The following is a 48960-nucleotide window of genomic DNA, read 5'->3' as shown; positions in this document are numbered from 1 at the left end:
GCGCATCAATGAGGACTCCCGCCGTCGGCTCGGCAAGCACTTCGCTGTGTACGTTCGGCTGTACCCGCCTGTGCACGTTGACCTGTACGCCGACACCAGCCGGTCGACGAACACAGCTGGTGGCGGGCGCCTGCACCCGAGGCCCGCTTCCGGGCTCCTCCTCGTGCAGCATGTCGGCAGCCCTCGAATCCTTCCTGCCACGGCACGGCCAACTCCTCTGCCAGGCAGGCGAGATGCTGCCGAGAGACTCCCGTGAACAGCTGATGCGCCAGCACCGTCCGATTGGCCATGATCACCACACCCGGATCATGCCACCTGCCAGCCCGAGGCCTCACCCACCATCACGCACCGACTCGTTACTACCACCACCGCGAACAGCCCGAGCACTACCAGCAGTTCAACCGCGACACGCCCGGCTCAGAGTTCCCGGTGAACGCGCCTTCGCCCAGCTTGAGTCCTGGCGACTGCTCCGGCGAGCCAGATGCTCCACCCGCCGCGTCGGCGCCATTGTCCAAGCCGTCCACACGCTTCTGACCTGTGACCATTCAGGAGGAAAGAGTTCGCTGAGACGAGTCACGGGCAGCCGCGGATGAGGGACGGGCGGGGGCGGGCACTCTCAGCCGCCGCGGGAAGCCGCCCCAGGTCAATCCTGCAGCACCGCCGCGCCGTACCCCACCGGCGCCGACAGGAGCAGAAAGAGCCAGTCGCGGTCCTGGGCCTCCGTCTTGAACAGGCGCGCCGCCTCGCTGGTGTCGCTGGTGAAGAGGTGCCAGGCGTCGCTGAAGTCACCTCCATACGGAGCGACGGCGATCAGACAGAGGCCGAGGAGCGTGCCCAGGTAGGTGCCGAGCGGGGCGGCCAACGCGCAGACGACGGCGACCGACTGGCTGTTGTTGCTGTAGTTTCCGGCGATGATGCCGGTGACTGCGGCTATCGCCAGGGCGCCCCAAGTCATCAGCTGTGCCTGGTCCTTGATGACATAGGCCCAGACCAAGGACAGGCCGGCCGTCATGCCAAGTGCGATCAGGATGCCTGTGCCCTCGTCGTCGTTGCTCGACCCGCTCATCCCATCCCCCTTCAAGATGCGGCGGCCTCTGCGAACAGGGGCGCACCTGTGGCCCTGCACCACCTTGGACACGGGACGGGGCCTCAGCGGTTCCCCGCACGAGCTCTCCGACTCGCCATGAGCACAACCGGGCAACCCGGGTGGGCATTGTGCTGCAGGGCGGCCGGATACAAGACCGCCTCGGCGGCCTGACCACCACACCCCATGGGGTCCGCCGAACCGGAACAGGCCCGGAAGGTCCTTCGCATCCTCTATGCCGACAGTAGTTCCGGACGAGGTCTCGCCATGCCCGGCGGGCGAAGGTACGGGGACTGTCAGTGACAACCTGGACGGCGATGTGGTCGGCTCCCGCCCGGCGGTGCTCGGTGATCCGGGCAGCGATCTCGTCCGGTTTGCCCCAGGCGAACAGTTCGTCAATCAGCCGGTCACTGCCGCCACCGGACAGATCCTCGACGGCGAATCCCCCACGTAGCCAGGCCGACTGATAATTGCGCAGCTTCAGGTAGGGGGCGAGCATGGTCCTGGCTGTGGCGCGGGCCGCTTCGGGGTCGGTCTTGCGGCTGCGGGAGCGCGTGGTATGCGGCGGCCAGCTGCTCGGGGGGGCCTGTCCCAGATGGACACACACCCTGTCGCAACGGTGATCCGGCTCGTCGCGGACAAGACCGCGGAAGCCGTGAGCAGGTCCGCGCGGGGATTGCCGCCCGGGCTGCCGCCAAGCCAGACCGCCCCTTTCCTCACCCTGACGACCAGGCGCGGCGTGCTCCGATTGGTTGAGGTGAGGTTCCCCCTGTCGGGCGCCCGCCGAGCCGCCGGCAGCGACGGGCCCCGTTACGTCCTTCGCAGATCGGCCTGCACCAGATCGTGGTCCGAGTACGGAGTGAGATGCACCCGTTGCTCAAGCGGGTCGAAGCCACGAAGAAAGATGTAGTCGAACTTGCTGCGCCAATCGGTGGTCGGCTCGCACGTACCCGTCGCGGAGGGACCGCACCCGGGGTCCGCGTCCTTGGCCACATCCCACATCACGGTGATTTCGGAGGCATCCGGCACCGCGTTGAAGTCCCCGAGAACGATCGTGCGGTCGTACCGGGCGACCGCCTTCGCCAGCACGCCGGTCTGCTCCGCACGGACTGATTCCTGACGCCGCTGGGCCAGGTGCGTGTTGAACACCCGGACGCGCAGGCCGTCCACGAGGGTCGTGACGGCCATGTACCCACGGTCCTCGGAACCCCCGTCGGGGTACTCCACGTTCACATGGTCAGTCATCGGGGCGGCCGAGAGGATGGCCTGGCCAAAGCCCCCCGGGCTCCATGGCACTCCCCCGCAGCGGCTCCAACTCGGCAGAACCGATCCGTACTCGACGTGGTAGACCAGCCCGTACCGGTACTCCAGATAATCCCGGATCCTCTCGACATCACCCACACACGCCTCTTGCAGGCCGATCACCTGAGGCGCGTACGTGGCGATCTCCGCCGCCCTGCCGCCGTTCTGCCCGCTTCCCTTGCAGGGATTGCAGATATTCCAGGTCATGACACGGTTCGGCACGACCTCCTCGGGGGCATCGGCCGACAGCGGCTTGGCCATGTAGGCACCGTCCGAGGCGCTGGGTCCGGCGAGCAGCAGGCAGGCCATGATCAGCGCGCCCGCAAGCCACCGCGCGCCGGTTCCGGTCACCTTCGCCTCCTCGAAGCAGATTCACACCCCCGCATGCGAGGTCTCCCCGTGCGAGCTTATGTGACGGGATGTAGGCGCCACATGAGGTGCTGGATCTCGTGGCGGCACCACATCGGACAATGCCGGGAATCGGGAACGGAGGGGAAGGGTGGGCCGACCGGTGGGCCACCGACTGCTACGCGCACTCCCCGTACCGCGATCCTCGCGGCCTTGACCGGGGTCGGACCGGGACCATGCGCGGCGGCTCGTACCTCTGTCACGACGGCTACCGCAGCCGCTACGGCAACGCCCCGCCGCTCGAACACCCCGGGCTCCTCCCTGGGTAACACGGGCTTGCGCACAGCAGGGCAGCCAAAGGGGCCCGGGGGCCGACACGATCGACGGCGGGTGGGCGTTCACCTCAGGGGGACAGCAGGGAGCGGCAGGCCATCTGCAGGGCGAGGCGGTTGCTGGGGTCGTCCAGGTCCGCTCCGAGCCGGTCGCGTACCTGACGCAGCCGCGCGGCAACGGTGTTGCGGTGCAGGCCCAGGGCGCGTGCGGTGGCGGCGGCCGATCCGCCGTTCTCCAGGAAGACCCGCAGGGTGGTCAGCAGGTGTTCGTGCTCGGCGTCCCGCAACGGGGCGAGAGCCGTCTCGGCGAAGGCGCGGGTGATGTCCGCCTGCTGCCAGGCGGCCAGCAGCCGGCCCACGCCGAGTTCGTCGGTGTGTTCGACAGCGGGGCGGAACTCGCGCGTGGCCGCGAGGCCTGCCGCGTGACGTGCCTCGGTCAGGGTGTCGGCGAGGCCGCCAGGCCCTTGACGGGGCCGGCCGATGCCCGCGACCAGGCGCCAGACGGCGGGGAGTTCGCCCAGGGCGCGGCGGACGTCGCGCAGTACGCGTGAGGGGTCGTCGGTGGCGGGACGGGTGACGCTGCTGGTCCACAGAGCCCAGGTGCCGTCCTCGCCGGCGACGGCCTGCGCCGTGATGCCGTGCCGTTCCAGGGCGTCGGTCAGGAGTGCGGGTACGGTGTCGGGCCGGCCGGCCGCGGGCTGTCGCTCGGCGTGTACGTGCAGTCCCACGTGCCAGTCGTCCAGGCGCCAGCCGAGGGCCACGGCGCGCTCGACCGTCTCCCTGCTGACCGTGGCGCGGCCGGTGACCACTTCGGAGAGGAGCCGGCGGCGTGCCGCGTCGTCGTGGTCGGCGCGGACCCGGGCGCCCGCCAGCCAGGACCGTACGAAGGGTTCGAGCACCGTGAGGCCGAGCGCGACGGTGTCGGCGCGGTCCTCGTCGGCCTGACCGAACGGCCACACGAGCCAGGCCGGTACCGGTGTCGCACCGCCCGGGCGGTGTCCGTCCACCGGTTCGGCCAGGACCGGGTGGGCGAGGAGTCCGCCGGCGCGCTGGGGTACGGCGAGTTCCTGGCGCAGGGCCTGGGTGTCCACGGGTCCGCCCAGGATGGCGCCGCCGTCGGGGGTGACCAGGCTGAGGTCGGCCGCGAGGACGCCCCGGGCCACGGCGAGCAGATCGGTCCCCTGGGTACGGGTGGCGAGCCGGCGGATCAGCGTCTCCACGGTGCGGGCGCGTGTCACTTCCGGAGCGCGGACCTTGAGCGTCAGGTCGAAGGCCAGCCTGAAGGGGTCGTCGGTCGGTGCCCACAGCACCGGAATGCGCAGCCGGTCCGCCAGGCGCACCGTCGACAGCGGGGGTCGGGCGGCGGCGCCGGCCGTGACGCACAGGGCGGCGGCGCCGGCTTCCTGGGCGCGTCGGACAAGGGCGTCGAGGCGGTAGGCGGGTGTGGCGTCGCGGACGTCGCAGACCACGAGATGCCGGGTGACGGCAGTGGGTTCACCGCGGTACACGGTCACGTCGGTCACCGGGCGGTCGAGGCCGGCGTGCCCGGCCAGGGCGCGGGCGTCGCGCAGCAGGGGGTCTGCGAGCAGGTCGGCGACCGTGGGGGCGGCCGTCATCGAACACCCCCGCCCGGGGGGCCGGGGCGGGGGGCACCCCGGCCGAACGGTGTCGTGTTCCGCGGTCCCGGCCTGAGGTCGAGACCGAACGCCGACGGGCCGACCAGGGAGGCGGCTTCGGCGGGCCAGTCGTACAGCGCCGGCAGGCGCAGCAGGACGAGGTGGTCTCCGGGACGGATCTGGTCGGCGCGGACCGCCCGTCCGCCGCTGAGGTCGACGGCTGCGATGATCTCCGGGGTCTCGGCCCGTGTGACCCCGTCCACGGCGACCGCCAGGTACTCGTCGAGCAGGTCGATCCGGACGACGGCTCCGGTGCGCCGGTCGGTGAGGGTCGCCCAGCCGGGGCTCAGGTCCTGGCGCGGGACGATCTCGTCAACGCGGCCCACGGCGAGCAGGTCGGCGTCGAGGGCGGCGGCCAGTTCCCCGGCGGTGGCGCCCGGGGCTTCGACGGCGGAGCGGAAGCGTCGGCCCAGGCGCAGGCAGCTGCTGACCGAACCGGGTACGCCGATGCCGGCGAGGTGGCGCGCGGACGTCGCGTAGCCGGCGAACGCCGCGGCGGCACCGAGCGCGAGGACGTTGGCCCGCAGCAGAGGTTCGAACAGCCGTGCCGAGCAGACCGGGATGACGACGGTGTCGCCGCCCGGCCCCACCAGGGCGAGCGGTGGCAGCGGCAGTCCGTGCAGAGTGGCGACCGTCTGGTCGATGCGGGGGAACGCGCGGCCCATGAGGTCGCCGTCGACGAGCGGCAGACCGAGGCGGGCCGCTGCCGTCGCGGCGACGACGGCGTTCAGGCCCCCCACCTCGATCACCCCGACCGCCCCCGCGTCGCCGCCGACGGCGGCGGCGACGCGGTGCACGGCGCGCGCGAAGTCGTCGGGGTCGATGAGGCGCTCGGCGATCACGTCGGGCGCCCCGGCCAGGCCGACGTGCACGACGAGGGTCTCCGGTGGCAACGCGGACGCGGGTGTCACGGCGAGGGGCCGTTCGGCCAGGGCGAGGCGCAGCAGCAGCGAGCCCGTGATGGCCTCGCCCCCGCCGCCCGAGCCGAGCAGTGTCGCGCCGGCGGCCAGTGCGGGAACCTGGGCGGGGGTCAGCGTGAGCGTCACGGGTGGGGCGGCGGGCGGTGGGAAGGTCACCTTTCGATCATGACACTTCGGCGTGCGGGAGCGGCTCGTAGGGGTGTTCGTAACCGAAGTAGCCGGGGCCCGCGAGGGCCAGGCCCTCCGGGGTGCGCCACCGGGGGTCGCAGGGTACGCCGAGGACGCTGACCCGCAGCCCGTATCGGAGGGTCTCGGTGGTGACCGGCTCGCCGGAGTCGGTGTCCAGGACGCAGATCAGGTCGGGCACGCTCACCACGACCGCGCCGTCGCGGGTCGCGACGAGGTTCTCGTTCTGGAAGGACAGCTCCATGGTGCTCCCGCTGTCCTCGGTGAGTCCGGCGAGGACGGCGGTGCCGCGGGCGAAACCGCCGCTGGTGGTGCGCTGGACGTCGGTGACCTTGCCGGTGAACACCTGGCGTCCGCCGAGGACCCCGGCTGCCGCGGCGACCGGGTCGGTGTGTCCTTCGCGTGCTTCGCGGATGGAACGGCCCACCCGTTCGCACAGGGTGAGGGTGCCGGGGACGAGGTGGTCCTTGACCTGGCGTCCGGAGAGCACGTAGAGGCTGACGGCGGCGCTGCAGCCCATCTCGACCGTGACGGCGCGGGCCAGGCGCTCCGCCCACGCGTTGCCGTCGGTGCGCAGGGTGACGGCATTGCCGCGCTCGTCGGCGAGCGCCATCGGGGATGCCTTGATGCCACCGAGGGTGGGCAGCAGCATCTGCAGCTCGGGGAAGGCGCGTCCCATGCCGTCGGCGTCGATCAGCGGGATGCCCGCGTCGGCGGCGGCGACGAACGGCGACATCGAGTTCAGCCCGCCGGCCTCGATGGACACCGTGTGGGTGGCCTTGCGGCCGATGAGTTCCTCGACGGCGCGCAGGGCATGGAGGATCTCGTCGCCGGAGGGCAGTTTCTCCAGCATCACCGTGGGCGCGCCCATGAAGGCGGTGGGGATCACGACGGCGTCGTCGTCGATCTCGTCGACGTCGAGGAGGGTGACGGGTCCGTGCTGCTTGATCGCCTGCTGGGCGAGCAGCCGTCCGACGAACGGGTCACCGCCGCCGCCGGTGCCCAGGACGGCGGCGCCGCGGGCGAGGTCGGGCAGGTTGTCGGTGGTGATCTCACGCATCGTGGCCTCCCAGGCTCAGGTCTCCGACTGCCTTCACCCGGATCCGGGTCGCGTTGCCCGGCAGGTAGGCCAGCGGTACTTCCTCGATATCGACGATCTCGACCGATCCCGGCCGCGCGCCGGCGGCGACGGCACGGTCGACGGCTTCCTGCCTGGCCTCGTCGAGGACCTTGTCGCGGGCTTGCGGAACGACGGAGTAGACCCGGTCGACCTCCCCGCCGACCTGGGCGATCGCGGCGCCGATGGCGTTGGCCACGGCGAAATGGTCGGGCCGCACGACCTCGCTGGCCCCCACGAGGTCCTCGGGCACGAGGATGCTGCCACCGCCGACGGCGACGACGGGCACCGGTTCGGCGGAGGCCCTCATCCGGTCGACGACCTCGGAGAGCCTGTCGTCGACGTAGCGCAGGGCGGCGTCGACGACGTCCTTGTCGAGGTGGGCGACCAGCGCCGGGTCACCCACCTCGGCGCGTCCGCCGGCGACCGCGATGTCGGTGGCGGTCAGTCGCGTGCCGCCGAAGACCAGGGCCTCCTGCCCGAGCCGGTAGCCGACGCTGGCGGGGCCGACGGCGATGCCGGATGCCTGGTGGACGATGTGGCTGCCGCCGCCGATTCCGATGGACAGCACGTCGGGCATGCGGAAGTTGGTCTGGATCCCCGCCACCCGGACGTCGGTGGACGCCTCGCGCGGGAATCCGTGCTGGAGGATGCCGACGTCGCTGGTGGTGCCGCCGATGTCGACGACGGCGCAGGACTTCAGCCGGGACAGGAAGGCGGCCCCGCGCATCGAGTTGGTCGGCCCTGACGCGAAGGTCGCCACCGGGTAGCGGCGCGCGTAGTCGACGTCCATGAGGGTGCCGTCGTTCTGGCTGAGGAACACCGGGGCGCTGATCCCCGCGTCGGCCACGGTACGGGTCAGGCCGGTGGCGACCTGGTCGGCGAGGTCGCGCAGGGCGGCGTTGACGACGGTGGCGTTCTCGCGGCCGAGCAGGCCCATCCGGCCGATCTCGTGGGACAGGCTCACCCGGGCTTCGGGCAGCTGCTCGGCGATGATCTCGGCGGCCCGTGTCTCGAACTCGGCGTTGACCGGCGAGAACACCGAGGACAGGGCGAACGAGGTGGCCCCTGCGGCCACGGCCCGGTCCAGGACGGCACGGAATTCGGCCTCGTCGAAGGCGGCGATGGGGCTGCCGTCGTACTCGTGTCCGCCGTGGCACAGATAGCTGTGCCCACCGATCGCCGCCGCCAGCCGGTCGGGCCAGTCGACCAGCGGGGGCAGCGAGCGCGTGGCGGGGAGACCGAAGCGGATGGCCGCGGTCGGCGCGAGGCGTTCGCCCTCCACCAGGGCGTTGATGAAGTGCGTGGTGCCGATCATCACCGCGTGGACGGCCGTGGCGTCGAAGTCCGTCGCGGCGCGCAGGTCGCGCAGCGCGGTGACGATGCCGCCGGTGACGTCGGCGGTGGTGGACGCCTTCACGGCGCCCAGCACCCGGTCGCCGTCGATGAGGACGGCGTCCGTATTGGTGCCGCCCACGTCGATGCCCAGTCGGAGCATGTGGGTGTCCCTTCTCTTTGTTGCGTGTTGCGGGCCCGTAGTCAGGAGGCGGGCTGTGCAGGGGCGGAGACGGCACCGGCGGTGCCGGTGGCCGCTGTGCTGTCGCGGTGGGTCGCCACGGTGCCGATGCCGCGGACGAGTCCGAGGCGGGCGGCCGCGACGTACAGGACGAAGGCGACCACGACCGAGTTGATCGACGGCAGCCCCCAGTGGACGTACTTACCCACGGTGGCGGCGACGGCCCAGGTGACGAGCGCCGCGGGCACCCAGGCGGGTGCGTTGTCGGGCAGCGCACCCGCCGGGCGGGTCGTGTCGAGCAGTGGGCGCCAGGTCCGGGTCACGAAGTACTCGGCGATCATGATCCCCGCGATCGGCGGGAACAGGACGCCCAGCAGATCGAGGAAACCGGTGAAGCTGTCCAGTACGCCCATCGCGCCCAGGACGGAGCCCAGGACGCCGACGACCACGGTGACGGCTCCCCGGTGGAGGCGGCTGCCGAAGGTCCGTTCGACGAAGGTGACGATGCCCAGGGAGGCGGCGTACAGATTCCAGTCGTTCACCTTGATCGTGGCGGCCACGATGATCAGTGTGCCGATGAATCCGGACGTGGAGGTCACGATGGCGATCACGTCGTTGGTACGCAGGGCGAGCGCGAGGAGGACGCCGATGAGGCCGATGACGTACTCCCCGACGGTGATGCCGACGACGGTCTGTTTCACCACGTCCTGGCCGCTGCGGTTGAAGCGGCTCATGTCCGGGGTGATGACCGCGCCGACGATGAATCCGCCGGCCACGAGGGTGGTGCCCTGCAGGAGCGACAGCGGCGGCCCCGCCGGCTGCGCGGAGGTGAGCGCGGCCAGGTCGTGCCTGGACAGCTCCACGGCGATCGACCAGCCGGCCATCAGCAGGAACGCGGGCACGGTGATGTAGGCGGCCCAGGCCATGGACCCGACGCCCCGCACGACGAGGGCGGTGATCAGCAGGCCGACCACCAGGGCCCAGCCCCAGGAGGGCAGTCCACCGACCAGGTTCACCAGGCCGTCCGCCGACACGGCGTTCTGGATGCCGAACCAGCCGACAGCGCTGACGCTGATGGCGAGTCCGATCAGAGCGGCGCCATTCGCACCGAAGCCCGTCCACCGGGCCAGCAGCGAGGTGGACAGGCCCTCGCGCTGTCCGGCGATCCCGGTGAAGATCGTCATGATCTCGAGAATCACCGCCCCCAGGGTGATGGCGAGGACCGCGTTCCAGAAGGTCATGCCGAAGCCGAGGGTGGCTCCGATGAGGAAGCTGGCAAGGGTCGACAGCTGGCCGAAACGCTGGGTGGCCACCGAGAACCAGTGGAACCGGGCCGATGAGGGGACCCGGGCCAGTGCGTAGTCGTCGTGTCCGGAGTCAGACGCCATGGGAACTCCAAGGGGAGCGTGCGGACAGGCGGGAAGAGAACGGCCGGCGTGGGGTGTGACGCGTGCGGTGCGGTTCGTGTGGTGCGGGGCGGTGCGGCGAGGCTAAGTTCGCCCGCCCGAGGCCGTCACTATGCGATGGGCACCGTCAGCCCTGCCTGAATGGGCAGCCTGCACAGTCGCCGGCCGGTCGTCCCGGCCGGATCCGGTGGCAACGGTCCCCGTGCAAGGTGCACGGCCCTGCCCGCCGATCTGTGCCATGCGCACGTTGTGGGCCGGTCCGCCGCCGCCGAGGCTGGGCACCCGACCCCGTCTTCCCTGGAGGTGCTGTGAAACTCACGGTCGTTCTCCCCGTGATCACCGACGCGCTCACCGAGGAGGTCCGCCGGGAGGTCACCTCCTGGGCGGCCCCGGATACCGAGGTGGACGTGCGCCGCATCACGCGCGGCACCGCCTCCATCGAGTCGGAGTACGACGAGGCACTCGCCGCCCCCGGCATCCTCGACGCCGTACGGGAGGCCGCCGAGGAGGGCGCCGACGCGGTCTTCGTCAGCTGCTTCGGCGACCCCGGTGTGCACGCGGCGCGTGAGATCGTGGACATCCCGGTCGTCGGCGGGTTCGAGCCGGCCGTGCTGACCTCGCTCGCGCTCGGCGAGCGCACGGGTGTGGTCACGGTCCTGCCGAATGTGCTGCCGATGCTGCACGGCCTGGTGCGACGCCACGGTCTGAGCGAACGCGTCTCCTCGATCCGCGTGGTCGACATCCCCGTCCTCGATCTCGACTCCGGTGACCGGCTCCTGGACGCGCTCACCGCGCAGGCCCGCGCGGCGGTGACGGGACGGGAGGCCGACGTGATCGTGCTGGGATGCACCGGCATGCTCGGCGTGGCCGGAGCACTGCAGGAACGTCTCGCCGCCGACGGGGCGTTCGTCCCCGTCGTGGATCCTACGGGGGCCGCCGTGATGTGGCTGGAGTCGCAGGTGCGCCTGGGGGTACGTCCCAGCCGTACGACGTACATGCCGCCCCGTGCCAAGGACCGCGTCGCCTGACCCCGGGCGGCCCCCGCGACACGTCACCCTGTCCCTGGAGTTGAGTGATGACCTTCGATGCCGACGCGATCCGCGCACAGATCCCCGCCCTCGCCTCCGGTTCCGCCCGGTTCGACTCGCCGGGCGGTACCCAGACGCCGCAGCCGGTCATCGACGCCATCGTCGCGGCCCTCTCCGCGCCGCTGGCGAACCGGGGGCACACCACCGAGGGCGAGCGCAACGCCGAACGCATCGTGACCGGGGCGCGCACGGCCCTGGCCGACCTTCTCGGCACCGCACCCGACACCGTGGTGTTCGGCCGCAGCGCCACACAGCTCGCCTACGACCTGTCCCGGATGCTGGGCAGCACATGGCGCCCGGGTGACGAGGTCGTCGTCACCCGGCTCGATCACGACTCCAACATCCGGCCGTGGGTGCGGGCCGCCGAGGCCGCCGGCGCGGTCGTCCGCTGGGCCGACTTCGACCCGGTCACAGGAGAGTTGCGCCCCGAGCACATAGCGGCCCAGCTGTCCGGACGGACCCGGCTGGTCGCTGTCACCGCCGCCTCCAACCTCATCGGGTCGCGCCCAGACCTCCCCTCGATCGCGGCGCTGGCCCATGGCGTGGGTGCCCTGTTCCACGTCGACGCCGTGGGCTACGCCGCACATGCCGCGATCGACCTGACGGCGTTCGGCGCCGACACCCTGGTCTGTTCGCCGTACAAGTTCCTCGGCCCGCATGTGGGCGTCCTGACCGGCCGGGCCGAGCTCCTGCACTCCCTGCGGCCCGACAAGCTGCTGCCGTCGAGCGATGCGGTGCCGGAACGGTTCGAGCTGGGCACCCTTTCCTATGAGCTGCTGGCCGGCGCTCATGCGGCGGTCGACTTCCTGGCCGCTCTCGCCCCCGATGCGCGAGGCACGCGTCGCGAGCGGCTGGTCGCTTCGTTCGCCGCGCTCCAGGAGCACGAGCACGCGCTGTCCGACCGGCTGGTACGCGGGCTCGCGGCTGTCGACGGCGTCACCCTGCACGGGAGGGGAAAGTCTGACTCCCCGATCCTGCTGTTCACCGTGAAGGGCCATCGGCCCTCGGCCGTTTCGCGGCACCTGGCCGCGCACGGTGTCGACGCGCCTGCCGGCTCGTTCTACGCCGTGGAGGCCGCGGCCCGCCTCGGCCTGGGTGCCGAGGGGGGCGTACGGGTGGGCCTCGCCCCGTACAGCAGTACGCACGACGTCGACCGGTTGTGCGCGGCCCTGGCTGAGCTCGACCGGACATGACGCCCTGGCGGAGGTCTCGGGCGCCGGCCCGTCCGGCTCCGGGACGTGCGGTGGAGCCGCCGTGGATACGCCCTCGGGCGTCCGGGCCGCACGGCAGCGGTGGCCGGCCCGTTCTCGCCGCTCGGCGGGTACCGGGCGACGTGACGGCCTGGTGCAAGGCCGGGCCCGTTCCTGCACCGGGCCGGACCGGGCACGACGGCAGACGCGGTCAGGGCGGCGAAAGGGATGGTACGGGGGGCCGACGAAACCGGGTAACGTCTTTGGCGTGCACTTCCAGACGCCGATTCACGAGTGAGAGCGCGACGGGCCTCCACTGACGGCCTTCCACGTCGGCGCCCGTCCCCCACCGATGAGTCCGCGGACCACTTCACATCATGACCGGGAGAACCCGTGACCGTGAGCAAGAACATCAACAACCCCGTGGGCATGGGCGGCGGCCAGCGCAAGAAGCTGTCCCGTACCGAACGGCAGAACAACGGCCCGCACCGCAACCTCGACCGCCAGGGCGCAGCCGACCGCAAGGCGGAGCTGGTACGCAAGATGCGCGAGAAGGCCGGCACAGCCGAGAACGCCGGGCAGGCGGGCGACGGCACCGCACAGAACTGACACCCACGACCGGATCCGCAGGCTCGGCCAAGAGCCGGCTGTCCGGATTGCCCGTACGAGCCGACAGGGTCACAGCTTCGGCGGAGGGCGTGACGTCGATCAGATGGACGTAGCGCTTCTCGGTGATCGATACCACTTTGCTGGCGCCCACACCACGCCCCCGGCGCCGCCTCACGGCACCATCGCCCTTTCTGACGGAAGTGGGAAGTCGGCTCGTTTCGGGACGAGTGCAAAAGCGGCCGTGTGGGCACGGCGCTCGCGAAGATGCCCTGCGGGGGCCGGGCTCGGGACGTCGCCGGCTATCGCGTCTCGTGCCGCGCGGGTTCGTCGCTCTGCTGAGCCGGCAGGGTCATCGACGCCTGCCGCTTCACCCGCTGCCGGTAGGTCCGCACGATGTCGCTGAGTTGATCCAGGTCGTCGAGGTCGACGGCCGAGATGTCGGCGTCGAACCGTGCGCGGTCTTCGGCGGCGCCGTAAAGAGACAGAGCGTGGCGGAGTTCGTGCAGTGTGCGCATTGCCGGCTGTGCCGGCCAGGGGATGGTGACGAGCTGCGGTCCCGGGTGGGAGCCCAACTCGATGCGTGCCTGAACAGCATGCGGGTCGGTCCGGCGGAGCATGAGGACCGGCTTGCAGGCATCGGTCAGAACCGAGGCGGGGTGATCGATGCCGAAGCTCTCCATGGACGGCCGGGTGGGGTCGGGTGGGCTCGGCACGAGGGTGGTGAACAGGGAGGGAAAGCCGGGCAGGATCAGCTGGACGGAGCGCAGGAGCTGCTCCGCTGCCGTAGGAGGCTCGTAGTCCAGGTCGTCGACGGGATCGTACCGGTCCGGTGCGGGCTGTTCGTCGGAGCGCAGCCGTTCGTAGCTTTCGATGACGAGGAACCCGAGTTCTCGCCCGCGGTGCGGAGTGCGGAGGAGGTCGTTGATGTGGGCGGGCGTGGGGTGGGCACGGGTGTCCACCCGAAGCAGAGGGGGAGCCTGGGGCGGTCTGCGGGCACTGCACAGGAGGGTCGGGATACCGGCTTGGGCCGCGTACACAGCAAGGTCCGTTCCGAGGGAGGCCTCGGATGTACCGTGCTCGGCGATCACGCCGACCTTGCGCCGGTGGACGAGCTCGGCGATGGCCGAGAAGGACTCCCAGGGCGAGGGGATCGGATCGCGCGGGTCGCGAGACGTCCGGGGCTGTTCGTCGAAGATTCCGGCATCGTCGGTCGTCAAGGCATCCTCGTTACCAGAGCGGGGAAAGAAGCTGGTCCCGGCCGGTCGATGAGGTGCTGTCCGGCCCGGGTCGGGCGTAGCGGGGAGTCAGTCCGGCGGCGCGTCGGGGGCTCGCAACCACTTGCGGTGGGTTCGGGCTCTGCGTTTTTCCAGTGACGCGCAGGTCCAGCACAGCCAGCCGGCGGGTTGCGTGCTCATGGTCGAGTGCCAGCACCCGGGGGCGGCGCACACCGTGCTCTCTCCGGTGGGGCCGTCGTGGATGACGATGTCCTGCCCTGCCGGCGTGCGCTCGTAGCCCTCGGGCTGCTCGGTCAGGATGTACTGGTCGTGGATCAGCGGCTGGAACTGAATCATCTCGAAGGTGACGTGGTCCGGCGCGCCGGAGCCGAAGTGATCGACGCACTGCTGCTTCCACCAGCGCCGCAGGCAGTTGAAGTCGTTGATGACCCACGCCCACATGCGGCCGCCGGTGAGGGTGAGGATCTGCTGCCCCTGCCGACCGGGCGCGTGAGGGACGTCGACTTCTTCCCATTTGCCTTCGTCGATGTCGAAGACACCGTTCTCGCAGCGTTCCCCGGTCCGGGTGTTGGTCGAGATGCACTGCAGTTCATGGACCTCGCACGGTGCCAGGCGGAGCGTGCCGTAGTAGGAGATGACGTGCCGCTGTTCCTTCACCTGCTCGGGATCAGGCGTGGCGACCTGTTCCTCGATGACGGGCTCGACGTACGGAATGAACTCGCCCCGGTCGATACGGCCGCGCATCCGCGCGGCCAGACGGACCACCACGTCCTGCAGCTGGTCCGGAAGACCGGAATGCTCGACTGCGGGGCAGATCACCGGATGCGGGATGCGGCAGTACCCCGTGAGGGGGTCCTTGCCGGGGTACGCAACACCTTTGAACAAGTGCCACTGCATGTTCTGCGGGATCGGCTGCGACGGGAACTCTGGCGACAGCGGGATCCGCAGTGTGTCATACCGTTCGAACCACTCGATCGGAGTGCCGCAGTACTTGCAGCGGTCAGCAGCCGTCCGGCGAAGGAGCCGAGTGTGGTTCGAACGGTGCAGATGCAACGACACAGCAGTCCCTCGTTCCCGTCCCGCAGACTCACTCGCGAACTTGCACCCTATGCCAACCCGTTCGGCACAGAGCCCTGCCCCGTCAGGGGAGCGGTGTCGGGGACCGTTGCAGGGTCGGGTGACAGCGGGTTCATGCAGCCAGGTCCGCGGCTGGGATCATGATGATCTCGTACTCGACGGGGGTCAACCGCGGGTCAGGCGTTTCCGAGGCCGACGCCGGTGGGGCTGGGCAGATCGAGGCTGGGGGTACTCCCCTGCTCGAACGAAGTCGAGAGCTCAGGGAGGGGTGGACAGGTGCGGCAGCGGCCGCAGGCCGGCAGCCTCTGGGCCGTCCCAGCTTCCGGTCAGGGGCAGCCGCCAGGACATCGGGCGCGCCGCGGTGTCAAGGGCCGCATGCGCGCTGCCCCCTGTCGGCGGTTCCCGGCCTTGCCCAGGGTGCCGGAATGCTGCCTGCCCCCGGAACGAGGACGCTCCGTCCTTCGGCAACCCGGTGTCGTCCACCGCCCCCACCTGTGGCCGCACCACTGCCACCGCCCGGCGGGCCGGCCTCGTGCGAACAGGGTCCACCGGCCCCGCCACGCAGCGAGTTCAGCCGCCCTGATACCAGCAGGAACCACCAGAAAGGCGCCTTTCCCATGAACCTTGCGCAGCCCTCCTAGGCGGCGGACACCCCGTCCGCCGAAGAGACACCAGGCCAGGTACGGGGGTGGCCTCCTGCTTGGTGCCAATCGTCTCCCCCGCGGATCGTCGGGCTGCCGCGCCGGCGGGTCAGCCGGAGATCCGGCGCGGGCTGGGGGCGGTGTCGGGACGGGGTTCCTCGGCGATCCACCGGGCGAGGGAGGCCAGTGTGGCTTCGGCGCTGTCCGCCATGTGGTGGCGCAGGGCGTCGAGGTCGCCGCGGGTGGTGCCCAGCACGGGGTCGAGGCGCAGGAGTTGCCAGGACTGCTGGACGAGAGTTCCGCGTCCTTGGGATCGGAAGGTCCACTCCCATCGCACGATGCCGTTCTCGACGCCGCCGACGACGAAGGTGAAGGCGGTACCGGGCTCGGCCCGCGCGATCTGGGAGCGAGTGGTCCAGTGCCTGCCGTCCCTGTGGTTACGGCCGCCGAACCAGGCTCCGGCTCGGGGCCCCGCATCCTGATCGAAGGCGACATCGGTGGCGTCGGGACTCCACCGGGGGATCGCGGACACGTCACTGACGAGGTCGTAGACCCGGGCGGGGGTGGCGTCGACCCACGCACGTCTGGAGAAGGCGAAATCCGCCGCCTTCAGTGCGTCGAATGGGTCACATGCGCGGATGGCGGTGCTCAAGGCGTCCTCCGGGGTGGGTGAGGGAATGCGGTCTGGCCACCTCATCGCGGCTCGGGCCGCGGAGCCAGACCCGCCGCTGCCTATCCACGGTGGGGAGAGGTTGCGTACTGCGGGCCGCCCCATACTCGGAGCCATGAACGGGAAATCACAGCTCGGAGACTTTCTGCAGACGCGGCGCTCCCAGCTGCGCCCCGATGAGGCGGGGGTACCCACCTACGGTGAGCGTCGGCGTGTGCCGGGGCTTCGCCGCGAGGAGTTGGCGATGCTGGCGGGGGTGAGCGCCTCCTACTACGCCCGACTGGAACAGGGACACTCGCTCAACGCCTCACCGGAGGTGCTGGACGCGATCGCCCGGGCCCTTCGACTGGACGAGTCCGAACGCCGGCATCTGCACGACCTGGCCCGGTCGGCCGAACGCCGCAGTCGGCGCCGCCCCGCACCGGAGTACGTGACGGAGGCCACCACCCAACTGCTGGACGCACTCGGACACGTCCCCGCGATCGTGATCGGCCGGCGCAGCGACGTCCTGGCGTGGAACCGGCTGGGTCACGCGTTGTTCGCCGGGCACCTCGACCCCGGAGCCCCGGACATCCCGGCGCAGCGTCCCAACATGGCCAGGCTGGTGTTCCTTGACGCCCACACCCGCGACCTGTACGCGGACTGGCCGAGCAAGGCCAGGGCGGTGGTGGGGAACCTGCGCCTGGTGGCGGGCGAGTACCCGCAGGACGCCGCACTGCACACGCTGCTGGGTGAGCTGAGCGCGCGGAGCGAGGACTTCGCGTCCATGTGGGCCGATCACCGGGTCAAGGCGTGCGCGGTCGCCGACTACGAGATGCGGCACCCGCTGGTCGGTTCACTGTCCGTCACGCAGCAGACCTGGAGCCAGGAGGCGGGGCCCAGCATCGTGGCTGCCACCACTGTGGCCGGCTCACCCTCCCGAGCCGCCCTGGACCTGCTCGCCCAGGCCGTCCCTCCCGCCGCCCCCGCCCGTTCGGACAGTCGGCTCAGTACCGGCTGACCCCGCGCATTTCTCTCCGGCCGAGCCGCACCTGCGCGGCCGGCCCCGACCAGGCAACCATCCACCCGTACGGCGGCGTGCCGCCTCCGCATGCTCGAAATCAGTGAAGGAATCTCCGTGTTCACCAAGCTTCCCAAGTCCGTGATACCGGCCGCCGCCGTGATCGTGGTCGCGATGGCCTCTCCGGCTCCTGCGTCCGCTGTCTCGCCGCCGCTCGACCACGCGCGTACCGCCGTACACTTCGACCTGGCCGAGGGCCGAACACCGGAGAACCTCGTGCTGGCCCCGGACGGCACCGCGTACGTCACCTTCGCCAAGGCCCGCCAGATCGCCGCGCTCTCGCGCCGCGGCGGCAGCCGGATCCTGGCCACCCTGCCCGAACCCGCCGACGGCGGCGTGCACACCCCGGCCTTGGGCTTTCCGCTGACCACCGGCATCGTCCGCGCCCACGACGGCACCCTGTACTTCCTCTACGCCACCGGCACCGCGGACCTGACCGGCGTATGGCGCCTGCGTCCGGGCGGCCGGCCTCAGCGCATCGCCGCACTGCCCGCCGCCGGTCTGCCCAACGGCCTGGCCCTGGACGCCCGCACCCGCACCCTGTACGTCACCGACTCCGTACTCGGAACCATCTGGCGCGTGCCTGCCTCCGGCGGCACCGCCACCGCTTGGTCCACCGACCCGGCACTGGCTCCCGCCGGCTTCCTCGGTGCCAATGGCCTGAAGATTCACAACGGGGCGGTCTGGGCCACCAACCTCGACAAGGGCACCGTCGTCCGCATCCCCATTCTCCCCGGACAACGCGCCGGCACCGCCCGGGTCATCGCCATCGGCCTGACCGGAATCGACGACTTCGCCTTCACAGATCACGGCGACGACCAGATCATCGCCGCCCTCAACACCGTCAACCAGGTCGTCCTGGTCAGACCCGACGGCACCCACACCACCGTCCTGACCGCCGCCGACGGTCTCCAGGGGCCCACCTCCATCGCGCTGCGCGGCAATACCGTCTACGTCATGAGCGCCGCCTACCTCACCGCGAAGGACCCCAACCTCCTCCTCGCCCGTCTGGGCCGCTGAGCCATACCCGGCACCCTGGAGAAGCGTCTGCGGTGCCGGTCTTCGCGTACGAGGCGTCCACGAACGCCTCGTACGCCCCGGACTCCGCGAAGGGCTTGAGCCTGTCGGCCGGCGAATCAACGGCCGTGCCCGGGTCGAGGTTGATACGTAGGGCCTTCTTCGGCGCGTCGGAATCGCGGTCGGCCTCCTGCGCAGCCTGGCGCGCGAGCGATCACAGCTGGTCGGCGACCTCGTCCGGCAGAAACCGATCCCGTGCCAGCCGGTGGCGCCGCGGCCGGCCCGGCGCATCGCCGCCTCGACGCCGAGGCCTTCCCCACCGCCGCCGTCCTCATCGACCACGCCACCCACGCCACAGCCGGCGATGACCGGAGACGGGAGGAATCGTCGAGTTGACGTGGCGCTCCGCGGCCTGGCCGGACGCGCGTCCGGGAAGAGCGGATTATCCGAACTAGTGGCTTCCGGCTCCAGCAATTCGCGAAAACGGCCGGGTACCCCTGTCGGCCTGCCGGGTCAAGGTCTGCTGCGGGGCATCCTCTCGGCGAGCGCTGCCATCGGAGGCGTTCGGCGTCCGGGCCGGTTCCCGGCGCGCCGGCCGGAACCCCTCGTACGGGACGCACCCGGGCTTCCGGCCGGTGCGGCGGGAGCGCGTGCGCGGCGTCGCGACGGGGCGAGCCCCGGCTGCCGCGGCACGAGGCTTCGCGCCTCTGGCACAGCCGCCGGTGCAGCACGTGCGTCTCGGCGGCAGGGGATGCCCGCCGTCAGTTCGCCTCCGGCCCGAAGCGGCGTTTGTATGCCGACGGTGTGATGCCGGTCTCACGGCGCATCAGCGCGCGCAGGTTGGCAGCGGTGCCGAGCCCGCTGCGTCGCGCGACCACCTCGAACCGGGCTTCGCCTCGCTCGATCAACCGGCATGCCAGAGCGAGCCGTTCCCCCGTCAGCCACCTCAACGGCGTCGTGCCCAGTTGCGCCTGGAAGCGGCGATGCAGCGTCGCCGGGCTGACCACCGCACGCGCCGCGAGGTCGGACACGGTGAGCGGTGAGTCCAAGCATTCCTGGGCCCAGGCCAGGACAGGCGCCAGGGACTCGTCCGGCAGGTCGGGCATGGGGCGCTGCACGAACTGCCGCTGTCCACCGTCCCGGTGCGCCGCGAAGACCAGCCGCCGGCTCACGGAGTTGGCGATCTCCGCGCCGTGGTCGCGGCGGACCACATGCAGCCCGAGATCGAGCGCAGCCGCGCTCCCGGCGGCGGTGAGGATGTCACCGTCATCCACGAAGAGCACGTCTGGTTCGAGCCGGACCGAGGGGAAGCGGGCCCGGAAGGAGTCCACCCACTGCCAGTGCGCCGTGGCCCGGCGTCCGTCGAGGACTCCGGCCTCGGCCAGTGTGAACGCGCCGCTGCAGAAGCCGAGCAGGCGGGCACCGCGTGCGTGCGCCCGCCGGACGGCATCGAGCACGGCGGGGCGGCGGGGCACCTCGGTGTCCGGGCGGTTGGGGACGATCAAGGTATCCGCCGTGTCGGCCGCCTCCAGACCGGCGACGCCCGTGAGCGTGAAGAACCCGTCTCGCATCAGGGTGCGGGGCTCGGGCGAGCAGAGCCTGAAGTCGTAGAGATCACGGCCGGTCTCCGGTCTGCGCAGACCGAAGACCTCGGTCGCGCAGCCGAGTTCGAAGGGGTTCGAGTTCTCGTCCACGATCACGACGACCCGGTGCGCGGTCGCCGGGTGAGCCGCGTGCGAGGATTCTTTCGGCATGTGCAACTCCTAGCACTCACGGGGGCCGTGCGAAACGGCTCAGGATGAACCCATGAGCAACGAACCGATCCCTCTCAGCAAGGCTCTGGCCTCCTTCGACGCCCTGTGGAGCCCTCGCATCGTCGCGCGCGTCAACGACTACGACGTCCGCATCGCCAAGGTCGAGGGCGAACACCTCTGGCACGCCCACGACGACACCGACGAGTTCTTCCTGGTAATCGACGGCGAACTGCATATCGCCTTGCGCGAGCCCGACGGGGAACGCACGGTCCTGCTCCCCCAGGGGTCGCTCTTCACCGTTCCCCGAGGCACGGAGCACAAGCCGTATGCTCCGAGCGGCGCCTCGATCCTTATGTTCGAGCCCGCCGGGACACCGACCGTGGGCGATCGCCACGGCGACATCCCGGACCACGTGGACTCGACGACCGGGCACGCGCTCGACATCTGAGCCGGCAGGCTTCAGCCTTCCAGCCAGTCTCCGGACACCGAGTCGCGCAACTGGTCCAAGGCCTCCTCCGTCCGGGCCCGGACGTTCAGGCAGAAGCCGTCCAGCTCGCGGATCAGGACATCAGCACCGGCGAACCACCGGACCTCGCGCCCCAGGCCGGGAAGCTCCCGGAACTGTCCCACCAGACCGACCTCATCGGCGCCACCCTCCAGGAAGTCGGTGAATCCAGCCTCGTACAGCACCGTTTCGGACATGATCATCTCGTACAGCACCGTTTCGGACATGATCATATCGATGCAGGCCACCATCAGACTCGATTCCCAGGCTTCCCATCGCTCCTGCGACTTGTCGGCGAGGTCCGGACGCATCACGGTGCCGGGATCGTCATCCTCCAGATCCGCCAGCAGGACACCCCAGGAAGCGGCCCCCTGATTCTCCACTCGGTACACGAGAGCGCCATCGACCACATGCAACTCGTCCGGCCTGAGCAGAGTGTCGTGATTGCCGGTGAGATCAGTCCGGCGCCCGAGGAGCAGGTACGCCTCCCGAAGCGCCGCCGGCAGAACCAAGCCCAGGCGCCGCTCCGCCGCCTCCACCTCCGCCACACTCCAACCGTCCCCCGGCTGGAGCGGCTGCTGCCAGTAGGCCGCGAAGTCGGCGACGAATCGCCAGGCCCCGGCACGGTCGCGCAACGCGCCGGGCAGCCGGGTGTGAATGTCGAAGGTCTCCATCATGCCCGCACCGTACAGCGGGGTACAGACACCGCCTGTGGAGGGCGGAACGTGAAGGGGTAACCCCAGTGCGGCGGCCCCGCCCGCGCACCTCGAGCGATCAGTCGTCGGAGTACGTCCTCAGCTCCTCAGAGGCGTACGGTTGAACGGGCTCTGTCGCTGATCTTGTGGTGCTCGGCGCCCCGCAAACCCGACCGGCAGTTCCGCGGGCCGCACGGCCACACTCATGGCATGCGCCGACCGCCTGCGATCCGCATCACGAGGAGACCACCCCGCCCTCACGGCGAAACTCCGCGCCCCGGTCGAGTCGGCCGCCCCGTCACACCGGTCCATGAGGAAGTCAACGGGCCATCGCCGGAGGAGGACGCTCACGCGCCGGTCCTCGAAGGATTCCAGGAGCGGTTCAGGATCCGTCACCTGGAGTTACTCGTCTTCAGGGGCCGCTTGGCCATGGTGAGGATGAACCGGGAAGCCGGGACCGGAGCGAGAGACGGCGGTGTCGCACTGACATGAAGGTGCGCAGCGACGTTCGACTCAAAGCACGCGCTGGTAGCGGAGTTCCGTGAGCGTGGTCCCGTCGTAGACGTCGTCCTGAGCCGCACCATCAGCCTGATAACCGGCTCGTTCGTAGAAGTGCTGGGCTCGTTGATTGTCACGCAGCACCCACAAGGCTGAGACATCGAACCCCTGGCTCCTCATCTGCGTATGAGCCTCATCCAGGAGGACCCGGCCTGTGCCCTGGCCGGTCAGATCCGGCGAGACGTACAAGGCGTACGCCGCCTGCCATCCCCGGACTCGGATCGCCGAAACGGCCTCGACGTCGGCCGCGTCCATCTCCCGCACATGCACCATCGCGCCACCGTAAACGCACAGGCACCTCGATCGTGGGCCGGCGGCCGACGGGCAGCATCGCCTTCGGACGACCGACCAGTGCTCCGGGGCACTCGTGCGGCCGTGGTCCGTGAAGGGCGAAACCGGCCCGCAGGCGCAGCGCATCCCCCGTGAGAGCTACCCGGGCGGTCCCCGCGCGGGTGATTCGCGTCTGCCGGTGGATTTCTAGTGTGGCCGTCAGATCAGTCGCCGCCGTCGCAAGGAGACCCCGATGAACACGCAGCCCACCGCACAGCACAACGCCGGATCCGGTCCGAACGAGGACGGTGACGACGGGCGCAGTCGTCTCGGCCGGATCCTCCGCGCCCCCCTCGGCTGGGCACTGGCTGGCATGGCGGGGGTCGGCCTGGTCTCGGCGCTGACCGCGACCGGCCCCGGTCCGGTGCCGGCTCTGGGGGCGGTCGCCGCGGTCGCCGTGTACTGGGTGGTGATGCGCCGGGTCGCGGGACGAGCCACGCCGGAGGTTGCCCGGCGGGGGGCCGGGCGGGAGGTGTTGTACGGCGGTGCGATCGGCCTGGTCTTCGTCCTGGTCTCCGCCCTCCTCATCACGATGTTCGGGGGCTACTCCTTCTCCTGGGCGGGCAACGGCTTCCTCTCCGTCATCTGGTCCGCGGCGATGCTGCAGACCGGCGCCGCGGTCACCGAGGAGCTGATGTTCCGCGGTTTCGCCCTCCAGGCTCTGGAACAGCGGTGGGGCAGCCGGGCCGCCATCGTGATCACCGGGCTGCTCTTCGGCGTTGCCCACCTCGGTGCTCCCGGAGCCGGCGTGTGGAGTGCGCTTGCCATCGCCCTGGAGGCCGGTGCGATGCTCGGCGTCGCGTTCCTGTGGCGGCGTAACATCTGGTTCGTCGCGAGTCTGCACTTCGTCTGGAACACCTCCGAACAACTGCTGGGCATCCCGGTCTCCGGACACACCCCCCAGGGCCTGTTCACCGTTGACACCCATGGCTCCGCCCTGCTCAACGGCGGCGCCTTCGGTCTGGAGACGTCGATCGTGCCCGTGCTCATCAGTGTGCTGCTCATCCTCGTGATGTTCGTCCTCGCCGGCCGAAGTGGCGGTCTGCGGACCCGGCGTGCCGCCCGCGCCGAGAAGGACCGGTCCACTGGGCACCTGCTGACCGAAGGAGGAGAGAAGTGACGAGCCATCAGGTCTTCACGGGTACGCCGTGGTTACGGGTACCGCTCGACTGGTGGAAGGCGCAGGGCATCCTTTTCAAGGATGGTGTCCTCGCTCTGGTTCTCACCTTGCTGGCTTTCGTTCCGACCCTGTCGACCATCGGGGCGCAGATCGGCGATCTGCCCGAGCGACCGGCGAACGCGCTGGGCCTCGGCCTGGTCCTGGCCCAGACCCTGCCGCTGGCGGCACGCCGCCGCCGGCCCGCGGTCTGTCTGGCTGTCGTCGCCGTGGCGTGCGCCGTGCACCAGGCGCTGGGTTTCGCGACCACCTTCGCCAGCATGGGGCTGTATCTCGCGCTGTACTCGGCCGGAGCCCACCAGGTCCGCTTCCGCCGGGCTCTGGCCGGCGTGGCGAGTGCGGGGTACGTGGTGCTGGCCGTGGGCCTGCACCGGCTCGGCTCTCCGCAGGAGGTCACGGACTATCTCGCGTTCTACGTGGTGCTGGCCGTGGTCCGTCTGGCGGGTAGCAGTGTGCGCAAGCGGCGCGCGGAAGAGACGGAACGGCGACGTCTGGCAGCCGAGGTGGCCACGGCCGCCGAACGGGCGCGGATAGCCCGGGACCTGCACGACGTGGTCACCCACCATGTGACGGCCATGGTGGTGCAGGCGGACGCGGCGCAGTTCCTGATCGCGTCCGCGCCGGAAAGGGCCTGTACGGGAATGGCCTCCGTCAGCGAAACCGGCCGCCGGGCCTTGACGGAGCTGCGGTATCTGCTCGGGGTGCTGGAGGCCACCGGCGAGTCCACGGCCGCCGGGTCCGCGCCCGGCGCCCCCGCCCCCGCCCCCAAGGGTTCTTCGCTCGGGAGCCGGGGGCCCGCCCTCGGCCGGGTGGAGGACCTGGTCGAGCAGGCCCGCAGCTCGGGTCAGCCGGTGGAGCTCAGCCAGCGGGGCGAGCCGCGGTCCCGGAGCGTCGACGTGGAACTGGCCGCGTACCGGGTGGTGCAGGAAGCGCTCACCAATGCGATGAAGTACGCGACCGGGCGACCGACCCGGGTCCTGGTCCAGCACGGCGACGAAGGCGTCGAGATCGGGGTGGCCACCGACGGCCCCGTCCCCGGTACCTCACCGGCGGCCGCACCGGCCCCGCGCGAGCCGGAAGCCGGGGGCGGCCGAGGACTGGCCGGGCTGCGGGCCCGGGTACGGATACTCGATGGTGAGCTGGAGGCGGGACCCCGGCCCGGGGGCGGATTCGAGGTCCGTGCCACGATTCCGTCCAAACCCGGGCCCGAGCCCGTCCGAGAGCGACCGGAGTGATCCATGAGCGATGTGACCCCACCGATCCGTGTGCTCGTGTGCGACGACCAGGAACTGGTGCGGACCGGCTATGCCACCATCTTCTCGGCTCAGCCCGACATGGAGGTCGTCGGTGAGGCCGAGAACGGGCACGAAGCGGTGGAGGCCGCGCGACGACTGCGCCCCGACGTGGTCGTGATGGACATCCGCATGCCCCTGCTCGACGGCATTCAGGCGACCCGGCAACTCGCCGGACCCGACTCCGGTGACACACCGAAGGTACTGGTCGTCACCACGTTCAACGTCGATGCCCATGTCTACGAGGCACTGCGCGCCGGAGCCAGCGGTTTCCTCCTCAAAGACGCGCCGCCCGCCGAGCTGGTCAACGGCATCCGGACCGTTGCCCGCGGTGAGGCCTTGCTGGCTCCCGCCGTCACCCGCCACCTCATCGGCCATTACGCCGAGCACCTGCGCCCCGCCGACGCCTCCTCGCCGGCCAGGCAGGACGTCGTACGCGCGCTGACACCCCGAGAGCTGGAGGTGCTCCGGCAGATGGCCGAGGGGTTGTCGAACGCGGAGATAGCGGCGGAGCTGTTCATCACGCCCGAGACGGTCAAGACCTACGTCTCGCGGATCCTGGCCAAGCTCGCCCTGCGCGACCGGGTCCAGGCGGTCGTTCTCGCCCACCGGGTCGGACTGGCCTCCGGAACCCCGTGAACCGGGGCCGCCGCGGCACCCGGCCCGCAACTGCCGCGGCCTCCCTTTCGCCGCGCGGGACGCCCCACGCCGCACGGCTCCGGGCCGGTGGGTGACCGGGCCCCCTTGCGGCACCGGGTGCCCGCTTACGCGGCCTGCGCGAGTTCGGCGCGCCCGAACAGCAGTGCGTATCCGGCGGGCAGTTGACGGAGGATGCGGGTGATCAGATCGGGGCCTGCGTACGCGGCGACGGCCGCGAAGACGGATCCGGTGTCCCAGCGGGTGGGAGCCAGGGAGGCGCCGGAGCGGGTGGCCAGGTCTTTGACGAAGGCCCAGCCGGTCAGCGGCTGGGTGCTGGGGATCTGCGTGGTCAGGACCCGAGCGGCCTCCACGGGCAGGCAGGCGGCCAGGTCGACGCGTTCGTCGCCGGTCAGCTGGCGTCCCAGCCCCGCGAGGACCAGGCGGACGGCTTCCTCGGCCCGCTCGCGGGTGGGGTAGGCGCCTTCGTAGCGGACTTTTTCCAGCATCTGCTCATACGCCGTCCCGTACTGCTGCTGGTACCCGAGCGGTGCACGTACGTCGGTGGTCACTGTGGTGTTCGCCTTTCGTGGAGTCAGGGCGGAGCGGTGCCGGTCTGCGGCACCGGAGTCGGAGTCAGATGGGCTGGGGGCGGCCGAAGAGGAGGTCGTAGCCGGCGGGAAGCTGGAGAAGGATCTGTTCCAGCAGGTCGTCGCCGACGGTGTCGGCGACCGTCGACAGCACGGCGCCGACGTCCCAGGTCGCGGTCTTCTCGGTGGCACCCTCGATCCAGGCCGCGGCAGCTCGGACGAACCGTTCCGGTGGCAGCGGTTCCGCGCTCTGCAGCGGGTTGAGGAGGATCAGGGCGAACTCCTCCGGCAGATGCGCCGCGAGCTGGGCGCGGACCGCGCCGACCAGGTGCGCGCCCAGCAGGGCGAGTACTACGCGTGCTGCGCGCTCGGCTTCCTCCGGAGTTCTGTACTCGCCGCGTTCCTTCACATGGCCGAGGAACGCTTCGTGTCGCAGAGTCATCTCGCCGCACCCCTTCTTCCTTCGGACCGTCCACGGGGGTGCGGAGGGCGGTGAGGGGATCAGGTGCCGCCCTCCGCACGTGTACGGCCGGTGTCAGCCGGAGATCTCCTGGCGGCCGGAACCGACGCCGACGGAGATCTTGCGGGGCTTGGCGCGCTCGGCGATCGGGATGCGCAGGGTGAGAACACCTGCGTCGTAGTCGGCCTGGATGTGCTCGGTGTCGAGCGTGTCGGCGAGCACGATCTGGCGGGAGAAGACGCCGAGCGGCCGCTCGGACAGCTCCATCTGCACGTCCTCGGACTTCGCCACCGGCCGGCGCTCGGCCTTGACGGTGAGCATGTTCCGCTCGACGTCGATGTCGATCGCGTCCGCGGCGACGCCGGGCAGGTCGAAGACCACCACGTACTCGTCGCCCTCGCGGTAGGCGTCCATCAGCATCGCCGACGGCCTCGACCAGGTGCCCGAGCTCATCATCTGCTGCGCCAGGCGGTCCAGCTCACGGAAGGGGTCGGTGCGCATCAACATCGTGAAAACACCTCCAGCAGGTTCAGGCAGTTGCTGCCAATGCGCCTCACTGACACCGTTGTAACATGTCATCCATTGGATGACAACTGCGATGTCATCCAAACGATGACCATGTGAAGGAGGTGCCCGTGACCCCGGCCGATCAGCCGTCCTCGCCCAGCACCGGCGCTCACGGCCCGGCGTCGTTCCTCGCCGCCGCGGCGGCCCTGCGAGCCATCGACGATGCTCTGCGCGAAGCCCGGCACGGGGCTCCCGACGCTCCGGGGCCCGGTCCGGAACAAGCACTGGCCTCCTTGTCGCTGCTGCGACAGGTGCGCGAGCAGCTCGCCGGATGGGAGACCGGCCTGATCGAAACGGCCCGTGACGCGGGAGCGAGCTGGGCCGACCTCGCCTCTCCCCTGGGGGTCGCCAGTCGGCAGGCCGCCGAGCGCCGCTACCTGCGGGGCCGGCCCGGCCCCGCGGGTACGACCGGCGAGCAGCGTGTCCAAGCCACCCGGCAGGCCCGGGCCGCCGACCGCGACACCGCCGTCCGGGCCCGACGCAACGCGGCCGACCTGCGCCGTCTCGCTGGTCAGATCATCGCGCTCACCGACCTTCCCCCCGCCGCCCGTCACCCGGTCGGTGAGCTCCGCGCGGCTCTCGCCCACGACGACCCCGCCGACCTCATCGCCCCTCTGGCCGCCGCCCGGCGTCATCTGACCTCTGCCCATTCCGACCTGGCCGCCCAGGCCGACAGCCTCACTTCCCGCTGACCCCGCAGATGCCCTGCGCCGGCGGAAGCCGGGGCCCGGACGGCCGTAGGCTCCCTCCGGATCCATCAGCACCGGCTTTCCCAACCACCGGCCATACACGAGATCGTTAGGATCCCCGCATGAAAATCGAACCCGGGATCGCAAAGCTCGTCGAGGATCTGGACGGCGGCGACCCAGAGCTCGTGGCCACGGCGGTCGAGCGGTTGGCGGCCCACGGCGAGCGTGCGCTGCCCCCCTTGTTGGCCGGGGTGGGGGCCGACTACGCGTCCCGGCGTCTCGAGGCGTACGGAAGGGTGCTGAGCCGCATCGGACCGCCGGCCTTCGACGCCGTTCTCGCGGCCGCACGCAGCGGGGAGTTGAACGGCTGGTTCACGGTCCGGCTGCTCCGTGTCTTCGATGAGCGTTGTGCCGGGCGGTACGCGGCACTGGCTCTCGACCCCGACCGTTCGCTGTCGGACTACGGCTTCGCGGGGTTGCTCAGGCTGCGCGTCGACTCCGAGGCCGGACTGCGGGCGCTGGTGGAAAGGGTCGGCCGGAGCGGTCATGTTCCGGGTGAGGCCGGTGAGTACGTCCGGGTCATGTGGGATTCCTTCGCGCCGCGGTTGCGGGAGCTGTGCCGGGATCCGGCTGCTTCCCGGCCGGTACGGCACGGGGCGCTCGGTCTCCTGGTCGAGGGCGGCGGGCTCGACGCGCTCGACGACCGCGCCCGCATGCTGGTGGAGCGGCTGGTGCGGGTGAGACTGCCGGGCAATGTCCGCAACATTCCGGACACGCAGCTCAGCGCCTGGTGGCTGGCCGTGCCCGGGGCGACGTACGAGGGCGTCTTCGAGGCGCTGGGCCTGCACGACCCCCGCCCGGTGACGATCGAGGCGGGTGTGGCGGCCGCGATGTGTGAGGAGATACGGGTGCCGAGCCCAAAGGACCCGGACCGCGGCATCAGCCGGGCCTTCGTGACGCCGGAACTGGACGGCTGGCGGCTGGTGTTCGGCCGGTTCGCCCAGCTCGTCGGCTACGACGACTGGGACGACATGATCGAGACGGTGGAACGCGTCAGCGCCGCGTGCGGCCGGGCCCAGCTCTTCTACGTGGACGACGCCGGCGGCGCGGACATCTGGTTCGCGGCCGAGGACGGCCTGGTGGTCCGGCAGTACGCGGCCGACGGCGGCCCGGAGGAGGCGGACGACGAAGACCCCGATGCCGTGACCGATGGCGTTCGTGAGGCCTGTGGAGCTCTGTCGGTCGACCCGGACCTGGTGGGCGTCCTGGACACGGTCGTACGCGGCCACGGCTGGCTGGCGGTCACCGCACCGGACAGGGGACACGGACAGTTCCCGGGCCTGCTGCCCGTCTGACCCGCCCCTCACCGCCGAGCGGCGTCCCGGTGAGCACGCGTGCCCGTACACCTCCGGCCCCCGCTTCCTCCTCGACCGGCTCGCGGACGTCGCGCCCGTCCGCCGGGTGGAGAACGCGCGGGGCGACGCGCCGTCGCGCGGGGCGCCTCGGATGCGCCGGCGGCCGCGAACCGCCGGTGCGGGGTGCTGGACGTTCGGGCGGCCCCCTTGGAGACTGACCATTCCGCACCTTTTGCCCCAGAGCGGCGGCCGACGACGAGAAACGGCGAACCCGGTGACCAGATGTTCGTCCCAGCCCCCTGTCATCACCTCGGACGTGGTCGTCGTGGGCGGTGGCGCGGCCGGACTCAGCCTGGCATACCGGCTGGCGGCGGACAGCACCCGCACGGTGACCCTGGTCGAGGCTCCGGACGGACCGCTGCGGCCGCCGGGACGCACGTGGTGCTACTGGGAGGAGGGGCCCGGCGACTTCGAGGAAGCGGTGTCCGCCTCGTGGTCGCGCCTACGGGTGCACGGGGCGGACGGGAGCCCCGTCACGGTCGCCCCCTTCCCGATGCGGTACCGCATGCTGCGCTCCGAGCGGTTCGAGCGGCTGGTGCACGCCCGGCTGGCGCAGAGTCCGGGGGCGCAGGTGGTGCGGGCGACCGCCGGGGCGGTGCGCGATGTCCGCGGGGGCGCGGAGGTCCTGTGCACGATGCCGGACGGCGGGGCCCTGACGCTGCGGGCCCGTCTGGTGTTCGACTCCCGGCCCCTTTCCGCCCTTCCGCCGGCCCGTACGCAGTTGCTGCAGCATTTCCGCGGCTGGTTCGTGCGCACGGCCGCGGACCGTTTCGATCCGGAGGTCGCGGACCTGATGGACTTCCGGGTGCCGCAGCCCCGTCATGGGCTGGCCTTCGGCTATGTGCTGCCCCTGGCCCCGGACCGGGCTCTTGTGGAGTACACCCAGTTCTCCCGTGCTCCCCTGGACACCGCGACGTACGACAAGGCGCTGGAACACTACGGCCGCGCCGTCCTGGGCCTGGGCGCATGGGACGTCGAAGCGGTGGAACAGGGCGTCATCCCGATGACCGACGGGCGCTTCCCGCGCAGGGCGGGGCGTGCCGTGTTCCGCATCGGAACCGCGGGCGGCGCCACCCGCCCGGCGACGGGATACACCTTCGCCCCGGTTCAGCGCCAGAGCGCGGCGGTCGCGGCCGGCATCCGCGCGGGGCGGGCGGGCGTGCCTCCCGCCCATGGACGGCGGGCGCTGGCAATGGACGCGGTGCTGCTGCGGGCGCTGGACACCGGACGGATCGATGGGCCGGCGTTCTTCACCGGCCTGTTCCACCGGACGCCCGCGCATCGCCTGCTGCGCTTCCTGGACGGTGCCACCTCACCGTGGGAGGAGTTCGGCATCGGGCTGCGCGGTCCGGTGGGCCCGATGCTGCGGACCGCCGTGGAGATCCCTTTCGTACGCCGTCGCCCCCGGCCCGTACCAGCCGCCTCCGCACCTCGTGAAAGGAGCCGTTGATGGTTCTGCTCCACGACCGCGATCTTGCCCATGCCTTCGACGATGCCGCCCGCACCTACGATCTCCTCACCGCTCTGAACCCCGGCTACCGGGCCGATCTGGCTCGTTCGGCCCGCCGGCTCCAGCTGCCCGGGGCCGGTGAGGGGGCGCACGTCCTGGATCTCGGCTGTGGGACCGGCGCCTCCACCCGCGCCCTTCTGCGTGCCGCGCCGCGCGCCCGGATCACGGCCGTCGACGCGTCGGCCGGGATGCTCCGCCGCGCTCGCGCCAAACGCTGGCCCTCCCGCGTGCGCTTTTTGCACCGGACCGCCGAGCAGGTGTCCGAGTTGGCGGAAGGACCCTTCGACGCGGTGTTCGCCGCCTATCTGTTCCGTAACGTCACGGACCCCGACAGCGTCCTGGCCTCCGTGCGGAGCCGGCTTCGTCCCGGTGGTCGGCTCGCCGTCCACGAGTACGCCCTCAGCGGCTCGGCCGTCCACCGATCGCTGTGGACGGCCGTGTGTCACGGCGTGATCATCCCGTTGGGGACTCTGAGCGGTGACCGTGCTCTCTACCGTCATCTGTGGCACAGCGTGCTGGACTTCGATACGGCCCCGGCCTTCGCCGGCCGACTGTCGCGGGCGGGTTTCACGGGTGTGCGGGTGGCCCCGGCGGCCGGGTGGCAGACCGGGGTCGTGCATACGTTCCTCGCGGCCAACGGCGCTCTCCCGGTCGCGGAGCGCTCCCGGTGAGCGCTCGCCCGCGCGCGGCCCGGCGCGGTCGCGACCGCAAGGCCGAAGTGCTGATGCCCGGGGCCGGCCGCGCCCGGTTCGCCCGCGCCGACGCACCGGAGGTGGCCGTGGTGGGGGGCGGCATCGCGGGGCTGGCCGCCGCGACCGCGCTGGCCGAACGAGGCGCACACGTCACCCTGTACGAACAGGGGGAAGCGCTCGGCGGCCGGGTGACCGGGTGGCGCACCCGTCTCGCCGACGGTTCCACGGCGACCATGAGCCGCGGTTTCCACGCCTTCTTCCGCCAGTACTACAACCTGCGTGGTCTGCTGCGGCGCACCGACCCCGCTCTGGAGCGGCTCACTCCCCTGCCGGACTATCCCCTGCGGCACAGCAACGGGCTGACCGACAGCTTCGCCCGCGTTCCGCGTACACCTCCCCTGAGCGCCCTCGGGTTCGTCGCGCTGAGCCCGACCTTCGGCCCGCGGGATCTCGTCGCGATGAATCCCAGGGCTGCGCTGCCGCTCCTCGATGTGCGCGTGCCGCAGGTCTACGAACGGTTCGACTCGATGGACGCGACCGCCTTCCTCGAGAACATCCGCTTTCCGGAGGCGGCTCACCACCTGGCGTTCGAGGTGTTCTCGCGCAGCTTCTTCGCCGACCCCCGGGAGCTGTCGGCGGCCGAGCTCCTGCTGATGTTCCACATCTACTTCCTCGGCTCCGCCGAGGGCCTGCTCTTCGACGTCCCCGCCGCCCCCTTCCCGCAGTGCCTTTGGGAGCCGTTGGGTGACTACCTCCAGCGCCTCGGTGCACGGGTGCGGACCGGCACGCCGGTGACCGGCGTGCGGCCGCGCGAGGGTTACGGGGCCGAGGTGATCACCGGCTCCTCGGTGAAGCGGCACGATGGCGTGGTCCTCGCCCTCGACACGGGCGGGCTGCGCCGGCTCGTGGATGCGTCGCCCGAGCTCGGTGACCGGGCCTGGCGCGAGGACATCGCCGCCTTGCGTACCGCTCCGCCGTTCCTCGTCTCGCGGCTCTGGCTCGACCGGCCCGTCGACTCCGGCCGCCCCGCCTTCCTCGGCACCAGCGGGTACGACGGCCTGGACAACATCAGCGTCCTGGAGCGCTACGAGGACGAGGCCGCCCGGTGGGCGGCGCGCAGGGGCGGGTCGGTGGTGGAGCTGCACGCGTACGCCGTCGACGGCGGGGCGGCGCGGCGCGAAGTGGAGGCCCGGCTCGTCGGTCAGTTGCACGAGGTCTACCCGGAGACCCGGCGGGCCCGGGTGGTGGACGCCCGTCACGAGTGGCGTTCCGACTGCCCGCTGTTTCCGCCGGGTTCGTACCAGCGGCGTCCCGCCGTACGCGGTCCGCACGGCTGGCTGGCGCTCGCCGGTGACTCGGTGCGCTGCGACCTCCCCGTGGCGCTGATGGAACGCGCCGCCACCACCGGGTTCCTGGCCGCCAACGCCCTGCTCGCCGGCTGGGGCGTCCGGGGCCAGGTGCTGTGGACGGTGCCCCGGGCCGGACGCTCCGCCTCGCTGCGCGCCCTCGGCCGCTTCGCGGAGCGCTGAGGCGGGCCGGGGTCAGCCGGGGAACCGGCCCGTGCTGCGCAGGGCCCAGCGGCGTTCCGCGTAGGCGAGGTCGTCGCGCCACAGGCGGCCCGCGGTGCGGCGCATCAACGGCCGCAGCAACGGGCCGACGGCCCGTCCCAGGGCGAAGCCCCTGCGGTCCGAGGCGGCGACGATCGCCTCGACCACCGCGGTTCTGGGCCGTGCGGCGCGCGCGGCGGTGAGCGGTGTGGCATGGGTCTCCACGACCGAGGTGGCGCCCTCGCCCTCGGTGATGCGCATCAGGACGGTCCGCGGACCGGGAGCGGTGAACTCGGCCCGCACCGGCACGACCAGACGGCTCGTCACCCGGAAGGAGACGTCCACGACGAAGGCGTCGTCGTCATCTTCCCCGGTCGGTGCCCGCTTCACCGTCAGGTCCACGAACGAGTAGGGGTGGAACCACGAGCCGTGCCAGGGGTCGAGCCGGTTGGCGACGACGTCCTGCGGTTCGCACCGGCCCACCGCGGTGAACACGGCGTCGAGCGCGGCGGCCGGGGCGGGGCGGGCAGGAACGGCCGGCCGTTCGGTGGGCTCCTCGCCGCCGAGCGCGTCGAGCCGCACCCACAGCAGGAGGCCGTCGTCGTGCACGGGGTAGGGCTCCCACCCTGCGTACGGGGTGCCGTCGAGGGCGAGTCCGTGCCAGTGGCACACCAGGGTGCCGCATACCACCCGGCTGTCGCGCAGGGGCGCGCCCAGGTGGGGGCAGGCTCCCGGTCCGGCGTGCGGTTCGCCCGTGTCCGAGCGCCACACCACGATTTCGACGCCGCCCACGGTCCTGCCGCACGGGCCGCCACCGGCTCGTACGTCCCGCGAGGCGCCCACGACGAACCAGTTGCCGCAGGGGCGGGCGCGGGCCCGTTCGAGTGCCGCGGCGATCAGGGCGGGGCGGGCCGCCTGCCAGGTGGGGGCCTGCGCCGCCCAGGCGGGTCCGTTGCGCCGGCGCAACGGCGGTGTCCACCGGGCCTCGCGCTCATGTCCGGTCACTGCGCTGTTCCTTCCGCTGGAACGCTCCCGTGCCCGGCACCGTCGTCGGGGCAGGGGCACGCGTACGGGCGCGGCAGCGCGCCGCGATGGTGCGCACGGCCCCGTACGCGGCTGTCGTCGCCCGGCGCCCGCGGGAGACCACCGCCCGGCGGTGGAGCACGGTGTAGTCCTGGTCGGCGATCGCGTCGAGGATGCCGCCGTACAGGGTGAAGGCGGTGCGGATGCAGGGGCGCACCTGCGGGTCGAGCAGCGCGATGCCCGGCTCCGCCTCCTTGTACACGTCCCGGGTCAGGGCTTCGGCCGCGATCAGGGCCGTGCGGATGCGCCGGTCCTGGCGCCCCGTGCGCCGGCTCCACTCCAGCAGCGCCCGGTCCACGCCGTGGGCTGCGAGCAGGTCGGCGGGGAGGTAGACGCGGCCCCTGTCGAGGTCTTCGCCCACGTCCCGGAGGAAGTTGGTGAGCTGGAACGCCACTCCGAGGGCGGCGGCGTGCGGCGCCGCCTCCTCGCGGGGGACGGTCGTGCCGAGCACGGGCAGCATCTGCAGTCCGATGACGGCGGCGGAGCCGTGCATGTAGGCGAGCAGGTCGGTGTAGGCGGGGTAGTCGCTGACGCTGAGGTCGCTGCGCATGGAGACCAGGAAGTCGGCGAAGAGCATGTGGTCGATGGCGTACCGGGCGGCCGTGTCGGCGACGGCCCGGACCACGGGCTCGTCGCCGCCGCCCGAACGCAGGCCGTGCGCGAGGTCGGCCTCCAGGCGTTCCAGCAGCCGGTCGCGCGCGGCGGTGGTCAGACGCCGGTCGAGGTCGTCGACGATGTCGTCCGCCCAGCGGGCGAAACCGTACAGGGCGTGTACCGCGGAGCGGCGCTCCACCGGCAGCAGCCGGGTGGCCAGGAAGTAGGTCCTGCCGTGCCGGGCGTTGAGCTGACGGCAGCGGGTGTAGGCGGCGCGCAGCCCGGGATCGGTGATTCCGGCGGCGTCCAGTTCACGACGGGTCATGGGCGTCTCCGGTGAGGGCGACGGCCGCGTCGTCACCGGCAGCCCGTGAGAGCGATGGCCTGGCGGGCGGCGTGCGGCGGGCGTTGCCGGTGACGCGCGCGGCGGCCAGCTTTCCGCTGATGAGGACGGTGGGCACCCCGACGCCGGGAGTGGTCCCGCAGCCGGCCAGGACCACGTTGTCCAGACCGTTCACCAGATTGCGGGGTCTGAACGGGCCGGTCTGGGCGAACGTGTGGGACACCGAGAACGGGCTGCCCGCCGCGTGGCCCTGGGCGGCCCAGTCGAGGGGGGTGACCAGCATTTCCTCCTGGACGCTGGCCCGGAAGCCCTCCAGGCCGCGGCGTTCCAGGGTGGCGGCGAGGTCGTCCCGGTAGCGCGGCCCGAGAGTGCGCCAGGCGGCGGTGGAGGGGCCGACCTCGGTGTTCGGGCAGGGCGCCAGGATGTAGTGCAGGTGCTTTCCGGGAGGGGCCAGGGTGGCATCGTGGGCGGTCGGCCGGGTGATGAGCAGCGAGGGGTCGCTCATCAGGCGTCCGGTGCGGGTCAGCTCGTCGAAGGTCCGCTCCCACGCCGCGCCGAACGAGAGGGTGTGGTGGGCGAGGCCGGGCCAGGTGCGGTCGGTGCCGGCGTGGAGAACCACCGCGGAGGGCGCCTGACGCAGCCGGACCGGGCGTCGTGGTGAACGTCCCAGAAGTTGGTGGGCGGAGCGCAGTTCGCAGGAGAGCACCACCGCGTCGCAGGCGATCCGCTCCCCCGTGGCCAGGCGTACGGCCGTCACCCGGCCGGCCTGCCGTTCCAGCGCGTGCACCTCGGCCTGCCACCGGAGGTCGGCTCCGGCGTCGCGGGCGGCGTCGGCCATGGCGCGAGGAAGTGCGTGCATGCCGCCCTTGGGGAACCAGACGCCGGCCACGGTGTCCATGTAGGCGATGACGGCGTACGCCGCGAGTGCCTGTGCGGGGGCGACGCCGGCGTAGAGGGCCTGGAAGGTGAAGATCCGGCGGAGCCGGGGGTCGGAGATGAAGTGTCCGATGCGCCGGTCCAGCCGTCCGAAGCCGCCGAGCGCCGCCAGGCGGGCCAGGTCCGGGTGGAGCAGTTGGAGGGGTGAGTCGAAGTTGGTGTCGATGAAGCGCCGCATCTGCGCCCGGTAGAGGCGCTCCAGCCAGTGGCGCAGCCTGCGGTAGGCGACGGCCTGTGCGGGTCCGGCGAAGCGACGGACCTCGGCCTCCATCGCCTCGCCGTCGGTGTGGACGTCGAGTGAGGTGCCATCGGCGAAGGTGGCCCGGTAGGCGGGGTCCAGGGCCATCAGTTCCATGCGCGCGTGCAGGCTGTCCCCGACGGCGGCGAAGGCCTCGTCGGCCAGGTGCGGCATGGTCAGTACGGTCGGCCCGGTGTCCATCCGGAAGCCGCCGAGGTCCACGCGGCCGGCGCGGCCGCCGGGCGAGGCGTCCCGTTCGACGACCGTGACCCGGCGGCCGGCACCGAGCAGGTGGAGCGCGCAGGCGAGGCCGGAGAGCCCGGCGCCGACGACCACGACGTGATCGGTGGGACCGTGGACCGTTTTCATCACGTCTCCTCTCCGGAACGCGGGGTGGGGCCCGCGGCGCGCTCGACGAGCGCGGCGAATTCCTGTCGCACCTCGGGGCTCGCGCCGGTGCCGGTGAAGTGCTGGAGGCTCGCGGCTGTCAGTTCCGCGATCTTCGCCTCCACGGACGCGCGCGCTCCGGTGTGTTCGAGTGCGAATCGCATGCGTTCCACGGTCCGCTCGGAACGGTGGTCGTGGCCCGGGGCGAGCGCGGCAGCGGCGTCGGTGTCCCCGGAGGCGTCGGCGTGGTTGAGCGCGGTGGCGAGGAGATAGGTGGGTTTCCGGGCGCGCAGGTCCTCGCCGGCCGGTTTGCCGGTCAGTGCGGGGTCGCCGAAGGCTCCGAGGAGGTCGTCGCGGAGCTGGAAGGCCAGTCCCGCGCTCCGGCCGGCGGCGCGCAGCGCGTTCAGTGTGTCCTCGTCGGCGGCGGCGAGCGACGCGCCGAGGGCCAGCGGCCGTTCGACCGTGTAGAGGGCGCTCTTGAGCGTGGCGATGGTCAGCGCCTCGTCGAGTGAGAACGCGCCGGCCGCCTGGGCATGGATGTCGCGGTACTGGCCGGCGACCATCTCGCCGCGCATCGCCTGCCACTCCCGGTGCAGCCGCAGGCCGTGCACCGAGCCGAGAGCCGTCTCGGTGAGCAGGTCGTCGGCCCAGGCCAGGGCGAGGTCTCCGGCGAGCACGGCGGCCGAGCGTGCGAACGACTGCGACGAGCCGCGCATCCCGGCCCGTTGGTGCCGGCGTGCGAAGTCGACGTGCATGGCCGGCCCGCCCCGGCGTAGGGGAGATCCGTCCATCACGTCGTCGTGGACGAGCGCGCAGACCTGGAGGAGTTCGAGTGCGGCCCCGGTCCGCAGAACGGCCGAGGCGTCGCCCGTGCCTCCCGCGGCCCGCCAGCCGCACCATACGAACGCGGTGCGCAACCGCTTCCCGCCGCGCCTGACGAAGCCGGTCACCCGGTGCACGACGTCCTGTGCGTACAGGGGGTCGATCCGCCGGGCCCGGCGCAGTCCGGCCTCGAGTACGTCGTCGAGCATCGCCTCCACGGCACCGGTGACCCGGAGGGCGGTGAGCGGCTCCTCGACGAGCCCGGTCCGCTCACCCTGTGGCGGGCACGGGCCGGGCGCCGCAGGACGCTCCGTACTTCCGGTCACCTGCCCACCACCACTTCTGCCGCGTCAGCCGGGATGTGCTGATCCCTGCCCCACGGCGGTGGTGTCCGGCCCCCCGCTCACACCATCGGCCCAGTGGTCCAATGCTTATGGCGGTGCGGTGCCTGGTCCGCGGGGGCGCGGGGAGGGCCGAGTGCCTACGTGGCGGCGGGTGCGCAGTTCGGCACTCCCCTGCGTCTCGAGGACCGTTTCCCCTCGTCCCGCGTCGGGCACGGTACGGGCCGCAAGCCGCTGCCTCCTGCCGCCGCCTTCTCTTCCCCTGTCCCGGTACCCGCCCGGACTCGCTGCCGGCGGCAGAACCACAAGTCCGTCGAGCGAGCGGGCCGCCCGCCGGCCCGTGTCCGAGGGCGTACGGGGGCCGGCCCGTGAGGCCGTGGTCATCGGGCTGACGGCGCAGAACCGCGATGCCCAGGCGGCAGAGCGTGCGCCGCGGTGACGGTCTGTCCGGGGTGCGGGCGGAGCAGCTCACGCCGTGGACCCCGGCGGTTCTGGGCAGCCCCCTGCCTGGTCCGTCCCCGCCCAGCCTCGATGTGCGCCATGGCGAGCACGCAGCCGAGCCGGCCACCTCGCGGAGGGCGGGCGAACGCGTCAGGGGCGAACCGCACGGCCTGCCCGGTTCACCGCTCCAACTGGACTGCGGCTGTGCCGGACCGCGCCGCGCCGGTGGTGCCGGGACCGGCCGGGCATCCTGCGCACGGCCCGCCGGGCGGAAGCCGGGGGCTCAGCCCCGTGCCGCCGCCAGAGCCTTCTCGAACTCCAGGTACGCGTGCGTGTCGAAGAGGACGAACCGCACCTCCTCGACGGGCGCCGTGGCCTCTGCCAGCACGGTACGCACGGCGATTCGGGCTCCGTCGCCCATCGGCCAGCCGTAAATTCCGGTGGAGATCGCGGGGAAGGCCACGGTTCGCGCCCCCAGTTCCGCCGCCACGCCCAGGGCTTCGCGATAACAGGACTCCAGCAGGGCCGTACGGTCCTCGGTACGGCTCCATACCGGGCCGACCGTGTGCACGACCCAACGGGCATCGAGCTTTCCGGCTGTGGTGGCGACCGCCCGCCCCGTGCGCAGCCCCTTGCCGTACCGCGAGGCGCGCAACTCCCGGCACGCCGCCAGGATTTCGGGGCCGCCGCGGCGGTGGATCGCACCGTCCACCCCTCCGCCGCCGAGCAGGGAGGAGTTCGCTGCGTTGACGATGGCATCGACGGACTGCCGCGTGATGTCCCCTCGTACAAGGGTGACGGTAACGGCGGAGGGTGTGCTCATGCGGCCATCATGCCGTGGTTCACGGTGCCGTAGGATCCGACCCCGCGCGGCGGGTACGGAGATCCGCAGGGCGCAGGGACAGAAGCAGATCGCGTGGTCCGGACCGGTCGACCGGATCCTGCTCGGCCCCTTTCCTTCGCTCAAGAGTGAGGCGTCCGCACTGTACCCACCCCGCGCCGCTCCCGGACTTCAACTTCACGATGAGCTGGCTCCTCTTCCACCGGGCGGGAAGACCGGACTGCTCGTAGAGCCGGTCGAACTGCGGCTCGTCGACGGCATGTATCTCCAGCGCTTCGTAGCGGGTGACCAACTGCATCGCGTGGACGTCTTCGAAGAGCAGGTCGAGCCGGTCCGTGTGCTCTCCCCACGGCATGGAACACAGCAGCAACTGCGAATGCCCCACACCGTAGCGCCAGACGCGAAAGGTGCGCTCGGTGCTGAACAGCGGGGTGGTGGGAGCAACGCTCATCCCGGACTCGCTCATCCTTGGTGCCGCCTCTCGTACGCGAACCCGGGAACTCAACGACCATCGCTGCGTCGGGGTTCCCGTGGACCCGAGCGGCCGGGCTCCGGACCCCGAGGGCGCCGCGCCCTCACCGGGCCGCCCCCCCAGCAGTCGGGCTGAGCTCCGAGGGGTCCGGGTCCGTCCGCGAGCGTGCGCAGAGTGCGGGACAGTGTGCGGACCAGTGAGGCCACGGTGCGTCGTGCGCGCGGGGTGTCCGGGTGAAGGGTGTTCAGGTGGAGCCCGCTGCGGGTGCGGTGGAACCAGGACAGGTTTCCGTTGCAGGCCGGGGACCACAGGTGTACCGCCGCGGCGCTCGTCGCAGGGTGTTCGGCCCCGGGGGCGGTGCGGTAGTCCAGGTAGGAGAGGAAGCTGACTGAAGGGTAGGCGGCTACCGGGTCGTCCGTGTGGCCGAGCAGTCGCTGTGCGCGTACGAGGTGGATGTCGGCCTGTTGCCGTCCTGCTTCGAAGGCGGTGCGTGCCAGGGGGAGCAGAGCGGTGAGGGGCAGGTGGCGCGGGGCGGGGATCTCGACGGGGACGGCGTTGACGAACCAGCCGATGGAGCGGGCGTACTGGTGCCGGCCGCGCAGGCTGACGGGGACGAGGGCCCGGTAGGCGTCGGGGCCGCCTTCGTCCCGGACGGAGGCGGCCATGGCGGCGAGGAGTCCCGTGAACAGCGTGCCGCCGGACTCGCGGCACGCTGTTTCCAGCTGCTGGGCGCCAGGGGCGCGGACAGCAGGGTGCGGGTGTGGTTGACCGGTGGGAGGGAGGCGTTCCTCGAGAACCGCGCCCAGCTCCATCAGCGCAAGGGAGTCCAGCCCAAGTTCGTCGCCGGGAAACACCACCTGCCTGTTCCTTCTCCGGCCGGCCCGACGATCGAGAAGGCGCCGGTCCTCGGAAGGGCGGAATGCCCGAGCCGGGACGTCCGCTGAGACTGCGGCCGACGGTCACGGCAGTCGGCCGGGATCTCGGCATCAGCTCGGAGCGCGCGTCGGGCTTCGCGGGTGCAGTGCCGGACCGGGCTACCAGCCGCGGCGCTGCCGCACCGGGCCGAGCTTGTCGGTGAGCGCCGAGAGGAAGGCCGGGAGCTTGTCGACCATGGCCTTGGGGACCGGGGTGGTCTGGACGGTGCCTCTCCTCAGGTCCTCGACGACGAGGGCGTAGGTGCCGTTCTCCTCGACGAGTTCGGCGGCGAACAGCAGTTTCTGCGTGGAGGTTTCCATCAAAGCTCCTGGGTGGGGGTGTCGTTGAGCCAGGCGTTCCACGCCTTGGTGGCCTGCTGCTCGTCGGCGTGCTCGGCGAACAGGTGGTGTCCGAGCCAGATCGGTACGTTCCAGGTGCTGCCGTTGAAGAACCGGTACAGGGCGTCCGGGCCGCGCAGGCCGACGAAGTCGGTGCTGAGCCAGTCGACGGTCACCTCCACGGGTTCGTCCTCCGGGCCCGGGGCCCCGAGGACGAACCGGTCGCCGACGACCGCGTCGTCGGCGATTCCCAGACGCCGGCGCAGGGCGGCGAAGTCGCCCGGGTCGGCAGTGGGCTCGGGGCGCTGGGCCCGGACGTAAACGGCGGGGCTGCCGGCGAAGTGCCGGAGGTACTCGGCGAGGGCGTGCTGGTGGAAGTCGACGTACTTCTCGGCCACGTCCGTCTTGGCGTCCCAGTTCCAGGCGTCGTCGACCACGCCCGTGTGCACCCAGTGGATGCCCATCCGCAGGTGGCTCGCGGTGCCGTCGGCCGGCTCGATGCGGTAGCTGAGCGTGTTGGAGAACCCGTCGTCCTGCGTCGCCCGGAGCGCCAGATGGTGCGGTGGCTCCCACGCCACGACGGTGGCGTCTCCCCGTGTGGCCTTTCCGCCGAGGCGCGGCTCGATCTCCATCGGGTAGAGCCAGCCGAGGTTGCCGGTGCCGGTGGCCACCGCGTTCCAGACCTGCTCGGGTGTGGCGGGCAGGTCCTGCTGCCTGCTGACCTCGAACTCTCGGGCCATGGTGGGTACAGCTCCTTCGTCGTCGTTCACGGTCAGTAGGTGAGCGGGAGGGCGCTCAGGCGTCGTTGCAGCGGGTTGGGCCGCCAGTCGAGCACCGCTCCGTCGGCGATCCGCAGGCCGGGCAGCCGGCGCACCAGGGTGCCGACGGCCACCTCCGCCTGCAGCTTGGCCAGCGGGCCGCCGAGGCAGAAGTGCGGTCCGTGGCCGAAGCTGAGGTGCCGGTTGCCCGGGCGGGTCAGGTCGAGCCGGTCGGGGTGCTCGAAGCGCTCGGGGTCGCGGTTGGTGGCGCCGAGGAACAGGTACACCAACTCGCCCTCCCGCAAGGTCCGTCCGCCGATCTCCAGGTCCTCGGCGACGACCCGGACGATCGCCTGGGTCACCGTGTCGTAGCGGGCCAGTTCCTCGACGGCGCCGCGGGTCAGGCCGGGGTCGGCACGCAGCCTGGCCAGCTGGTCCGGATGGCGCAGGAGGGCCAGCACGCCATTGGAGATCAGGTGCGTGGTGGTCTCGTCGCCCGCGGTGATCAGGACGAAGCAGGTGGAGAGCAGCTCGGAGTCGGTGAGCCGGTCGTCCTGTGCCTGGGTGGCGACCAGGGCGCTGATCAGGTCGTCGCCCGGTTCACGCCGGCGCTGCCGGATGAGCCCGGACAGATACTCCTCGTACTGGTCGATCGCCGCCTCGGACTTGTCGATGTCCTCGCTGAGCCGGCCGAAGCGGCGGAACCAGTTCTTGACCCGCGGCCGGTCCTCGTCGGGAATGCCGAAGAGCTCGCAGACGACGGACATGGGCAGCGGGGAGGCGACCGCCTCGATCAGGTCCATGCCCGGCCCTGCCGCGACCGCCTCGTCGATGAGCCGGTCGACGATCCCCTGGACACGGTCGCGCAGGGCCTCGATGCGGCGGGCGGTGAAGGCCTTGTTGGCCAGTTTGCGCAGCCGGGCGTGGTCGGGCGGGTCGGTGTTGGTCATCACCCGGCCGAGTCGCTCGGTGAGCCGGCTGAGCGCTTTGAGGTCGCCGCCGAGCGCGCTGTAGGCACGGGTCATCCTGTCCCGGTCGTTGGACAGCCGCAGGTCGCTCAGCGCCGCCTCGACGTCGGCGTACCGGGTGAGGTACCAGACGCCCTGGGGGCTGCGGTGGACCGGGTCCTCGCGCCGCATGCGGGCGTAGAACGGGTACGGGTCCCGCCGGGCCTCGGGGGTGAGCAGGGCCGCGGCGAGGTCGTCGGGCCGGGCGGGGCCCGCGGCGTCGCGGGCCCCGTCCAGTGTTTCGGTGGAGGTCATGTGGGCCGCGCTACCGCTGGGCTTCCATGGCATCGGCGAGGCTCTTGGGCCGCATGTCGGTCCAGGTCCGCTCGATGTGCTCCAGGCAGGCGGCGTGGGTGTCGGGGCCGTAGGACACGGTCCAGCCGGCCGGGACGTCCGCGAACTGCGGCCAGAGCGAGTGCTGGTTCTCGTCGTTGACGAGGACGAGGAAGGTGCCGTCCTGGTCGTCGAAGGGGTTGGTCATGGGTCAGTCCTCCTGAAGGGAAAGGGTGGTGTCACCGGCTTCGCCGGTGGCTCGGGCGATCCTGGCGGCCAGGACCGGTCCGATCTGGGCCAGCGACCCGGCCTGGGTCATCTGGTCGTGCCGGGTGGTGATCTCGTGGGATTCGATCCGGCCCGCGATGTACGGGCGCCAGACCTCCGGACCGGCGTCGTCCTGGCCCCGGTCGATCGTGGAGTTGAACAGCAGCAGGTCGCCGTCGTAGGTGCCGGGGACGAAGTCGACCGCCAGCTTCGCGTTGTTGATCATGATCTCGACGATGACCTCGACCTGCCGCTCGTCGAGCCCGGCCAGGGCGCTGCCCCGCCGGTTCAGCACCTCGGCGACCTCGGCGTAGGTGATGTCGCGGTCGCCCAGCTCGTCGGGGTCGACGTCCAGCACTCCGACGAGCACGTCCCGCACGGTGGGCACCGGCTCGTCCTCGAAGCGCACGTCCTTCACCGGGTAGGCGTCGAGGACGGCGAGCAGCGCGGTTCGTTCGCCGCGCGCCTGGAGTTCGCAGGCGAGCGCGTGGGCGATCAGTCCGCCCGCGGACCAGCCGAGCAGCAGGTAGGGCCCCTGCGGCTGGACCTTCTGGATGTGGTCGGCGTAGTCGGCCGCCATTTCCTCGTACGAGGACGGCAGCGGTTCGGGCCGGCCGAGGCCGCGCGCCTGGAGGGCGTAGACCGGGTGCTGGGGGCCGACGTGGTTCAGCAACCCGCTGTACGACCAGCTGATGCCGCCGCCGGGGTGGACGCAGAACAGCGGTGTCCCGGTCCCGGTCGAACGCAGCGGAAGCAGTACGTCCAGCGCGTCGTCCGGGTTGTTCATCGCCAGGCGTTCGGTGAGCCCGGCGACGGTCGGCGCCTCGAACAGCAGGCGCAGCCCCAGTTCCAGGCCGAGGGTCTCGCGGACCCGGGAGGCCAGCCGGGCGGCCAGCAGCGAGTGACCGCCCAGGTCGAAGAAGCCGTCGTCGATGCCCACCTGCTCCCGTCCGAGCACTTCGGCGAACAGGCCGCACAACAGTTGCTCCTGCGGTGTCCGGGGGCCGCGTCCGGCGTCCGCCGCCCCGTATTCGGGGGCGGGCAGGGCGGCACGGTCGAGCTTGCCGTTGGCGGTCAGCGGCAGTGCGTCCAGCGTGACGAACGCCGCCGGCACCATGTAGTCGGGCAGTTCCCGGCGCAGCCGGCCGGACAGCTCGGCGGTCTCGGGTGCGCCCTCGGGCGCGGGCACCAGGTAGGCCACCAGCCGCTTGTCGCCGGGCCGGTCCTCGCGGGCGACCACGGCCGCCTGCGCGACGCCCGGGCAGCCCGCCAGGACGGCCTCGACCTCTCCGGGCTCGATCCGCTGACCGCGCAGCTTGACCTGGTGGTCGACGCGCCCGGCGAACTCCAGCGTGCCGTCGGGAAGCCACCAGGCGAGGTCGCCGGTGCGGTACATGCGGCTCCCGGCCGGACCGTACGGGTCGGCGGTGAAGCGCTCCGAGGTGAGGCCGGGCCGGCCGAAGTAGCCGCGGGCCACCCCCGTCCCGGCGAGGTACAGCTCACCGACCATGCCGGCCGGCAGCGGACGCAGCCGGTCGTCGAGCACGTAGGCGCGCATGTTCGCCATCGGCCCCCCGATCGGCACCGTCGCGGCGTTCTCGGGGAGGCCGTGCACCTGGTGGCAGGTGGCCAGGGTGGTGGCCTCGGTGGGTCCGTAGCCGTTGACGACCTCGATGCCGGGGCAGGCCGTGAGCACCCGGGCGGCGGCGGCCGGGGAGACCACGTCACCGCCGGTCCACACCTCGCGTACCCCGGCGAGCAGGCCCGGGCGGTCCTCGGCGACCAGCCGGAACAGCCCGGCGGTCAGCCACAGTCCGGTCACGCCGTGCGTGGCGATCGTGTGCTGCAGCAGGTCGAGGTCGAGTTGCCCGGGCGGTGCGACCACGACCCGGCCGCCGTTGAGCAGCGGAACCCACAGCTCGTACGTCGAGAGGTCGAAGGCCGTCGGGGAGTGCATCAGCACCCGCTCGTGTCCGCCGCCGCGCCATTCGGGGGTCAGCGCGAGGCCCACGACGTCCCGGTGGGTGACGGCCACGCCCTTCGGCCGCCCGGTGGAACCGGAGGTGTACATGATGTACGCCAACTGCCCTGCCTCGCAGGGGACTTCCACGGGTGACGGATCCCCGTCCACGGACTGCAGCAGCGCGGTGAGCACTTCCCGGGTGAGGACCAGCGCGGCTCCGCTCTCCCGCAGGATCATGTCGATCCGGGAGGAGGGGAAACGGGGGTCCAGCGGTACGTAGGCGCCGCCGGCCTTGATCACGGCCAGGATCGCCACGACCAGATCGGCGGAGCGGTCCAGCATGACCGCGACCGGAGTCTCCGGCCGTACGCCCTGGCGGATCAGCGCCCCCGCCAGGCGGTCGGCCCGCAGGTCGAGCTCCGCGTAGGTCAGCTCGGTGCCGTCCGCCACGACCGCGACCGCGTCCGGAGTGGTCCGCACCTGGCGGGCGAAGAGGGCGGGCACCGCGTCCGCCGGCAGCTCCGCGGCCGTGTCGTTGAACTCGTGGAGCAGCCGGTGGCGTTCCGCGTCGGACAGGAGGTCGATCCGGCTGATCGGCCGGTCAGGTTCGGTGACCGCCGCGCGCAGCAGGCGGGCCCAGCGCTCGAACAGCAGCTCCACGGTGGAGGCGTCGAAGAGGTCGGTGGCGTACTCCACCGCGCCTACCAGACCGGCTGCGGCGCCGTCCGGACGGAACTGCTCGGCCAGGCTGAACGTCAGGTCGACCCGTGAGGTTCCCGTCGGCGCCTCCAGGTGGCCCGTCTCCAGCCCCGGCAGCGTGAAGTCACCGAGCGGCGCGTTCTGCAGCGCGAGCATGACCTGGAACAGCGGGTGGTGGGCCAGCGACCGCACCGGATTGGCCACCTCGACCAGGTACTCGAACGGCACGTCCTGGTGGTCGTACGCGGTGAGTGCCTTCTGCCGTACCCGGCCGAGCAGTTCGGCGAAGCCGGGGTCGCCGCCGGTGTCGGTACGCAGCACGAGGGTGTTGACGAAGAAGCCCACGAGCTCGTCCAGCGCCTGGTCGGTCCGGCCGGCGATCGGGCTGCCGATCGGAATGTCCGTACCGGCGCCGAGCCGGGTGAGCAGGGCGGCGAGGCCGGCCTGCAGGACCATGAACATGCTGGCGCCGCGCGCGGTGGCCAGCTCGCGCAGTGCCTGGTGCAGCTCGGGGTCCAGGCCGACCACGACGCGGTCGCCCCGCTGGGAGGCCACCGGCGGCCGGGGCCGGTCGGCGGGCAGGTGCAGCTGCTGCGGAATGCCCGTCAGCTCCGCCTTCCAGTAGTCCAGCTGGCGGGCGAACAGGCTGTCCGGGTCGGCGGTGTCGCCGAGCAGGTCGCGCTGCCAGCGGGTGTAGTCGGCGTACTGCACCGGCAGCGGGGACCACTGCGGCGCCTCGCCCCGGCAGCGTGCCGCGTAGGCCGTCGCGAGGTCGCCGGAGAGCGGCCCCATGGACCAGCCGTCGGCGGCGATGTGGTGCACGACGACCAGCAGTACGTGCCGGTCGGGGGCGAGGGCGTACAGCTCGGCCCGGATCGGCGGCTCCGCCGCGAGATCGAAGCCGCGCCGGGCGGTGCCCGCGAGCCGCTCGGCCAGCAGGCTCTCGTCGATCTCGGTCACGGGCAGCGCCGGGTGCGCCTCCGCGGCGCTCAGCACCACCTGGTACGGGACGCCGTCGGTCTCGCGGAAGACCGTCCGCAGGCTCTCGTGCCGGGCGACCACGTCCGCGAGCGCGGCGTGCAGGGCCGGCCGGTCGAGGCCACCGTCCAGGCTGAGCGCGAGCGGCATGTTGTAGGTGGCGCTCGGCCCGTCCATCCGGTGCAGGAACCACAGGCGGCGCTGGGCGAACGACAGCTCCACCCGCTCCGGGCGGGGCCGGGCGGTCAGGGCCGGACGCGCCGCTCCGGCACCGTCCAGGCCGGCCGCCAGTGCGGCCACGGTCGGGGTCTCGAACAGGGTCCGGACCTCCAGTTCCGCGCCGAGGGTGGCACGGACCCTTGAGGCCAGGCGGGTCGCCAGCAACGAGTGTCCCCCGAGGTCGAAGAAGCTGTCGTCGACCCCGACCTGTGCGAGACCGAGCACCTCCGCGAACAGCTCCGCGAGAAGTTGCTCCTGCGGGGTGCGCGGCGCCCGCCCGGCCACGGCGGGGCCGAGGTCGGGGGCGGGCAGCGCACGGCGGTCGAGCTTGCCGCTCGCCGTCAGGGGCAGCGAGTCCAGGGCCACGAACGCCGACGGGACCAGGTAGTCGGGCAGCCGCCCGCGCAGCCAGTCGCGGAGTTCCCCGAGGAGGGCGCCGGTGCTGCGGCTGCCGGTCGGGCGGTTGGTCAGCGACGACAACGCCCTGCCGGGGCCGCCGGCAGGCCGGTACTGCCCGGCCGGGGAGCCGTGGCCCGTCCCGGGGTCGGCGAGGACGACGTCCACGGCGTCGGGTGCGAGCGCCGACCAGGTGACGGTCACCGTCCGGCCGAACTCCCGCCCGAGGGCGTGGAAGTCCTCCGGGTCGGGCAGGCCGCTCTCCTCCTCCGGGGCGTGCAGCCGCCGCAGCAACTCCTCGAGCGTCCCCTCCCCGTCCCGCACCGCCCGGGCCAGGGCGGCTTCCCGGGCCACACGGCGGTTCGGCACCCCGGTGATCCGCAGCACCTCGGGCGGCTGCCCGTCGAGCAGTTCGCGCAGGCCGGCCGGGCCGTCGACCTGCCGCCCCCACGCCAGCTCGACGGCCCGGCCCGGGGTCTCCGGGCCGACCGGTGCCTTGCGCAGCGTCACGTCGTAGCGGTATCGGGTCAGCTCGTTGTGGTGACGGCCGCGCTTGACCTCCACGGTCACCGCGCCGATCTCCGTACCGTGCTCGCGCAGGGCGGCGAAGAAGTCCGGGTCCACCAGGAGTTCCTTCTCCACCCTGACCGCCTGTTCCACCGCCCGGCGGACGGCCCCGGGGTCGGCGTCCTCGGCGGTCCGGTGCAGTTGGACGGCGGTGGCCAGCGAGCGCAGCAGCCGCAGGTTGCGGACGTCACCGACGAAGAGCGCCCCACCGGGGGCGAGCAGCCCCATCAGCTTCCCGATCACGTCCGCGAGGTAGTCCGCGGACGGGAAGTACTGCACCACCGAGTTGATGACGATGGTGTCGAACGCGCCGGCCGGCAGCCCTTCGGTGTCGTGCGCCGGACGGGTCTGGAGCACCACCCGCCCGGCCAGCCGTTCCTCCCCCGCCACCTGGGCGGTGAGGGCGTCGATCGCGGTGGCGGAGAAGTCGGTCGCCCAGTAGCTGTCGCAGTGAGGTGCGATCTGCGAGAGCAGCAGCCCGGTGCCGACGCCGACTTCCAGTACCCGGCGGGGGCGCAGGGCCAGGATGCGGTCCACGGTGGCGTCACGCCACTCCCGCATCTGCTCGACGGGGATCGGGCCGGCGTCGTAACTGCTGTTCCAGCCGACGAAGTTGTTTCCGAAGGCGGCTTCCCCGGGGGCGATCGGCAGGGCGTCGTAGATGTCCTGCCACTCCCCCACGTGGTCGGCCTCCAGCCCGCTGTCGCGGGACGGGTCCTGGTGCGGTACGACGTAGCCGACGAGCCGGTCGTCCTGACCGAGTACGGCGGCCTGGGCGACGGCGGGGTGCTCGGCCAGCGCGGCCTCGACCTCACCGGGCTCGACCCGGAAGCCCCGGACCTTCACCTGGTCGTCGGCGCGGCCCACGTACTCCAGCTGGCCGTCACCCAGCCGGCGGACCAGGTCGCCGGTGCGGTACATGCGCTCACCGGGTCCGAACGGGCAGGCGACGAACCTGCCCGCCGTCAGGCCCGGCCGGTTCAGGTACCCGCGCGCGAGTCCCGCGCCCGCGACGTACAACTCCCCCGTCACGCCCGGCGGTACCGGGCGCAGCCGGTCGTCCAGCACATAGACCCGTGCGTTGGCGATCGGCCGGCCGATCGGCGGCACGCCCGTGCCCGGGGACAGCGGGTCGCTCATGGTCGCGCAGACGGTCGTCTCGGTCGGGCCGTACGCGTTGATCATCCGGCG

Annotated in this window: 44 protein-coding genes and 2 pseudogenes; 16 read left to right on the top strand and 30 right to left on the bottom strand. The window is 71.8% G+C overall.

The features are described 5' to 3' along the window. Positions 1-116: 116 nt before the first annotated feature. A pseudogene (locus ABZ564_RS27910) lies at positions 117-290 on the bottom strand (IS5/IS1182 family transposase); the annotation flags it as partial. 67 nt (positions 291-357) lie between these two features. Between ABZ564_RS27910 and ABZ564_RS27905 the strand changes: the two are divergent. Continuing rightward, positions 358-593, top strand: a pseudogene (locus tag ABZ564_RS27905) (hypothetical protein); the annotation flags it as partial. Between the two features lie 50 nt (positions 594-643). On the opposite strand, the gene ABZ564_RS27900 reads toward ABZ564_RS27905, so the two are convergent. Next, positions 644-1066 carry a hypothetical protein gene (locus ABZ564_RS27900; protein ID WP_360861706.1) on the bottom strand — a complete coding sequence of 141 codons (423 nt, stop codon included), beginning with the start codon at positions 1064-1066 and terminating at the stop codon, positions 644-646. A 253-nt stretch (positions 1067-1319) separates the two neighbouring features. Here ABZ564_RS27900 and ABZ564_RS27895 point away from each other — a divergent pair, with 253 nt between their 5' ends. Then, on the top strand, positions 1320-1538 hold the full coding sequence (locus tag ABZ564_RS27895) for a hypothetical protein (protein WP_360861704.1): 219 nt from the start codon (positions 1320-1322) through the stop codon (positions 1536-1538). Positions 1539-1894: 356 nt separating this feature from the next. Here the strand turns inward: ABZ564_RS27895 and ABZ564_RS27890 are convergent, their stop codons facing one another. The 6 genes from ABZ564_RS27890 to ABZ564_RS27865 all read right to left on the bottom strand — a co-directional run bounded on the left by ABZ564_RS27890 (position 1895) and on the right by ABZ564_RS27865 (position 9869). After that, positions 1895-2737, bottom strand: coding sequence for an endonuclease/exonuclease/phosphatase family protein (locus ABZ564_RS27890; protein ID WP_360861702.1), 843 nt, complete (start codon positions 2735-2737; stop codon positions 1895-1897). 400 nt (positions 2738-3137) lie between these two features. After that, positions 3138-4682 carry a helix-turn-helix domain-containing protein gene (locus ABZ564_RS27885; RefSeq protein WP_360861700.1) on the bottom strand — a complete coding sequence of 515 codons (1545 nt, stop codon included), beginning with the start codon at positions 4680-4682 and terminating at the stop codon, positions 3138-3140. Then, the gene (locus ABZ564_RS27880) at positions 4679-5818 is read right to left on the bottom strand and encodes a DUF917 family protein (RefSeq protein ID WP_360861698.1); all 1140 of its coding nucleotides are present in this window, start codon (positions 5816-5818) and stop codon (positions 4679-4681) included. Before ABZ564_RS27880 ends, ABZ564_RS27885 begins: the two co-directional genes overlap by 4 nt. Positions 5819-5825: 7 nt before the next feature. Continuing rightward, entirely contained in the window at positions 5826-6908 is a 1083-nt protein-coding gene (locus tag ABZ564_RS27875) for a DUF917 domain-containing protein (protein ID WP_360861696.1), read from the bottom strand. Next, positions 6901-8463 carry a hydantoinase/oxoprolinase family protein gene (locus ABZ564_RS27870; RefSeq protein ID WP_360861694.1) on the bottom strand — a complete coding sequence of 521 codons (1563 nt, stop codon included), beginning with the start codon at positions 8461-8463 and terminating at the stop codon, positions 6901-6903. Before ABZ564_RS27870 ends, ABZ564_RS27875 begins: the two co-directional genes overlap by 8 nt. Before the next feature lie 41 nt (positions 8464-8504). Further along, on the bottom strand, positions 8505-9869 hold the full coding sequence (locus ABZ564_RS27865) for a cytosine permease (RefSeq protein ID WP_360861692.1): 1365 nt from the start codon (positions 9867-9869) through the stop codon (positions 8505-8507). A gap of 326 nt (positions 9870-10195) precedes the next feature. Between ABZ564_RS27865 and ABZ564_RS27860 the strand changes: the two genes are divergently transcribed. From ABZ564_RS27860 to ABZ564_RS27850, 3 genes are all read left to right on the top strand, one after another. Next, positions 10196-10915, top strand: a complete 720-nt coding sequence (locus ABZ564_RS27860) for an aspartate/glutamate racemase family protein (RefSeq protein ID WP_360861690.1) — start codon at positions 10196-10198, stop codon at positions 10913-10915. 47 nt (positions 10916-10962) lie between these two features. Next, positions 10963-12168 (top strand): cysteine desulfurase-like protein, encoded by a 1206-nt coding sequence (locus tag ABZ564_RS27855; protein ID WP_360861688.1) that lies wholly within the window; start codon positions 10963-10965, stop codon positions 12166-12168. A gap of 390 nt (positions 12169-12558) precedes the next feature. Then, a complete protein-coding gene (locus ABZ564_RS27850) occupies positions 12559-12774 on the top strand; it encodes a DUF6243 family protein (protein ID WP_360861686.1) in 216 nt (71 codons plus the stop codon). Between the two features lie 299 nt (positions 12775-13073). On the opposite strand, the gene ABZ564_RS27845 is transcribed toward ABZ564_RS27850, so the two are convergent. The 4 genes from ABZ564_RS27845 to ABZ564_RS27830 all read right to left on the bottom strand — a co-directional run bounded on the left by ABZ564_RS27845 (position 13074) and on the right by ABZ564_RS27830 (position 16379). Continuing rightward, positions 13074-13991 carry a hypothetical protein gene (locus ABZ564_RS27845; RefSeq protein WP_360861684.1) on the bottom strand — a complete coding sequence of 306 codons (918 nt, stop codon included), beginning with the start codon at positions 13989-13991 and terminating at the stop codon, positions 13074-13076. 87 nt (positions 13992-14078) lie between these two features. Continuing rightward, positions 14079-15068, bottom strand: coding sequence for a DUF6083 domain-containing protein (locus tag ABZ564_RS27840; protein WP_360861682.1), 990 nt, complete (start codon positions 15066-15068; stop codon positions 14079-14081). Positions 15069-15344: 276 nt separating this feature from the next. Next, positions 15345-15635: a transposase gene (locus tag ABZ564_RS27835; RefSeq protein WP_360861680.1), complete on the bottom strand. Its 291-nt coding sequence runs from the start codon at positions 15633-15635 to the stop codon at positions 15345-15347. A gap of 201 nt (positions 15636-15836) precedes the next feature. After that, positions 15837-16379 carry an SRPBCC family protein gene (locus ABZ564_RS27830; RefSeq protein WP_360861678.1) on the bottom strand — a complete coding sequence of 181 codons (543 nt, stop codon included), beginning with the start codon at positions 16377-16379 and terminating at the stop codon, positions 15837-15839. 133 nt (positions 16380-16512) lie between these two features. On the opposite strand from ABZ564_RS27830, the gene ABZ564_RS27825 reads away from it, so the two are divergent. Together ABZ564_RS27825 and ABZ564_RS27820 are read left to right on the top strand one after the other, a co-directional pair. After that, positions 16513-17397, top strand: coding sequence for a helix-turn-helix transcriptional regulator (locus ABZ564_RS27825; protein WP_360861676.1), 885 nt, complete (start codon positions 16513-16515; stop codon positions 17395-17397). 117 nt (positions 17398-17514) lie between these two features. Then, entirely contained in the window at positions 17515-18477 is a 963-nt protein-coding gene (locus ABZ564_RS27820) for a hypothetical protein (RefSeq protein WP_360861674.1), read from the top strand. A 758-nt stretch (positions 18478-19235) separates the two neighbouring features. Here the strand turns inward: ABZ564_RS27820 and ABZ564_RS27815 are convergent. Then, positions 19236-20228: a helix-turn-helix domain-containing protein gene (locus ABZ564_RS27815; protein ID WP_360861672.1), complete on the bottom strand. Its 993-nt coding sequence runs from the start codon at positions 20226-20228 to the stop codon at positions 19236-19238. Between the two features lie 52 nt (positions 20229-20280). Between ABZ564_RS27815 and ABZ564_RS27810 the strand changes: the two genes are divergently transcribed. Continuing rightward, positions 20281-20676: a cupin domain-containing protein gene (locus tag ABZ564_RS27810; protein WP_360861670.1), complete on the top strand. Its 396-nt coding sequence runs from the start codon at positions 20281-20283 to the stop codon at positions 20674-20676. Between the two features lie 11 nt (positions 20677-20687). On the opposite strand, the gene ABZ564_RS27805 is transcribed toward ABZ564_RS27810, so the two are convergent. Beyond that, positions 20688-21410 (bottom strand): SMI1/KNR4 family protein, encoded by a 723-nt coding sequence (locus tag ABZ564_RS27805; RefSeq protein WP_360861668.1) that lies wholly within the window; start codon positions 21408-21410, stop codon positions 20688-20690. 531 nt (positions 21411-21941) lie between these two features. Beyond that, positions 21942-22259, bottom strand: a complete 318-nt coding sequence (locus ABZ564_RS27800) for a GNAT family N-acetyltransferase (protein ID WP_360861666.1) — start codon at positions 22257-22259, stop codon at positions 21942-21944. Between the two features lie 250 nt (positions 22260-22509). Here ABZ564_RS27800 and ABZ564_RS27795 point away from each other — a divergent pair, with 250 nt between their 5' ends. Genes ABZ564_RS27795 through ABZ564_RS27785 form a run of 3 tightly spaced genes read left to right on the top strand, consistent with a single transcriptional unit; the run spans position 22510 to position 25424 of the window. Further along, positions 22510-23436: a CPBP family intramembrane glutamic endopeptidase gene (locus ABZ564_RS27795; RefSeq protein ID WP_360861665.1), complete on the top strand. Its 927-nt coding sequence runs from the start codon at positions 22510-22512 to the stop codon at positions 23434-23436. Continuing rightward, positions 23433-24728, top strand: coding sequence for a histidine kinase (locus ABZ564_RS27790; protein ID WP_360861663.1), 1296 nt, complete (start codon positions 23433-23435; stop codon positions 24726-24728). The genes ABZ564_RS27795 and ABZ564_RS27790 overlap by 4 nt, the downstream gene beginning before the upstream one ends. Positions 24729-24731: 3 nt before the next feature. Continuing rightward, the gene (locus ABZ564_RS27785; RefSeq protein ID WP_360861661.1) at positions 24732-25424 is read left to right on the top strand and encodes a response regulator transcription factor; all 693 of its coding nucleotides are present in this window, start codon (positions 24732-24734) and stop codon (positions 25422-25424) included. Positions 25425-25549: 125 nt separating this feature from the next. Here ABZ564_RS27785 and ABZ564_RS27780 read toward each other — a convergent pair whose 3' ends face one another. From ABZ564_RS27780 to ABZ564_RS27770, 3 genes are all read right to left on the bottom strand, one after another. After that, positions 25550-25993, bottom strand: coding sequence for a DUF2267 domain-containing protein (locus ABZ564_RS27780; RefSeq protein WP_360861659.1), 444 nt, complete (start codon positions 25991-25993; stop codon positions 25550-25552). 64 nt (positions 25994-26057) lie between these two features. Then, positions 26058-26453 carry a DUF2267 domain-containing protein gene (locus ABZ564_RS27775; protein WP_360861657.1) on the bottom strand — a complete coding sequence of 132 codons (396 nt, stop codon included), beginning with the start codon at positions 26451-26453 and terminating at the stop codon, positions 26058-26060. Between the two features lie 93 nt (positions 26454-26546). After that, positions 26547-26978 carry an Hsp20/alpha crystallin family protein gene (locus ABZ564_RS27770; protein WP_360861655.1) on the bottom strand — a complete coding sequence of 144 codons (432 nt, stop codon included), beginning with the start codon at positions 26976-26978 and terminating at the stop codon, positions 26547-26549. Between the two features lie 128 nt (positions 26979-27106). Between ABZ564_RS27770 and ABZ564_RS27765 the strand changes: the two genes are divergently transcribed. The 5 genes from ABZ564_RS27765 (at position 27107) to ABZ564_RS27745 (ending at position 32873) form a co-directional block, all read left to right on the top strand. After that, positions 27107-27730, top strand: coding sequence for a type III effector protein (locus ABZ564_RS27765; RefSeq protein WP_360861653.1), 624 nt, complete (start codon positions 27107-27109; stop codon positions 27728-27730). A 119-nt stretch (positions 27731-27849) separates the two neighbouring features. Then, positions 27850-29082, top strand: a complete 1233-nt coding sequence (locus ABZ564_RS27760) for a hypothetical protein (RefSeq protein ID WP_360861651.1) — start codon at positions 27850-27852, stop codon at positions 29080-29082. Positions 29083-29356: 274 nt separating this feature from the next. Next, positions 29357-30592, top strand: a complete 1236-nt coding sequence (locus ABZ564_RS27755; RefSeq protein WP_360861649.1) for a lycopene cyclase family protein — start codon at positions 29357-29359, stop codon at positions 30590-30592. Further along, positions 30592-31323 carry a class I SAM-dependent methyltransferase gene (locus ABZ564_RS27750; protein WP_360861647.1) on the top strand — a complete coding sequence of 244 codons (732 nt, stop codon included), beginning with the start codon at positions 30592-30594 and terminating at the stop codon, positions 31321-31323. Before ABZ564_RS27755 ends, ABZ564_RS27750 begins: the two co-directional genes overlap by 1 nt. 53 nt (positions 31324-31376) lie before the next feature. Next, on the top strand, positions 31377-32873 hold the full coding sequence (locus ABZ564_RS27745) for an FAD-dependent oxidoreductase (RefSeq protein WP_360861712.1): 1497 nt from the start codon (positions 31377-31379) through the stop codon (positions 32871-32873). Positions 32874-32885: 12 nt separating this feature from the next. Here the strand turns inward: ABZ564_RS27745 and ABZ564_RS27740 are convergent, their stop codons facing one another. From ABZ564_RS27740 to ABZ564_RS27685, 12 genes are all read right to left on the bottom strand, one after another. Beyond that, a complete protein-coding gene (locus tag ABZ564_RS27740; protein ID WP_360861645.1) occupies positions 32886-33896 on the bottom strand; it encodes a DUF5914 domain-containing protein in 1011 nt (336 codons plus the stop codon). After that, on the bottom strand, positions 33883-34893 hold the full coding sequence (locus ABZ564_RS27735; RefSeq protein ID WP_360861643.1) for a phytoene/squalene synthase family protein: 1011 nt from the start codon (positions 34891-34893) through the stop codon (positions 33883-33885). The genes ABZ564_RS27740 and ABZ564_RS27735 overlap by 14 nt, the downstream gene beginning before the upstream one ends. Then, positions 34880-36454, bottom strand: a complete 1575-nt coding sequence (gene crtI / locus ABZ564_RS27730; RefSeq protein WP_360861642.1) for a phytoene desaturase family protein — start codon at positions 36452-36454, stop codon at positions 34880-34882. Before crtI ends, ABZ564_RS27735 begins: the two co-directional genes overlap by 14 nt. Then, positions 36454-37512: a polyprenyl synthetase family protein gene (locus ABZ564_RS27725; protein ID WP_360861710.1), complete on the bottom strand. Its 1059-nt coding sequence runs from the start codon at positions 37510-37512 to the stop codon at positions 36454-36456. Before ABZ564_RS27725 ends, crtI begins: the two co-directional genes overlap by 1 nt. 847 nt (positions 37513-38359) lie before the next feature. Beyond that, positions 38360-38899: an O-acetyl-ADP-ribose deacetylase gene (locus ABZ564_RS27720; RefSeq protein ID WP_360861640.1), complete on the bottom strand. Its 540-nt coding sequence runs from the start codon at positions 38897-38899 to the stop codon at positions 38360-38362. Positions 38900-38918: 19 nt separating this feature from the next. Continuing rightward, a complete protein-coding gene (locus ABZ564_RS27715; protein ID WP_360861638.1) occupies positions 38919-39383 on the bottom strand; it encodes a hypothetical protein in 465 nt (154 codons plus the stop codon). A gap of 35 nt (positions 39384-39418) precedes the next feature. Beyond that, positions 39419-40246, bottom strand: coding sequence for a hypothetical protein (locus ABZ564_RS27710; protein WP_360861636.1), 828 nt, complete (start codon positions 40244-40246; stop codon positions 39419-39421). A gap of 177 nt (positions 40247-40423) precedes the next feature. Next, on the bottom strand, positions 40424-40624 hold the full coding sequence (locus ABZ564_RS27705; RefSeq protein ID WP_360861634.1) for a hypothetical protein: 201 nt from the start codon (positions 40622-40624) through the stop codon (positions 40424-40426). Continuing rightward, a complete protein-coding gene (locus ABZ564_RS27700) occupies positions 40624-41382 on the bottom strand; it encodes an SRPBCC domain-containing protein (protein WP_360861632.1) in 759 nt (252 codons plus the stop codon). Before ABZ564_RS27700 ends, ABZ564_RS27705 begins: the two co-directional genes overlap by 1 nt. 32 nt (positions 41383-41414) lie before the next feature. Then, positions 41415-42662, bottom strand: coding sequence for a cytochrome P450 (locus ABZ564_RS27695; RefSeq protein WP_360861630.1), 1248 nt, complete (start codon positions 42660-42662; stop codon positions 41415-41417). Between the two features lie 10 nt (positions 42663-42672). After that, positions 42673-42888, bottom strand: a complete 216-nt coding sequence (locus ABZ564_RS27690; RefSeq protein ID WP_360861628.1) for an MbtH family protein — start codon at positions 42886-42888, stop codon at positions 42673-42675. Between the two features lie 3 nt (positions 42889-42891). Next, a complete protein-coding gene (locus tag ABZ564_RS27685; RefSeq protein WP_360861708.1) occupies positions 42892-48954 on the bottom strand; it encodes an amino acid adenylation domain-containing protein in 6063 nt (2020 codons plus the stop codon). Between the last annotated feature and the right edge of the window lie 6 nt (positions 48955-48960).

The organism is Streptomyces sp. NPDC019224, assembly GCF_040632605.1.
Lineage (GTDB): Bacteria > Actinomycetota > Actinomycetes > Streptomycetales > Streptomycetaceae > Streptomyces.
Note: the sequence above shows the minus strand (reverse complement) of the source record. Positions and strands in the feature narration are given on the sequence as shown.

What these genes read in the sequence shown, in the direction of transcription:
- ABZ564_RS27735 (WP_360861643.1), bottom strand. Translation starts at nt 34,893, where the DNA reads ATGACCCGTCGTGAACTGGACGCCGCCGGAATCACCGATCCCGGGCTG.
- ABZ564_RS27685 (WP_360861708.1), bottom strand. Translation starts at nt 48,954, where the DNA reads ATGATCAACGCGTACGGCCCGACCGAGACGACCGTCTGCGCGACCATG.
- ABZ564_RS27885 (WP_360861700.1), bottom strand. Translation starts at nt 4,682, where the DNA reads ATGACGGCCGCCCCCACGGTCGCCGACCTGCTCGCAGACCCCCTGCTG.
- ABZ564_RS27745 (WP_360861712.1), top strand. Translation starts at nt 31,377, where the DNA reads ATGCCCGGGGCCGGCCGCGCCCGGTTCGCCCGCGCCGACGCACCGGAG.
- ABZ564_RS27770 (WP_360861655.1), bottom strand. Translation starts at nt 26,978, where the DNA reads ATGTTGATGCGCACCGACCCCTTCCGTGAGCTGGACCGCCTGGCGCAG.
- ABZ564_RS27785 (WP_360861661.1), top strand. Translation starts at nt 24,732, where the DNA reads ATGAGCGATGTGACCCCACCGATCCGTGTGCTCGTGTGCGACGACCAG.
- ABZ564_RS27805 (WP_360861668.1), bottom strand. Translation starts at nt 21,410, where the DNA reads ATGATGGAGACCTTCGACATTCACACCCGGCTGCCCGGCGCGTTGCGC.
- ABZ564_RS27870 (WP_360861694.1), bottom strand. Translation starts at nt 8,463, where the DNA reads ATGCTCCGACTGGGCATCGACGTGGGCGGCACCAATACGGACGCCGTC.
- ABZ564_RS27705 (WP_360861634.1), bottom strand. Translation starts at nt 40,624, where the DNA reads ATGGAAACCTCCACGCAGAAACTGCTGTTCGCCGCCGAACTCGTCGAG.
- ABZ564_RS27900 (WP_360861706.1), bottom strand. Translation starts at nt 1,066, where the DNA reads ATGAGCGGGTCGAGCAACGACGACGAGGGCACAGGCATCCTGATCGCA.
- ABZ564_RS27750 (WP_360861647.1), top strand. Translation starts at nt 30,592, where the DNA reads ATGGTTCTGCTCCACGACCGCGATCTTGCCCATGCCTTCGACGATGCC.
- ABZ564_RS27815 (WP_360861672.1), bottom strand. Translation starts at nt 20,228, where the DNA reads ATGCCGAAAGAATCCTCGCACGCGGCTCACCCGGCGACCGCGCACCGG.
- ABZ564_RS27690 (WP_360861628.1), bottom strand. Translation starts at nt 42,888, where the DNA reads ATGACCAACCCCTTCGACGACCAGGACGGCACCTTCCTCGTCCTCGTC.
- ABZ564_RS27875 (WP_360861696.1), bottom strand. Translation starts at nt 6,908, where the DNA reads ATGCGTGAGATCACCACCGACAACCTGCCCGACCTCGCCCGCGGCGCC.
- ABZ564_RS27855 (WP_360861688.1), top strand. Translation starts at nt 10,963, where the DNA reads ATGACCTTCGATGCCGACGCGATCCGCGCACAGATCCCCGCCCTCGCC.
- ABZ564_RS27810 (WP_360861670.1), top strand. Translation starts at nt 20,281, where the DNA reads ATGAGCAACGAACCGATCCCTCTCAGCAAGGCTCTGGCCTCCTTCGAC.
- ABZ564_RS27760 (WP_360861651.1), top strand. Translation starts at nt 27,850, where the DNA reads ATGAAAATCGAACCCGGGATCGCAAAGCTCGTCGAGGATCTGGACGGC.
- ABZ564_RS27695 (WP_360861630.1), bottom strand. Translation starts at nt 42,662, where the DNA reads ATGACCTCCACCGAAACACTGGACGGGGCCCGCGACGCCGCGGGCCCC.
- crtI (WP_360861642.1), bottom strand. Translation starts at nt 36,454, where the DNA reads ATGAAAACGGTCCACGGTCCCACCGATCACGTCGTGGTCGTCGGCGCC.
- ABZ564_RS27775 (WP_360861657.1), bottom strand. Translation starts at nt 26,453, where the DNA reads ATGACTCTGCGACACGAAGCGTTCCTCGGCCATGTGAAGGAACGCGGC.
- ABZ564_RS27895 (WP_360861704.1), top strand. Translation starts at nt 1,320, where the DNA reads ATGCCGACAGTAGTTCCGGACGAGGTCTCGCCATGCCCGGCGGGCGAA.
- ABZ564_RS27825 (WP_360861676.1), top strand. Translation starts at nt 16,513, where the DNA reads ATGAACGGGAAATCACAGCTCGGAGACTTTCTGCAGACGCGGCGCTCC.
- ABZ564_RS27700 (WP_360861632.1), bottom strand. Translation starts at nt 41,382, where the DNA reads ATGGCCCGAGAGTTCGAGGTCAGCAGGCAGCAGGACCTGCCCGCCACA.
- ABZ564_RS27800 (WP_360861666.1), bottom strand. Translation starts at nt 22,259, where the DNA reads ATGGTGCATGTGCGGGAGATGGACGCGGCCGACGTCGAGGCCGTTTCG.
- ABZ564_RS27795 (WP_360861665.1), top strand. Translation starts at nt 22,510, where the DNA reads ATGAACACGCAGCCCACCGCACAGCACAACGCCGGATCCGGTCCGAAC.
- ABZ564_RS27865 (WP_360861692.1), bottom strand. Translation starts at nt 9,869, where the DNA reads ATGGCGTCTGACTCCGGACACGACGACTACGCACTGGCCCGGGTCCCC.
- ABZ564_RS27715 (WP_360861638.1), bottom strand. Translation starts at nt 39,383, where the DNA reads ATGAGCGAGTCCGGGATGAGCGTTGCTCCCACCACCCCGCTGTTCAGC.
- ABZ564_RS27720 (WP_360861640.1), bottom strand. Translation starts at nt 38,899, where the DNA reads ATGAGCACACCCTCCGCCGTTACCGTCACCCTTGTACGAGGGGACATC.